This window comes from Bilophila sp. (genome assembly GCF_057864385.1).
Genome location: NZ_DBMAFI010000008.1, coordinates 57,672 through 103,917, shown reverse-complemented (window position 1 = coordinate 103,917; position 46,246 = coordinate 57,672). Strand labels below are relative to the sequence as shown.

42 protein-coding genes and 2 pseudogenes (1 of these 44 running past the window's edge) are annotated in these 46,246 nt (G+C 57.4%); 27 read left to right on the top strand and 17 right to left on the bottom strand.

Annotated elements, in window-relative coordinates; genetic code table 11:
* The 5 genes and pseudogenes from ACZM8Y_RS04320 to ACZM8Y_RS04300 form a co-directional block, all read left to right on the top strand.
* Window positions 1-270, top strand: a pseudogene (locus ACZM8Y_RS04320) (TRAP transporter substrate-binding protein); the annotation flags it as partial.
* A 51-nt stretch (window positions 271-321) separates the two neighbouring features.
* Window positions 322-828 carry a TRAP transporter small permease gene (locus ACZM8Y_RS04315; protein WP_302552300.1) on the top strand — a complete coding sequence of 169 codons (507 nt, stop codon included), beginning with the start codon at window positions 322-324 and terminating at the stop codon, window positions 826-828.
* A gap of 3 nt (window positions 829-831) precedes the next feature.
* Entirely contained in the window at window positions 832-2,100 is a 1,269-nt protein-coding gene (locus tag ACZM8Y_RS04310) for a TRAP transporter large permease (RefSeq protein ID WP_302552299.1), read from the top strand.
* A gap of 88 nt (window positions 2,101-2,188) precedes the next feature.
* Window positions 2,189-3,235, top strand: a complete 1,047-nt coding sequence (locus tag ACZM8Y_RS04305) for an ABC transporter substrate-binding protein (protein WP_302552298.1) — start codon at window positions 2,189-2,191, stop codon at window positions 3,233-3,235.
* A 639-nt stretch (window positions 3,236-3,874) separates the two neighbouring features.
* Window positions 3,875-4,630 carry an ATP-binding protein gene (locus ACZM8Y_RS04300; protein ID WP_479859894.1) on the top strand — a complete coding sequence of 252 codons (756 nt, stop codon included), beginning with the start codon at window positions 3,875-3,877 and terminating at the stop codon, window positions 4,628-4,630.
* A 320-nt stretch (window positions 4,631-4,950) separates the two neighbouring features.
* On the opposite strand, the gene ACZM8Y_RS04295 is transcribed toward ACZM8Y_RS04300, so the two are convergent.
* On the bottom strand, window positions 4,951-6,021 hold the full coding sequence (locus ACZM8Y_RS04295) for a LacI family DNA-binding transcriptional regulator (protein WP_479859967.1): 1,071 nt from the start codon (window positions 6,019-6,021) through the stop codon (window positions 4,951-4,953).
* Between the two features lie 389 nt (window positions 6,022-6,410).
* Here ACZM8Y_RS04295 and ACZM8Y_RS04290 point away from each other — a divergent pair, with 389 nt between their 5' ends.
* Complete coding sequence (locus ACZM8Y_RS04290; protein WP_302552295.1) at window positions 6,411-7,739, top strand: MFS transporter; 1,329 nt, start codon at window positions 6,411-6,413, stop codon at window positions 7,737-7,739.
* 336 nt (window positions 7,740-8,075) lie between these two features.
* Window positions 8,076-8,900 carry a phosphodiesterase gene (locus tag ACZM8Y_RS04285; protein ID WP_302552294.1) on the top strand — a complete coding sequence of 275 codons (825 nt, stop codon included), beginning with the start codon at window positions 8,076-8,078 and terminating at the stop codon, window positions 8,898-8,900.
* Between the two features lie 75 nt (window positions 8,901-8,975).
* On the opposite strand, the gene ACZM8Y_RS04280 is transcribed toward ACZM8Y_RS04285, so the two are convergent.
* From ACZM8Y_RS04280 to speB, 3 genes are all read right to left on the bottom strand, one after another.
* On the bottom strand, window positions 8,976-9,140 hold the full coding sequence (locus ACZM8Y_RS04280) for a hypothetical protein (protein ID WP_489501595.1): 165 nt from the start codon (window positions 9,138-9,140) through the stop codon (window positions 8,976-8,978).
* 64 nt (window positions 9,141-9,204) lie between these two features.
* The gene (locus ACZM8Y_RS04275) at window positions 9,205-10,263 is read right to left on the bottom strand and encodes an ABC transporter substrate-binding protein (protein ID WP_482332478.1); all 1,059 of its coding nucleotides are present in this window, start codon (window positions 10,261-10,263) and stop codon (window positions 9,205-9,207) included.
* 10 nt (window positions 10,264-10,273) lie between these two features.
* Window positions 10,274-11,227: an agmatinase gene (gene speB / locus ACZM8Y_RS04270; RefSeq protein ID WP_482332481.1), complete on the bottom strand. Its 954-nt coding sequence runs from the start codon at window positions 11,225-11,227 to the stop codon at window positions 10,274-10,276.
* 283 nt (window positions 11,228-11,510) lie between these two features.
* Here speB and ACZM8Y_RS04265 point away from each other — a divergent pair, with 283 nt between their 5' ends.
* Window positions 11,511-12,878 carry a sigma-54 interaction domain-containing protein gene (locus tag ACZM8Y_RS04265; protein ID WP_302552291.1) on the top strand — a complete coding sequence of 456 codons (1,368 nt, stop codon included), beginning with the start codon at window positions 11,511-11,513 and terminating at the stop codon, window positions 12,876-12,878.
* Between the two features lie 350 nt (window positions 12,879-13,228).
* Here ACZM8Y_RS04265 and ACZM8Y_RS04260 read toward each other — a convergent pair whose 3' ends face one another.
* Window positions 13,229-14,098 carry a LysR family transcriptional regulator gene (locus ACZM8Y_RS04260; RefSeq protein ID WP_482332484.1) on the bottom strand — a complete coding sequence of 290 codons (870 nt, stop codon included), beginning with the start codon at window positions 14,096-14,098 and terminating at the stop codon, window positions 13,229-13,231.
* 108 nt (window positions 14,099-14,206) lie between these two features.
* Between ACZM8Y_RS04260 and ACZM8Y_RS04255 the strand changes: the two genes are divergently transcribed.
* Complete coding sequence (locus ACZM8Y_RS04255) at window positions 14,207-15,010, top strand: SDR family NAD(P)-dependent oxidoreductase (protein ID WP_479858854.1); 804 nt, start codon at window positions 14,207-14,209, stop codon at window positions 15,008-15,010.
* A 176-nt stretch (window positions 15,011-15,186) separates the two neighbouring features.
* Here ACZM8Y_RS04255 and ACZM8Y_RS04250 read toward each other — a convergent pair whose 3' ends face one another.
* The 5 genes from ACZM8Y_RS04250 to ACZM8Y_RS04230 form a co-directional block, all read right to left on the bottom strand.
* The gene (locus ACZM8Y_RS04250; RefSeq protein WP_487480063.1) at window positions 15,187-15,396 is read right to left on the bottom strand and encodes a hypothetical protein; all 210 of its coding nucleotides are present in this window, start codon (window positions 15,394-15,396) and stop codon (window positions 15,187-15,189) included.
* A 407-nt stretch (window positions 15,397-15,803) separates the two neighbouring features.
* A complete protein-coding gene (locus ACZM8Y_RS04245) occupies window positions 15,804-16,652 on the bottom strand; it encodes a P-loop NTPase (protein ID WP_482332486.1) in 849 nt (282 codons plus the stop codon).
* Between the two features lie 89 nt (window positions 16,653-16,741).
* Complete coding sequence (locus tag ACZM8Y_RS04240) at window positions 16,742-17,704, bottom strand: radical SAM protein (protein ID WP_302553682.1); 963 nt, start codon at window positions 17,702-17,704, stop codon at window positions 16,742-16,744.
* 63 nt (window positions 17,705-17,767) lie between these two features.
* Window positions 17,768-18,076 carry a sodium/nucleoside cotransporter 2 gene (locus ACZM8Y_RS04235; protein ID WP_337431237.1) on the bottom strand — a complete coding sequence of 103 codons (309 nt, stop codon included), beginning with the start codon at window positions 18,074-18,076 and terminating at the stop codon, window positions 17,768-17,770.
* Complete coding sequence (locus tag ACZM8Y_RS04230; protein WP_479858851.1) at window positions 18,073-18,447, bottom strand: DUF134 domain-containing protein; 375 nt, start codon at window positions 18,445-18,447, stop codon at window positions 18,073-18,075. Before ACZM8Y_RS04230 ends, ACZM8Y_RS04235 begins: the two co-directional genes overlap by 4 nt.
* Window positions 18,448-18,605: 158 nt before the next feature.
* On the opposite strand from ACZM8Y_RS04230, the gene ACZM8Y_RS04225 reads away from it, so the two are divergent.
* From ACZM8Y_RS04225 to ACZM8Y_RS04210, 4 genes are all read left to right on the top strand, one after another.
* Window positions 18,606-18,860 carry a hypothetical protein gene (locus tag ACZM8Y_RS04225; protein WP_487480062.1) on the top strand — a complete coding sequence of 85 codons (255 nt, stop codon included), beginning with the start codon at window positions 18,606-18,608 and terminating at the stop codon, window positions 18,858-18,860.
* A gap of 217 nt (window positions 18,861-19,077) precedes the next feature.
* Window positions 19,078-19,968 carry a pyridoxamine kinase gene (locus ACZM8Y_RS04220; protein ID WP_482332490.1) on the top strand — a complete coding sequence of 297 codons (891 nt, stop codon included), beginning with the start codon at window positions 19,078-19,080 and terminating at the stop codon, window positions 19,966-19,968.
* Window positions 19,969-20,851: 883 nt separating this feature from the next.
* Window positions 20,852-21,034, top strand: a complete 183-nt coding sequence (locus ACZM8Y_RS04215) for a hypothetical protein (RefSeq protein WP_487480061.1) — start codon at window positions 20,852-20,854, stop codon at window positions 21,032-21,034.
* An 857-nt stretch (window positions 21,035-21,891) separates the two neighbouring features.
* Complete coding sequence (locus tag ACZM8Y_RS04210; RefSeq protein ID WP_482332492.1) at window positions 21,892-23,241, top strand: sensor domain-containing diguanylate cyclase; 1,350 nt, start codon at window positions 21,892-21,894, stop codon at window positions 23,239-23,241.
* Window positions 23,242-23,988: 747 nt separating this feature from the next.
* Here ACZM8Y_RS04210 and ACZM8Y_RS04205 read toward each other — a convergent pair.
* The 3 genes from ACZM8Y_RS04205 to ACZM8Y_RS04195 form a co-directional block, all read right to left on the bottom strand.
* Window positions 23,989-24,897, bottom strand: coding sequence for an AEC family transporter (locus ACZM8Y_RS04205; RefSeq protein ID WP_482332494.1), 909 nt, complete (start codon window positions 24,895-24,897; stop codon window positions 23,989-23,991).
* 239 nt (window positions 24,898-25,136) lie between these two features.
* The gene (lpdA, locus tag ACZM8Y_RS04200; RefSeq protein ID WP_487480060.1) at window positions 25,137-26,543 is read right to left on the bottom strand and encodes a dihydrolipoyl dehydrogenase; all 1,407 of its coding nucleotides are present in this window, start codon (window positions 26,541-26,543) and stop codon (window positions 25,137-25,139) included.
* A 223-nt stretch (window positions 26,544-26,766) separates the two neighbouring features.
* Window positions 26,767-27,177 carry an OsmC family protein gene (locus ACZM8Y_RS04195; RefSeq protein WP_302553676.1) on the bottom strand — a complete coding sequence of 137 codons (411 nt, stop codon included), beginning with the start codon at window positions 27,175-27,177 and terminating at the stop codon, window positions 26,767-26,769.
* Between the two features lie 201 nt (window positions 27,178-27,378).
* Here ACZM8Y_RS04195 and ACZM8Y_RS04190 point away from each other — a divergent pair, with 201 nt between their 5' ends.
* Complete coding sequence (locus ACZM8Y_RS04190) at window positions 27,379-28,248, top strand: hypothetical protein (RefSeq protein WP_482332498.1); 870 nt, start codon at window positions 27,379-27,381, stop codon at window positions 28,246-28,248.
* 10 nt (window positions 28,249-28,258) lie between these two features.
* Window positions 28,259-28,609 (top strand): GGDEF domain-containing protein, encoded by a 351-nt coding sequence (locus ACZM8Y_RS04185; protein ID WP_482332499.1) that lies wholly within the window; start codon window positions 28,259-28,261, stop codon window positions 28,607-28,609.
* Window positions 28,610-28,752: 143 nt separating this feature from the next.
* Here the strand turns inward: ACZM8Y_RS04185 and ACZM8Y_RS04180 are convergent, their stop codons facing one another.
* Window positions 28,753-28,953 carry a hypothetical protein gene (locus ACZM8Y_RS04180; RefSeq protein WP_308770568.1) on the bottom strand — a complete coding sequence of 67 codons (201 nt, stop codon included), beginning with the start codon at window positions 28,951-28,953 and terminating at the stop codon, window positions 28,753-28,755.
* A gap of 767 nt (window positions 28,954-29,720) precedes the next feature.
* Window positions 29,721-29,887, bottom strand: a pseudogene (locus tag ACZM8Y_RS04175) (hypothetical protein); the annotation flags it as partial.
* Between the two features lie 585 nt (window positions 29,888-30,472).
* On the opposite strand from ACZM8Y_RS04175, the gene ACZM8Y_RS04170 reads away from it, so the two are divergent.
* The 9 genes from ACZM8Y_RS04170 to ACZM8Y_RS04130 all read left to right on the top strand — a co-directional run bounded on the left by ACZM8Y_RS04170 (window position 30,473) and on the right by ACZM8Y_RS04130 (window position 41,973).
* Entirely contained in the window at window positions 30,473-30,913 is a 441-nt protein-coding gene (locus tag ACZM8Y_RS04170; RefSeq protein ID WP_482334212.1) for a hypothetical protein, read from the top strand.
* A 118-nt stretch (window positions 30,914-31,031) separates the two neighbouring features.
* Complete coding sequence (locus ACZM8Y_RS04165) at window positions 31,032-34,781, top strand: nitrate reductase subunit alpha (protein ID WP_487480221.1); 3,750 nt, start codon at window positions 31,032-31,034, stop codon at window positions 34,779-34,781.
* 518 nt (window positions 34,782-35,299) lie between these two features.
* Entirely contained in the window at window positions 35,300-35,476 is a 177-nt protein-coding gene (locus ACZM8Y_RS04160) for a hypothetical protein (protein WP_479859244.1), read from the top strand.
* Between the two features lie 136 nt (window positions 35,477-35,612).
* Entirely contained in the window at window positions 35,613-37,082 is a 1,470-nt protein-coding gene (narH, locus tag ACZM8Y_RS04155; RefSeq protein WP_308771944.1) for a nitrate reductase subunit beta, read from the top strand.
* Entirely contained in the window at window positions 37,079-37,678 is a 600-nt protein-coding gene (narJ, locus tag ACZM8Y_RS04150; protein WP_479859243.1) for a nitrate reductase molybdenum cofactor assembly chaperone, read from the top strand. Before narH ends, narJ begins: the two co-directional genes overlap by 4 nt.
* Window positions 37,679-37,898: 220 nt before the next feature.
* Window positions 37,899-38,561 carry a respiratory nitrate reductase subunit gamma gene (gene narI, locus ACZM8Y_RS04145; protein WP_479859242.1) on the top strand — a complete coding sequence of 221 codons (663 nt, stop codon included), beginning with the start codon at window positions 37,899-37,901 and terminating at the stop codon, window positions 38,559-38,561.
* Window positions 38,548-39,618 (top strand): tellurite resistance/C4-dicarboxylate transporter family protein, encoded by a 1,071-nt coding sequence (locus ACZM8Y_RS04140; RefSeq protein WP_487479993.1) that lies wholly within the window; start codon window positions 38,548-38,550, stop codon window positions 39,616-39,618. Before narI ends, ACZM8Y_RS04140 begins: the two co-directional genes overlap by 14 nt.
* A 761-nt stretch (window positions 39,619-40,379) precedes the next feature.
* A complete protein-coding gene (locus ACZM8Y_RS04135; protein WP_489501594.1) occupies window positions 40,380-41,261 on the top strand; it encodes a hypothetical protein in 882 nt (293 codons plus the stop codon).
* A gap of 4 nt (window positions 41,262-41,265) precedes the next feature.
* A complete protein-coding gene (locus tag ACZM8Y_RS04130) occupies window positions 41,266-41,973 on the top strand; it encodes a B3/B4 domain-containing protein (protein ID WP_479859240.1) in 708 nt (235 codons plus the stop codon).
* A gap of 272 nt (window positions 41,974-42,245) precedes the next feature.
* Here ACZM8Y_RS04130 and ACZM8Y_RS04125 read toward each other — a convergent pair whose 3' ends face one another.
* Complete coding sequence (locus ACZM8Y_RS04125; protein ID WP_482334439.1) at window positions 42,246-42,953, bottom strand: metal-dependent hydrolase; 708 nt, start codon at window positions 42,951-42,953, stop codon at window positions 42,246-42,248.
* Window positions 42,954-43,233: 280 nt separating this feature from the next.
* Here ACZM8Y_RS04125 and ACZM8Y_RS04120 point away from each other — a divergent pair, with 280 nt between their 5' ends.
* Complete coding sequence (locus tag ACZM8Y_RS04120) at window positions 43,234-43,482, top strand: hypothetical protein (RefSeq protein WP_479859955.1); 249 nt, start codon at window positions 43,234-43,236, stop codon at window positions 43,480-43,482.
* Window positions 43,483-43,734: 252 nt separating this feature from the next.
* Here the strand turns inward: ACZM8Y_RS04120 and ACZM8Y_RS04115 are convergent, their stop codons facing one another.
* Window positions 43,735-44,670, bottom strand: a complete 936-nt coding sequence (locus tag ACZM8Y_RS04115) for a patatin-like phospholipase family protein (protein WP_479859956.1) — start codon at window positions 44,668-44,670, stop codon at window positions 43,735-43,737.
* Between the two features lie 476 nt (window positions 44,671-45,146).
* Between ACZM8Y_RS04115 and ACZM8Y_RS04110 the strand changes: the two genes are divergently transcribed.
* Complete coding sequence (locus tag ACZM8Y_RS04110; protein WP_308770954.1) at window positions 45,147-45,479, top strand: ArsR/SmtB family transcription factor; 333 nt, start codon at window positions 45,147-45,149, stop codon at window positions 45,477-45,479.
* Window positions 45,480-45,501: 22 nt separating this feature from the next.
* Window positions 45,502-46,246, top strand: the start of a protein-coding gene (locus ACZM8Y_RS04105; protein WP_487479994.1) for an MFS transporter. It continues 3,203 nt past the right edge of the window; only the first 745 of its 3,948 coding nucleotides appear in the window; it begins with the start codon at window positions 45,502-45,504; its stop codon lies off the right edge, out of view.

The following is a 46,246-nucleotide window of genomic DNA, read 5'->3' as shown; positions in this document are numbered from 1 at the left end:
AAGGAGCGCAACGCCCTGATCCGCGCCGGCAGGGAGGCTATGGAATATGAGCGCACCAAGGTCGCGGGCATGCTTGAAGCCGACGACAAGCTGATGGTGGAACACGGCATGGAACTGCTCGGCGTGGTTGAAGACCTCCCGGAATGGATCCGCCTTGGCCGCACCGCGTGGCCCAAGTGCTATGACGTTATCGGCGATGGCGACGCCGCCAAGGGCAAGGCTGTCGTCGACATCGTCTTGGCCAAGAAGGAAGCTTTGGCGAAGAAGTAAGCTGTCCCCGGCGGGGAGGGCTTCCTTCCCGCCATTTCTCCGGGAGGTATCATGAAGGTTTTGCGCTGGCTCGACGAATGGGCCGAAGAATTTTGCGTTTCAATAATGCTGTCCCTGCTCATCATCCTTTTGGGGACGGAAGTGTTTTCCCGGTTCCTGCTCGGCAAATCGTTTTCATGGGTTGAAGAGCTCTGCCGTTACCTGTTCGTATGGGCGTCGTACCTCGGCGTCGCCATTGCGGTGAAGCGCAAGGAGCAGCTCCGCATCCTCATGCTCATGGATACGCTGGAAAAGCATTTCCCGCGTCTGGTGAAAGTCTGCTACGTGGTTTCCGAGCTTTCGTTCGCCGCATTCTGCATGCTCGTTTTTTACTACAGCATCAACATGCTCGAAAACATGACCCGTTTCAAGCAGGTTTCCGCCTCCCTTGAAATCAATGTGATGTACGCCTACCTGATCATCCCGCTCAGCATGGCCGTTACGACGTTCCGCGTGCTTCAGGGCCTGTACCGCGATTTTCGGAACAAGACGCTTCACTTTGAAGGCAGGGGGGATTAAGCCATGCTGCTCGTTTTGTCATTCCTCTTTTTCATGTTGCTTGGCTTGCCCCTGTTCGGGGTTATCGGGCTTGCGTCCATCATTTCGATGATCGGGATGCCGTTCCCGATGGAGTTCATCCCCCAGAACCTGTATACCGGCATGGACCAGTTCCCGCTCATCGCCACCATCGGCTTCGTGATGGCGGGGTTCCTCATGGAGCCCGCCGGGATCACCGGCGAAATCATTGAAGTCGCCAAGAAGGCGGTGGGCAACATCCGCGGCGGCCTCGCGATGGTGACCATCCTCGCCTGCATGATCTTTGCGGCGCTCAGCGGATCCGGCCCCGCCACCACGGCCGCCATCGGCAGCATCATGATCCCCGGCATGATCAGCGCGGGATACCGCAAGGACGACGCGGCCGCCGTCTCCGCCACGGGCGGGACGCTCGGCATCCTGATCCCGCCGAGCAACCCGATGATCATTTACGGCGTCGTGGCGAATACGTCCATCGCCGGGCTGTTCATGGCCGGGTTCATCCCCGGTTTCGTGCTGACTACCGCCATGTGCGTCACCGCCTACTGCATCGCCCGCAAGCGCGGCTATCAGGGCACCGGTGAAAAGTTTTCCGCTTTGGGCCTGCTCAAGGCGATTTGGAACGGCAAGTGGGCGCTGGCGACCCCGGCGATCATCCTCGGCGGCATCTACTGCGGCGTGTTCACCCCCACCGAAGCCGCCGAAGTGGGCGTTCTCTGGACGCTGTTCGTGGGCCTGTTCGTCTACCGCAAGCTGACGTGGAAGAACATTTCCTCGGCGCTTATCCGCACTTCGGCCTTCGCCGGTTCCGCCACGGTGCTGGTCGGCGTTTCGATGGCCTTCTCGCGGCTGCTCACCCTGTACCACATTCCCCAGACCGTGGGCGCGTTCCTCGCCTCCATCTCCACCGACCCGACGATCACCCTGCTGCTCATCGCGTTCTTCATCTTCCTGTGCGGCTTCGTGGCGGATACGCTGGCGATGGTCGTGGTGCTCGCGCCGGTGTTCCTGCCCATTACGAACGCCCTCGGCATCCATCCGATCCAGCTCGGCGTGCTGTTCGTGGTGTGCTGCGAAACCGGGTTCCTGACGCCTCCCTTTGGCGCGAACCTGTTCATCACCATGAAGATCACGGACGTGAAGCTTGAGGAAGTGGCGCTGAAGGCCTTCCCCTACTTGTGTACAATCTGGCTGCTCATCATTCTTATCGCGGTCTGCCCGCAGGTGGTGATGTTCCTGCCGAACCTGCTCATGTAAGCCCTCCCGGGGGCCCTTCGTGCGGCGGATTTGCCCATCCGTCGCGCGGGGGGATTCCCCTTCATGTCAACCTTGCGGAGTTTTTGTCATGATCCTCGGAAAGATGAAGTCGCTGCTTGTCGTGCTGGCGCTGGCCCTTTTGTCGGCGCCCGCCGTACAGGCCGCGCCCGCCAAGCTTTCGAGCGCTTGGATGGGCGAACACGAAACCTTTGTGGCATGGTACGCCAAGCAGCAGGGCTGGGACAAGGAAGCCGGGCTGGATCTGGCGATGATGCCTTTTGATTCGGGCAAGAACATCGTCGAAAGCCTTGCCGCCTACGACTGGGCCGTCGCCGGCTGCGGCGCCGTGCCCGCCCTGACCACGCCGCTCAGCGACTACCTGTACATCATTGCGGTCGCCAATGACGAATCCGCCAACAACGCCATTTACGTGCGCAAGGACAGCCCCATCCTTGGGGCCAAGGGGACGAACCCGGCCTATCCCAATGTGTACGGTTCCGCCGTAACCGTACAGAAGGCCGACATCTTGTACCCCAAAAGTACGTCCGCGCATTACCTGCTGGACACATGGCTGCGTATCCTCGGCCTTGGCGAAAAGGATGTGAAGCTTCAGGAAATGGAACCCACCCCGGCCCTGAGCGCCTTTACCGGCGGTGTGGGCGATGCTGTGGCTTTGTGGGCGCCGCTGACCTATGAAGCGGAGGCCAAGGGGTTCAAGGCCGTGGCGGATTCCAAGGACTGCGGCATCACGCAGCTTGTCCTGCTGGTGGCGAACCGCCGTTTTGCGGATCAGCACCCTGAGCAGGTGCAGGCGTTCCTCAAGATGTATATGCGCGGCATCGAAGCCCTGCGCGCCAAGCCCGCCAAGGAGCTTGCCGCCGACTACGTCCGTTTTTACAAGGAATGGACTGGCCGCGATCTGACGCCTGAAATGGCTGTTGCGGACATCCAGAGCCATCCGGTATTCACCCTTGACGAGCAGCTTGCCATGTTCGCCCCTGGCGGCAGCGTCCAGAAGGCCCTCAACGAGATCGTGGACTTCTCCATCAGCCACGGCAACTTTACCCCGGAACAGATCGACAAAATGAAGGGCAAGACGCAGGTTACCGCCCGTTTCCTTGAGGCCATCAAATAGGCCGCCTGAAAACAGGGCAGCCCAGCCCCTTTCCGGTTCACGCCGGGAGGGGCTTTTGTTTTGGCTGTCCCATAGGAAATGGTTGATGCTTCTCAAGGCGCCGTCAGAGCGTGTGGCTGCTTCATCTCCACAGCACGGTGGACATACGGCCTTTTCTCCAGTTTTCTCCTTGGCGGAATCCCTGATTAAGGCATTTTACCGGTTATTCCTCTGAAACTTCAAGGAAAAAAGCATCAGCCATTTTTTAGGTCGTGTCGTCAGTTAGATATGATCTATTGAAATGATTGAACTGTTTTTAAGTCACAAAAAAGATTATTTTAAATAGTTTCCAATAATTATATATAGAATAACGACACGGTCTAGGCCACAGCCGTTCTCAAAAGTCCAACGGAACAACCAATAAAATGCCCCAAGCATGAAGCCCATCGCCGGAAAACTGGAGGAAAGGCCTGTATTTTTCAGCATACTGTGGGGAACAAACAACCACATGCCATGACGGGCCCCTGCTTTTTTGCCGTAGTATCCGCTTCTTCAAGCGGTTTTGCGGCAAAGGGGAAAATCGTGATCTTGATCACGGCGCCGGGCTTCCGTAGGGTGTAGGGATGGGCATACGGAAAGAAAACCCCGGAGGGATCCGCCATGAAGGAATATAGGAACATCATTGAAATAGACAGGGATCGCTGCAACGGCTGCGGACAGTGCGTGCTGGATTGCGCCGAGGGCGCCATTGCGATCATCGACGGCAAGGCTGCGGTGGTTTCGGACAGCTATTGCGACGGGCTCGGCGCGTGCCTTTCCGGGTGCCCGCAGAACGCGCTGGCCATCGTGCGCCGGGAAGCCGCGCCCTTCGATGAGGAGGCAGCCATGCGCCACGTCGCGAGGCAGAAGGAGGCGCGCAGGCAGCAGCTTTTCCAGCCGCTCGGCAAGCAGGAGCCGCATGGGACGCTCGGCTGCGGGTGTTCCGGGACCACCGTGCAGGAATTCGCCCCCCGGAAGCCGCAGGGAAACGAGGCGGCGGGGCCGGTCGGCGAAAGAAGGCAGACATGGCCCGTCAAGCTGCGGCTCGTGCCGCCGTCCGCCCCGTTCCTCAAGGATGCGGACATCCTGCTTGCCGCCGACTGTTCGGCCCCCGCGTCCGCCCGTTTCCATGAGATCGCGTCTGGAAAGGTCGTGCTGATCGCCTGTCCGAAGTTTGAGGACAATCAGGAAATGCGCGCCCGTCTCGTTGCGCTGTTTACGGAGGCGCGCCCGGCCTCGGTGACGGCCCTGCGTATGGAAGTCCCCTGTTGCCGGGGCATTGCGGCGGTTTGCCGTGAAGCCGCCGGGGAGTGCGGCATCCCCGTCCATGAGCTTGTCATGGGCCGTGATGGGGAGTTGTGCCCGCTGAATGGGTGAGGGGGAACGGAGAGCCGGGGGAGGGGAACTTTTCTGGAGAAAGGTTCCCCTCCCCCGATTCCAAGGCTTTCGGCTGGTGGGGAGGCTGCACGCAGGGAGTCCGTCCCGATGGGGGGCGGGGGAGGATATTGCGGTGTGCAGGGATGGGAAGCGGTTATCTTATGAGATAACCGTTTTGTTTTATGGGCTTCAGCCTGCTGATGGCGCGAGGCGGCCGAAACAAGAAACCACCCCTATATGGGTGGTTTCTTGTTTTTTCTTTATGGTGTTTTCCCCTCCCCGTATAGGGCCGTGGCCGCATCAGGGGCAGGGTCTGGGCCCTATTTCCCCCCTCCGCGCGGGGCTGCGGTCGAGTCCCGGACAATCAGGTGGTGTTTGAATTCGACGCGGGTGATGTTGCGGCCGGACGACTCGCCGGACATTTTTGCGTGAAGTATTTCAAAAGCGTTGCGTCCCTTGTCCGCGATGTAGTGTTCCACCGTGGTCAGGCCCACGGGGAGGAACTGCGAGGGGAAGATGTTGTCGAACCCGCACACGCTGTAGTCTTCGGGAACCCGGCGGCCTTCGGCCCGGATAGCGTCGAGCACGCCGTAGGCCACCATGTCGTTGACCGCGACAAAGGCTGTGACGCGCCGCCGTTCGCCGAGGCATTTGCGGGTCAGCTCGAAGCCGACGGCGTGTTCGATGGAAATGTTGTCCCGCTCCTCCTTGGGCGTCACCTCGCGGGAGCGCACGATCACCGAACCTTCCGGGCACTCGTCGCGGTAGGTGTCGCGCACGCCTTCCAGACGGCGGACGCGGGCGGAGTTGGCCTCGTTCAGGGTGGTGGAGATATAGGCTATGTGCTTGTGCCCAAGGCCGATCATATAGTGGGCGATAATGGCCCCGGCGCTGTAGTTGTTCATCTCCACGGTGTCCACATTGAGGCTGGTGTTGCGGTCGCCGATGACCACAATCGGCACGAGCCTGTTCACGCGTTCCACGAGTTCGGTGGACTGCGGCATCATGGTGAACACCACGCCCGCAAGATCCGAGCCGGATACCGCGTTCAGGATGCGGATCTCGTTTTCGGCGTCGCGGTAGGTCGTATAGACAAGGGTGTCGCAGTCCCTATCGGCTGCGGCCTGCTGGATGGCCTGCACGATGGTGGAATAATAGGGGTTGAGGACGTTGGGGCAGACGATGAGGACTGTCTTGCGATCGAAGAGGGAGGGCCGCTTTTTGGCTGTGGGAGCGTAACCAAGGGCCTCGGCGGTTTCCCGTACCTTGCGGACGGTATCGGCGGAGAAGGAAACATCCGCCCGCCCGCTGAGGATCATGGAAACGGTGGCGGGGGAATACCCGGACTGCCTGCTTATATCAGCCAAGGTGACTCTGGTTCTGGGGCTCACGACATCCTCTTTTTCGTTGTTTTGGGGAACATATAGACACAGACCTTTCAGGTGTCAAACCGGGCTTGGGGATATTAAATTTTTAATTACAATATGTGAAAAAAAGAAGATGAAAAAGGGTATTTTTGAAAAATTCATTTTTTCAACAAAAAGACACAAACGGTATATTGCCATATCTCGGATTAGATGGCATGGTTTCTGCGGTATTATGCTAATAGGGGCGGAACGGAGCCTCTTTCGGCATTGAAAATGAGGCGGAGTTTTTATTAAATTTTTAATGAGCGGACGGCGGATCCTCAGACGGCCTCGCCCCGCGAATCCCTCACCCGGCGCCGCGGAAGAGGCGGACGGGCAACCCGGACGGCGGAAGGCCGTCCAAGGAGCATCGCATGAGCGCACCCAGCAAACGGGAGATCCGCAAGGTCGTCCTTGCCAGTCTGCTCGGAGCCACCATCGAATGGTACGACTTCTTTCTCTACGGGGTTGTGGCGGGCATCGTCTTCAACAAGCTGTTCTTCCCCACCACCGACCCGTTCATAGGCACCATCCTTGCCTACAGCACCTTTGCCATCGGCTATCTGGCGCGTCCCCTCGGCGGGTTCGTCTTCGGCCACTTCGGGGACAAGCTCGGACGTAAGAGCATGCTGGTGCTGACCATGCTCATCATGGGGCTGGCGACCATCGGCATCGGCCTTGTCCCGACCTATGCCCAGATCGGCATTGCCGCGCCGATCATCCTCCAGACCCTGCGCCTCTGTCAGGGCCTTGGGCTGGGCGGCGAATGGGGCGGTGCGGTGCTCATGACCTATGAATACGCGAGCAAGCGTGAACGCGCCTTCTACGCCAGCATCCCGCAAATGGGCCTTGCCACGGGGCTGTGCCTTTCTTCCGGCGTGGTGGCGCTCCTGTCGTGGGGGCTCTCGAACGAGCAGTTCATGGCATGGGGCTGGCGCTGCGCGTTCCTGATCAGCGTGGTGCTGGTGGGCGTGGCCCTTTATATCCGCATGCACATCCTCGAAACCCCCGACTTCCGCAAGGCGCAGGAACGCGGCAAGACCGAGCACAAGAGCCTGCCCATCGTGCGCGTTTGCAAGGATCACCCCGGCAACATCGCGCTCGGCGTGGGCGCGCGCTGGATCGACGGCGTGTTCTTCAACGTGCTTGCGGTGTTCGTCATTACCTATCTGGTGCAGTATGTGGATGTGCCCCGCACGCAGGCGCTCACCGTGGTGATGATTTCCGCCCTGGCCATGTGCCCGTTCATCCTGATCGCCGGGCGTCTGGCCGACCGTTTCGGGCGCGGCAAGGTGTACGGCTTGGCGAGCCTGCTCTGTGGGGTGTCCATCTTCCCCTCCTTCTGGCTGATGGAAGGGAGCGGCGGCAACCTGTTCCTCATCGGGCTTGCGATTATCATCCCTCTGAGCGTATTCTACGCGGGCGTGTTCGGCCCTGAGGCGGCGCTGTTCTCCGACCTGTTCCCGCCGGACGTCCGTTATACCGGCATTTCCATCGTGTACCAGTTCCCCGGCTTCCTCGTCGCGGGCATCGTGCCCGGCCTGTGTACCCTGTTTATGAAGTGGAATGACGGCGATCCCCTCTACGTCTGCCTGTTCACGCTTCTTGCCGGCCTCACGAGTGCCGTGTCCGCCTTTATCATCCAGCGCAAGCACAACGCAGCGGTTCGCAGAAGCGCCGACGGCGAAGTTGAGCACGTGTAAGATGCCGTAGCGGAATTGGGGCTTGGGGAGGGTGGGGCCTTTCTGGAAAAGGGGCCCTTCCTCCTCCCTTTCCTCCCTGCCAAGCGGGCCACGGGATGGGGGCGCGTAACGGGCATCCGTTCCCGCTGCGGGCCTCGGCTTGAAAGGCCGGAGGCGTGGGGCATTGCGCGCGGAGTAGGCCGGAGGAGGAAAGCCCCCAAACCTCTCCCGGCGGGGTGCATTGCGTGCGGAGTGGATCGCCGGAAACGGAGCCTATCCGATCCGGCGAGGTTCATGGTTTTTAGATGATGCGCGGAAGCCGTTGCGCTTCCGCACAACCGATTGAAGGTAAGCGAAATGCGTATCCTGCATCTTTCCGATTTTCATTTGCGCGGCGACGGCGGCCTTTCGTTCCGGGTGGTGGACACCCTCGAATGCCTGCGGGTTGCCGCGGATCATCTCAAGACGCTTGTTCAAAAGCCCGATGCCTTGGTCATCACGGGCGACTTGGCCGACAGCGGGGACGCGCACGCCTACAGCCTGCTGCATGAGGCGCTTGCGCCGCTTTCCCTGCCGGTGTACGCCGTGCCCGGCAACCATGATCGCCGCGACAGGATGCGCGAACTGCTGGGGGGCTGGTGCCCCGCCGACGCTTCCGTGGCCCCATACCTGTGCTATACCGTGGAAGATGGCCCGGTGCGTCTGGTCATGCTGGACACGATGCAGCCGGGTTCGCATTCCGGGCACTGCCCTGAGGCCGTGGCGGACTGGCTGGAACGGACGCTTGCGGCCCGCCCCGGCGTCCCGACCCTGCTGTTCATGCACCACCCCCCATTCGTGACCGGCATGGGCGCGATGGATGAGCCTTTTGAAAATGTGGGCCGCCTCGCCGACATCCTGAGCCGTTCGCCGTGGGTGCGCCTGAGCTGCGGGCATATGCACCGCCCCATCGTGACCCAGTGGGCGGGCCGCATCGCCCTGACCGCCCCCGCCGTGTCCATGCAGATCGATCTCGACCTTTCCCCTGAGGGCGGGGACACCTTCCGCATGGAAACCCCCGGCTACCTGCTGCACCATTGGGACGGCACTGTCCTGAACAGCCATATTTGCCAGATTCCGTGTTCGCCCACGTTCTCTGGCCCCCACCCCTTTGTCGGCTCCGTGAACCCCGTTGAAGGATAGCAGATCGGGACGGCATTCCCCCAAAAAAGGTTCCCCACCGGACTGACGGCGGGGAACCTTTTGTTTTTGGCCCTGTCACGGGATGCGGCTGTTCCTTTGCCGCATATCGTGAAAACGCACACTGCAATATCGTGAAAATACAGCTTTCCTCTCTCTCTCTCTCTCTCTCTCTCTCTCTCTCTCTCTCTCTCTCAGCCAATTCGGTTGGCGGGCTTCATGGCCGGGCCTTTTATCGGTCATTCCTTTGGGGCTTCAGGAAGGCATCAGCCGTTTCCCGTGACGCAGCCTTGCTGTTCAGGGGCCGTTACTTGACGAGCTTCAGGAACTTGTCGGTGACGTAGGAGGCGTTTTCGACCTTCTTGAGTTCATCGGGGGTGATGCTGCCGATGGAGGCGAAGAACCGGGCTGTGTCGGCCTGCCACTTCTGGGCGGTGCTCATGCCCTTGGAGGCGTCGAAGAGGGCGAGCTGTCCCTTGATGTCCCATACGGGATGGGATTCCAGATCCAGCCGGGCGAGTTCCTTGGAATAGGTCTTTCCGGCCCAGTCGAAGAAGAAACGCTGGTATTCGGGGATCAGGTCGTCGATGCTGGACGTCCGCAGGTGTTCGACGCCGCGCAGGTAGACGGAGAGGAACTTTGCGGTGGTTTCAGGATGGGCGTCGGCGTACTTGGTATCGGCCACGAGGACGAGGGGGGTTCCCTTGCCGCACAGGGCGGCGTTTCCGGCGACCTTCCAGCCCTTGTCGGTTCCGGCGTACATATGCGGCGCCCACAGGGCCACGAAGTCGCCGATGCCGTTTTCAAAGGCGGCGAGGGCCTGCGGCTGATCCATGTTCTTGATGGTCACTTCGGAGGCCTTTACGCCGACGGCGTCGAGCCACGCGGTGAGCGCGAAATGGGCTGAGGAAACCGTGGTGCAGAGGATGGTCTTGCCGCGCACGTCCTCAGGGCGTCCGAACACGCCGGGATGCTTGGGGTTGAGGCCCTGAGTCTTGAAGACGGGGTTGTCGGGGCGGGCGAGTACGGCGACACAGGAGGATTCGTCGGTGCCGACGCCGATGATGCTGGTGCCGTAGCGCAGGTTCCCCATCATGGCCGGAACCCCGCCGAGACAGGAATACTGCCATTCGCCCGCGGGGAGCGCGTTGAGGATGGCCATGCCCGAATCGAAGAACAGGATGTCGATGTCCAGCCCGGCCTCTTTATCCCATCCTTTTTCCTTGGCGTACCATATGGCGAAGGTTTCATAGGAATCCATCCACGCCGTGCGGATCTTGGTGAGCGGGGCGGCGGAAACGGCGTTGCACAGGGAGAAGGCCAACACGACGGCGGCAAGGCCGGAGAAGAACTTGTTCAGGCGCATGATGAACTCCTTATGCGGGGTTGTGCTTCTTGTTGGCGGCAAGGCAGGCCAGAAACGCATGGATGATCCCGGCTGCGGCGAACGAGGTGATGCCTGCGGAATCGGTATCCGGGAGGACTTCCACCAGATCCATCCCGACAAGGCGTTGTCCGGGGCACACGCCGAGGATCAGCCTGAGGGCCTCATGGGTGGTGAAGCCGCCGATTTCCGGCGTCCCGGTTCCCGGCGCATAGGCCGCATCGAGGAAATCGATGTCAAAGGTGACGAAGACCGGGGTTCCGGGGCTGATCCGGTCGCGCATGATGCGGATCGCCTCGTCCATGCCGATGTCGTGCAGTTCCCACCCGCTGATGACGCGCATCCCCTTGCCCTTGGCGTAGTCGAGGCTGGACCGGGAATAGAGCGGGCCTCGGATGCCCGCCTGCGTGCTTTGTTCGGGGAGGATCAGCCCTTCCTCGATGGCCCAGTGGAAGGTCGTGCCGTGGTTGTAGGGTTTGCCGAAAAAGTCGTCGCCGGTGTCGGAATGGGCGTCGAAGTGGAGCAGGGCCACGGGGCCGTAACGCTTTGCCACGGCGCGCAGTTCGGGCAGGGTGATGGAGTGGTCGCCGCCCATGATCACCGGGACGGCCCCGGCGCCGAGCACGCCCGCGACGGCGGTTTCGATGCGCTCGAAGGACTCGTCGAGATAGCCGGGGATGATGTCCACGTCGCCCGCATCAACGCCTTGGCAGTGCTCGAAAATGTCCACGTCAAGAACGCTGTGGTAAGATTTCAGGATGCTGGAGGCGTCCCGAATGGCCGCCGGGCCGAACCGGCATCCCGGCCTATAAGAGGTCGCCGTGTCGAAAGGCACGCCGAGCACGGCGAAATCGTTGCCGGAGCAGTCGGCGGAATGCGGCAGGCGTTGGAAGGTGCGGACCCCGCAGAAACGGGGGGAAGCCAGTGAATTGACGGGAACGCCCATGTCATGCTCCTTGTTTTTGTTGGAAGGTGGTTTTGCTTCATAAAAAGCAAGGTACATGCCATTATATAATATGTTGAAACAAAAGGATGTTGTGTTTTTGAAAAAGAAGGCTGGCTATTCAGTTGTGAATACCTTGTGGCCCCGCAAGGGTGGGGGGAGGGGTATAGGTTTGTCTATCATATAGGAATATAACAGAAAAAAGGAAAAAAGATCCTGCGGCGGCCTTGTTATTCAAACATGAATAGCCTATTCAGTATTGAATATATCCGCAGGAGGCCCCGCCATGCCGCCGTTCGATGCCGCGTTACCGAGCACGGAAGATCTGTTTTCCGTCATTGAGGCCATCCACGACAACGTCGCCATTGTTGACCACAACGGCGTCATGCGCTGGGTGAGCAGTTGTTTTGAGCGCAATTACGGGATCAGCCGCGACCGGGTCATCGGCAGGACGACCTACGAACTGGAGGCGGAGAAAGTGTTTTCGCCATCCGTGGCGGCCCTCGTCCTCAAAACCCGCCGGGTGGTCACGCTGACCGAAGCCACACGTTCGGGGCAATACAATATCGTTACCGGCGTCCCCATTTATGATGATGCCGGGGATGTTTCCTTTGTGGTGAGCTACAGCGTGGACATGCGCTATTCGCGCAGGCTGCATGAGGAATACCAAAAAATCAGCGCGCTGGTGTCCCCGGATGCGCCCCAATCCGTGGAGGGCCCGCCCTTCAGCGGGACTATGCGGGCCATTGCCGCGACCATCGAAAAGCTGGCCAAGGTGAACACGACCGTGCTCATCACGGGGGAATCCGGGGTCGGGAAGAATGTGGTCGCCCGTCTGGTGCACCACCTGAGCGACCGCACGGACGGGCCGCTGGTCGAAATCAATTGCGCGGGCATCCCCGCCCCGCTGTTGGAATCGGAGCTGTTCGGCTACGAGGCCGGGGCGTTCACCGGGGCCAGCCAAAAGGGGAAGGAAGGGCGGATTGCGCTGGCGGACAAGGGCACGCTGTTCCTTGACGAGATCGGGGAACTCCCGTTGCGCCTCCAATCCAAGCTATTGCAGGTGATTCAGGAAAAGCAGATCGTCAAGCTCGGCGGGGTAAAGCCCGTTTCCATTGATTTTCGGCTGGTGGCGGCGACGAATCAGGATCTGGAGGCGCTGGTGGAGAAGAAGCGTTTCCGCAGCGACCTGTTTTTCCGGCTCAACGTCCTGCCGCTGCGGATTCCGCCCCTGCGGGAACGGCGCGAGGAGATCATGCCGCTGTGCCTGAGCGTTTTGGAGGAGATGAACGCTAAATACGGGACGGAAAAGGTTTTTTCCGAGGAAGTGAAGCGGCATCTCGCCGCCTACTCGTGGCCGGGGAATATCCGGGAGCTGCGCAACGTCATTGAACGGCTCGTCATCGTTTCTTCAGGGGGCGTCATCAAGGCGGCGGAACTGCCGGAACATATGTCCCGGCATCAGGGGAACCCGGAAAGCCCGATGGGCGGGAGCCTGCCCGATGCGTTGGAGGCGCTTGAGCGGCGCATGGTTCTGGAAGCGTATAAGGCCTGTGGGACGACGACCGGGGTTGCGAGGGCGCTGGGGATCAGCCAGCCCACGGCCGCCCGGAAGATTGCGAAGTACAAAAACGAGGCGCCCGGAGAGGGATAGGCTGGGGCGTGTTCACACTACGCTGAAATTTTCCCATAGTTGAAGAGGGTTGGAAAAATGCAGCATCGTTTAAAAATGATGATAACCATCTGTAAAAATATGTTTATTTTCTGTTTGCGTGGACAGGTCTAGGGGAGATTGTTTTCGCCTGCCGCGCAATGCCTGACGGGGGAACGCGGAAAACATTTTCGGCAAGGGCGATGGATGGCGGGATGGCGAGGGGAAGCGGGGCCCGCAATGGGGCCTTCCTTACAGAGGGATGCCGTTCCGCATCCGCCAATGCTGCAATTCTCAACAATATATTTGCTTTTTTGAAGAAATTGTCGTTTTAACCGAGAAAGGCCGGCATGTTATGCCTGCCTTTTGCCGTTAAAAACGGCGCCTATCATGTTCACGCATTCTTGTGATGCAGGTGTCAAATCGCTAAGGCTGTTTGCAAATATTCCAATATCAAAAGTAATCTCCGGCGTAACGGGGTACTTCTGATGCCCCGGTGCCAACGTGTCCATCGTGTACTCTGATAGGATTCCAACTCCGATGCCGTCCAGCACCATATTGATGGCGGTTTCCGCCATTTGCACCTGAAGAAACTGTCCGGCAGGGGGTGGCTGCCGGACATAATCCAAAATCGTTTCATAGGCGGATTTGTTTATGATCATCAGGTCGGGCGGGGTGGTCAAATCCACTTCGGAAACACCGGGATACTCCTTTGGCAGCATGGCCGCCATACGGTCACGGCGCAGCACGATGGAATCGAATTTCCCAAAGGGAGAGCAGGACACCGCAAAATCAACGGAATGTTCCTCCACCATGCGGAAAATATCATTGGGGCTGCCTTCCTTGATCTCAACCGTCACGCCCGGAAATGCCGTCCGATACGCTTTCAGGGCTTTTGAAAGGATGGTTGAAACAAGGGAGGTCAGGGAGGCGATCCGCAGGCGGCCCTCCACAAAATGATTTTCCTGATAGGCTGTCTGGGCAATGCGGTTGTCCAAATCCTCCATCTGCTTGGTGAGAAGCAAAATCTTCTGCCCCACATCGGTGAGCATCAGCCCATTGCGCTTGTCCCGGAAGAACAGCTTGACGTTCAATTCCGCTTCCAGTTTTGAGATGGCGTTGCTCGCGGCTGGCTGTGTGATGTACAGCGTTTTTGCGGCTCGTGTGATGCTTCCGTACTCAGCCACTCTGAGAAAAATTTCCAAATTTCGGTTCAACATCATTTTTTAGTTATCTCATCATCATAAAATTTGAATTTTACTTATGTGATGCCGTACCATATTCCTCTCATACGGACAATCAACTTTTACCACAGCAGAGAGGAGAAAACGATGAACACGCTTTTTATCACAGGCGCATCTTCCGGCATTGGCCGGGAAACGGCCAAGTATTTTGCGGATCACGGCTGGCGGGTCATCGCCACCATGAGGAATCCGCAGAAAGCCGGGGAATTGGCCGACCTGCCCAATGTGGTCATCATGCCCTTGGATTTGACGGACCCGGAACAGATCCGTGAAACCAGCCGGAAAGCCTTGGCGGAGTATGATGTGGATGTATTGTTCAACAACGCCGGCTACGGCATGATGGGGCCTTTCGAGAAGCTGCCGGAGGACGAGATCCGCAAACTCTTTGATACCGATGTGATCGGAACAATGCTGGTGACCCAGCAATTCATCCCCCATTTCAAAGGGCGCAAGGGCGGCGCAATCCTGACGACCACCTCCTTGGCCGGTATCATCGCCCTGCCGCGTGACGGCGCGTATGGCGCGGCCAAACGCGCCCAGCAGGGTATGGTGGAATCCCTGTACTATGAGCTGAAGCCCTTCGGCGTGAAGGTGGCGGCTATGATTCCCGGCGGAACCAGCACCAATTTCCAGACCCCCATCAACATTCTCGACGGCTATGAGGAGCCTGCGGCCAGACAACGGGAATATCTGCTGGACGGCAATGCCGCTTTCCCAGGGCCTGAGGAAGCTGCTGCGGCGGTGTGGGCTGCGGTGAATGACGGCAGGGATCAAATCAATTATCCCACAGACAGCGTGTGCCGGAAGCTCTATGATCAGTACCAGAGCATGGATGTTGAGGAATTTAAGATGTATTTCTATGACCGTATTTTTAACGGTGTGAAACGGTAAAGGAAATCTCCATATTATCAGGAAAGGTAGGCCGGAAGGAGCCGCCTGCCTTTGCTTATGTGTGTTTAATCGCGTACCCTTTAGGCCGTGTCGTCATTTTATATATAATTATTTGAAACTACTAGAATAATCTTTTGCGACTTGAAAAGTAGCTAAATAATTTCAATGGATTATATCTAATTGACGACACGGCCTAATATCTGACGTGCAAATTTTACTTTTTGAAAGCGAAGCTGCACCTTGATACGGCTTTGCTTTTTATATTTACGCAATTCAAGACAGGTACTGGGGAAAACATTGTCCATGTAGGGCCCACCAGCAAATGCCTTCGCAAAACTCAACGAAACCAGCCGCTGGGAAAGGGCATCAATCAGATGCTGCGGCAAGGTTTAATGGAAATACGGTTGGTTCATCGGACAGCAGGAAGTCCCCATCCCCATAGCTTTGGAATGAAAATCAATAGATAAAAGCTCGTTCCACATCTAGTGATGTGGGTCTCTTTTGTTCATTACATGAAATCCAGTTTTGAAGAATTGTTGCGAGACCTCCAGATAATTTCCAAAGAACTCTTCCTTTCCAGTTGGAATCTTGTATCAGCCACAAACTTAAACACAGCCTAATTTTTTGTCCATTGCACGGAAAAACTCCCCATCGGATATCGACGGGGAGTTTTCATAATGGCGCGGGGGATTCTTTTGCGGGAAGCGCCTGCACCCTCTGTGGAAGAAGGCAGAAGTGTGAGGGAAGCGCCCTCCCTCAGAACATGCCTGAAATATTCCACTTTGCGATGGAGCTAGGCTTGCGTCGCTTCCCGCACGGTTTCGGCAAGCTTGAGGAACGCGGCCTTCGCCGGGGTGTCGGTGGGCATGGAGACGATGGGATGCCCCCTGTCCGCAGCGACGACCGTGGCGGGATCGAGCGGGATCGCGCCGAGGAAGTTCAGCCCTTCCTGTTTGGCAAGGGCTTCGCCTCCGCCCTTCTTGAAGAGATCGATTTCCCCGCCGCAGTGGGGACAGAAGAGGCCGCTCATGTTCTCCACAAGGCCGAGCACGTCCGCCTTGACGACTTTCAGGAAATCAAGCGCCTTGCGGACATCCGCCAAGGAAATCTCCTGCGGTGTGGTGACGACGATGCACTTGGCGTCGGGGATGGCGTCAAGGATGGTCATATGCTCGTCGCCGGTTCCGGGAGGGGAATCGATGAGCAGGTAGTCCAGCGCGCCCCACTTCACGTCGGCGACGAACTGCTGAATGGCCCCAACCTTTTTGGGGCCGCGCCAGATGATGGCGGCGTCCTTGTCTTCGAGGAAGGATTCGATGGAGATGAGCGAGAGGCGCTCGCCGCAGGAAACGGGCACGAGCTTGCCGTCTTCGTTATCCACCCTGACGAACCCGTGGGAGCCGAGCAAGTGCGGGACGCTTGGGCCATGCAGATCCACGTCGAGGATGCCGACGTGGAAGCCCTGCGCCGCCAGTGCTGCGGCGAGGTTCACGGTCACTGAGCTCTTGCCCACGCCGCCCTTGCCGCTCATGACGAAAAGCTTGTGCCGCACGCCTTTCAGGTTTTCGGCCATGACCTTGCGCTGCATGGCCTCGGTCATGGGGATCGTCGTCTGCCCCTGCTGTTCCGAACATGATGCCATATGTATTTCTCCAGACAGTTGTGAGAGATGAAGGATTGCCGTGGCGGAAGCCTTTCTTCCGGCGGGAGGCTTTCCCGCCGAAGCCCGGGCTATTCCGTCCGCAGCTCACAGGCGGAATAAAAGACCTGCCCGTCCTTGGGCTGCGTCACGGCTTTGCCGTCGGCGACGAGCATCTCCAGATGCTTGATGGCTTCGGTGACGTGGATGTTCAGGCCCGCCGCGGCTCCGGCTGCGGTACAGGGGCGGCGTTCGATGAGCGCGAGGATGTCCTCTTCCTTGATCTGCGTGCGGAAAGCCGTATGAGCCATGTCGTCGAGATGTTCCGCGATGATTTCCACCGTGCCGGGCACCCCCGCGAAACGCTCACGGATTTCCAGAAGCCGGGCGGCGGGAACGGGCAGGGCATAGGTTTCCGCCGGAGGGCGGCATACGCTGTTGATCTGAACCTTGTCAGGCCGGATGCGTTCCGCCAAGCGGGCGATGGCGTCCACGGAAGCGTCGTCGTCGCTCATGCCGCCGAGCAGCATGACTTCAAGCCAGATCTGCCCTTTGAATCCTTCACGGAAGGCGATCAGCCCTTCGACGATGCGGTTGAAATCAAGGGTCGCGACGGGGCGGTTCACCTTATCGAGCAGCGCGGCGTCGCCTCCGTCCAGCGAAGGGATCACCACATCGGCGGCGGCGAGGTCGGCGCGGACTTCGGGCATCCACAGCAGGGAACCGTTGGTGAACACCACCACCGGGACGTCGGTCATGGCCTTGATGCCCCGGATGATGTCGCCGAGCCCGGAGTGCAGCGTGGGTTCGCCGGAGCCGGCGAAACTGATGTATTCGGGCCTGTCCCCGTTTTCGAGCTTGCGGCGCACTTCGTCAAGGATCTCTGCGGTGGGGATGTATTCCTTGCGCTCGGCGGTGTGGTTCGTGGTTCGCCCAAGCTGACAGTACACGCAGTCGAACGAACAGCTTTTGAAGGTCAGGGCGTCCACGCCGAGAGACCTTCCCAGACGCCGGGAAGGAACCGGGCCGTACACATGTTTAAAGCCAGTGTTCATGTTTCTGTCCTTTTCCTGCGGGGTTGCCCGCGTTCGTCAGCCTGCCCCGGAGGTGCGCCGGGGTCAGGCCTTGCTTCCGTCCGGGCCGCCCTCAATGGTTTCCAAAGCCCGTCGGCTTATGCCCGCATAGGAGGCGATGGCTTTCCATGCCTCGGCATAATCCCCGGAGAAAGGGGTTTCCCCATTCCGGTTTTTGGTCGTCAGCATGAAGCCTTCCAAAAACGCGGCCTTCGGTTCCAACGTTTCGGCGAGCTTCATCTCCAGAGGCCGGATGTGCTTGGCATAGATGTAGTCGGCGATCTCTTTATCCGTATGGCCCCACGAGCGGCCTTCCTCGATGGCGGATGTGATTGAGCAGATGATTTCGTTCATGGTGTTGGTGTCGGGGTTTCGCCTTCGGCGGGCTGAAGGGGCCGCCGTCGGCAGTGAGGGCAGCCGCACGTCGTTTCACGCGCGTTGCAGACCAAATAATCACCGCCTTCGATGATCAGCCGTCGGCTGTTGACGAGGCAATCGGCAATTTTGTGGCGCGCGTTCCGGTACATGGCTTGCGCGGTAGTCCGTGCGACGTGCATCCGTCCGGCGCACGCTTCCTGATTCAAGCCTTCCAGATCGATGAGCCGGATGGTTTCGTATTCCTCGACCGTCATGACGATGGTCCCTTCGTCAATCCCGGCAAGGGGGCCGAAAAGCGTATTCTGAGGCAGGCGGCAGACGCGCCGCCACTTTCTGGGCCTTGGCATGATCCCTTCCTCTGTTGTCCGGGAACCGTTCCGGGGCCTCGGAATGGAGCGCCCCATCGATCGTTTTTGACATATGCCCTATTCCTTCACGCCGCACCTGTCAACAATCAAGCCTTTGGGAGACAGTCGCTTTGCAATGGAAGCCGCATTTCAACTACATGAAATTCAAAATGAATTTTCAGGAAAGGCTCTGTCATGGTACATGGTTGTTTTGTTTTAGCAATATACTGAAAATATATGCTTTTTCTCCAAACTTTCCGCTGGCGGGCTCTGTGATTGGGGGATTTTTGGTTATTTCTTTGGAATTTCAAGGAAATAAAGCATCAACCGTTTTCTATGACACAGCCTTAGGAAATCATCGAAGAGGCGAATGCCCCGCCTTTGGGGGCCGCCGTGCTTGCCGTTTTTTTTAGCCCCCTTAGGCCGTCCTTTAGGCGTATAGCCCTGAGCGGAAAAGTGCAGTACGCCCTCCCGTTCGGAGGAGCCCCTCCGGGAAACCGGTTTCATCTTGATTTGGCGTGCGCGGTATGAAACAATCCGTCGCGTTTGTTCCGGCCCCGGAAAACGTTTGGGCGATCCGCAATTGGAACGTTCATCACGAAACGTCATCTTGAGAATACTGGAAAAATAATGCGCAATCCCATCCCCAGAGTGGCGGCTATCCACGATCTCGCCGGGTTCGCCCGCACGTCCCTGACGGCGGCCATCCCGATCCTGTCCAGCATGGGCATTCAGGCGACGCCCCTGCCTACGGCCATCCTGTCCACGCAGACGGTGGGCTATGACGATTTTACGCTGCTCGACCTCACGGACGACATGGTTCGTATCCTTGATCACTGGGAACGCCTCGGGCTGCGGTTCGACGGCGTATACTCAGGCTTCATGGCGTCCACGGCGCAGATGGATTCGGCGGCGCGGTGCATCCGAAATTGCCTTGCGCCCGGCGGGTTGGCTGTGGTTGATCCCGTGCTTGGGGATGACGGCAAGCTGATCCCGACCATGACCCCGGACATGGTGGAAAAAATGCGCTGGCTCATCACCCGCGCGGACGTGATCACCCCAAATTTCACCGAGGTCTGCCTGCTCCTTGATGAGCCCTACAGCCCGGAAACGGATTTGCCCACGCTCAAGGGCTGGCTGCGCCGCCTCGCAGAAAACGGCCCCAAGACGGTCGTGGCGACGAGCGTGCCGCTTGCGGACGGGCAGGCCTTGCGTAAGCCCGAATGCACATCCGTGCTCGCCTACGAACGGGACGGGGATCGTTTTTGGCGGGTGGACTGTTCATACATCCCAGCTTATTACCCCGGCACGGGCGACGTGTTCGCCAGTGTGCTGACGGGGAGCCTCCTGCAGGGCGACAGCCTCGCCATTGCGCTTGACCGTGCCGTGCAGTTCGTCACCCTTGGCATCCGGGCCACCTTTGGGCAGGGCCTTCCCTACCGGGAGGGGATTTTGCTTGAGCGAATCCTTGATACCTTACGTGCGCCTCTCGGATCGTATATGTGCCGCCTTGTGGATTAAGCGGATTCTTTTGGCTTTTGCTTTTGCTTTTGCGTGTTCACGGCGCGCTGAAACGGCATTCCGGTTTTCGGGTGCCGTTTTTTTATGAAGGCGGCACATATGCGATCCGATACGAGCATATTATACCCATAATCTTTTTTATTATGTAAATTTTATTGCCAACACCACCAACTCTGCTCCATACCCCAAACATCCCACCACAAACCATCAAAACCCTTTCGATACAAAGCCAAAGAATTTGGCGTAGGTAGTAGGGAAGAATATTCTTTGACCAGCCCAAATACTGACGGGAGAATCAATGGTTCTTTGATGTGCGGGAGAAAACTCTCCGCATAGGAGCGTGATGCTTCAGTGAAGAATATACGTCAGACAGTGGAAAAAATTGGAGAAAAAGTAGATGCTTTTCAGCATATTGCTGATAAAACACAACCATGTTCCCTGACAGGGCCTTAGATTTCAAATGACATAGCCTGCCAGTATTCAATGGGGATTGGGACGTATTCCCACCGACAGTATATAGGTATGGCGGCGGCCTATGCCGTTTGGCTTTCTCTGGTGTCTCCTCCACAGAGGGAAGGGGAGAGGATAACGCCGCTCTTTGAAGCGATGGGCATTCGTCCGGTATGCTCTTCACTTCTTTCCAGTGCGGAAAATATTGTGCAAAACAGGCCGGAAAAAGAGCAACCTTGCCCCCCATGCCCTCAAGATACCCAGCTCCAGACGATCAAACCTGCCGGGCTTTATCCTGCGAGGGAAACCTCCTTGCCTTGGAAAGCGTTTGTTCATAGCCTTTGAAAGGCTGTGTCATAGAAAAAGGCTGACACTTTTCCCTTTGAAGTTCCAAAGGGGATAGCCAACAAAATGTTTGGCTGTGTTATAAAAAATGGTTGATGTTTTTTCCTTGAGGCTCCAAAGGGATAACCGGCAAAATGCCTTAGCCGTGGCTCCCGCCAAGGGGAAAACCGGAGAAAAAGGCTGTATTTTTCACCGCACTGTGGAGATGAAACAACCACACACCATGACACAGCCTTTTGAAAAAGTTGCTGTCCGCATCTGTTCTGGATGAACTGACCATGAAGGCCAATGAATTACCGGACTTCCATTCTTTGATAATGGTTGGTATCCTGTTCACATATAGACGGCTGAACATTTGCCGCTTTGCGGAACGCATCCGCAAGGGTTTCAATGTCTCAATCAGGCTATGGAACGGCCCACCCCTATTTGAGGCGCAGTTTTCCACAAAGGAATAATGTCGACAATAGTCTGTCCGTATTAACAATCTCGCGTTCTTAGATTGTGGGTTAGCGGTATGAACTAGTGCTTCCATATGATATGCATTGCTTCCCTGCCGTCCAAAAGATCGCTCAAAGGCTCATCGCCGTTATCAGCACTGAGCACGGGAACTGAATGTGAAAGGCGGTATAGCCCTATTTTAATAGGGCGTCAGGATTGATAAAAAGCAGGGGACGGCGATAGGGGAGGCCATATGTTTTTTATGGCAGCTTCACTGAAATCATTGAAGAATAGTCTTGTGATAAAGCCTTGATTGCAGGCATTTCGCATGGCTGCGGCACAGGAAACCATGACTGCCTTATTCAGCAAAATTTTCTAAATAATAAATACAATGGCTCTGTCATAGTGCATGGTTGTTTTGTTTCAGCAATATACTGAAAATATACGCTTTTTCTCCAAATTTTCCGCTGGTGGGCTCTGTGATTGGGGGGATTTTATTGGTTATTTCCTTGAAATTTCAAGGAAATAAAGCATCAACCGTTTTCTATGACACAGCCAATACAATATATATTATGTGCTGATGTCGCTGACGGAAAAATTGGGGAAAAAGCCCCATCTTGCCTTGCGGCGGAGATGGAACAACCGCACTCTGTGACAGGGCCTTTCGTATCTTGTTGAACTTGACGGAACATGAGCATTGAAATGCTTTCATCCTTTTACGAGGGAAAAATGAATGACTTAGAAAGTATTCTCAATATGTTGGATTGCGGTGTGGTGAAAATAGTGTTTAACGACGATCAGCGTACTGTAGAATGGGCAAACGATGCTTTCTATTCGTTGACTGGATCTACTCGTAAAGAATATGAAGACCAATCAAAAAGCGGCAACCCCAGAAATGTGCTGCACCCAGATGATTTTGAAAGGGTTTTTGCCGCATTCAATAAGCATATACAAAGCAAAGAACAATTAAATATCCAGTATCGTGTTTTCCATAAAAATGGCAGCGTCGTATGGCTTGATGTCATTTCCAACTTTATCGGCTATAAAGATGATAAGCCTTGTTTTATCAATATAATGCGTAATATTACCGAACTAAGGAAAATTCAGGAATTGAGGGAGTATGAATTAAAACGCTACCAACTGATTTGTGAATTGAGCAATGACTTGTTGTTTGAATATGACATTGAAAAAGATCAAATGACAAACTATTCAACAACGTCATCCAATTTTAATATGACATCTATTGATGGCTTCTTCTCCAGGCCTGATGCGCATGGCTTATTGACGGAGGAGGGCATAACTGCTTTGCATCAGTTATTTTTTAAGGATGTTATTGAAAATAGGCACTGTAAGCGTTCACAGCCCATTCAAATCATGACCGAGCAGGGGTATAAGTGGTTTACGGTTACGTGTGGCATCGCTAATCGTGTCATCATAGGCAAATTAAGCGATGTGGATGAGGATGTGAAGCTCGTATGTGATTTACGCCAAAGCGCCCAACGTGATGAGCTGACAGGCCTGCTCAACAAAGCCGCCATGCTCAAAAAAGCTACACAACTGTTCAAGCATTCCCTGGAGAATGGGCAGGCCCAAGGGCTCCGCACCGGAACAAACCGGGATGGGAAAGCATTCAAGTCCCATGCGATGGTTGTCTTGGATCTCGATGAGTTCAAGCGGGCGAATGATACATTCGGCCACAGCTTTGGTGATGAAATTATCCAAACGGTTGCTGAATGTATAAAAGAAAGCTTTCGTCTGGACGATTTGAAAGGGCGCTTCGGCGGCGACGAGTTTATAGTGATCATCAAAAACGTGGATGGCCCAACTGCGCAAGCATTGGTCGAACGGTATCGCCAAAACCTTGCGGTTAAGTGCCAGCCGTATGGGGGGCGTTACGCTATTACGAATTCTATTGGGGTCAGTTTGTTTCCCCAGCACGGTAAGACCGTTGATGAACTCTTCAAAAAAGCTGATTACGCCCTCTATCAGGCCAAGCGGCAAGGTAAAAATCAAACGGTTTTCTTCACGGAAGACGCTTAGATACGGTATTTAGGAAGGAAGAATAAACATTTTAGCATGGCTAGCCGTATGGAGCGCTTGCGATAGTCATGGCCGGAAACGGATGGTGTCGCATAGCCAAAAAAATTCCTCATTTCAGAGTTGTTATGCAGTGGGAACTTTTAGATTATGTCGCCAATGAGATATAATCTATTTGAATCATTTAACTACTTTTCAAATCACAAAAATATTTTTTGATATTTCAAATGATTACATCAAAATGGCGACACGCTCTAAAATCCCCAGTAAAATAAAGTACATTATTGGGCTGTGTCATAAAAAACGGTTGATGCTTTTTCCTTGAAGTTTCAAAGGAATAACGAGCAAAATGCCTTGGCTTATGGATTCCGCCGACGGAAAAGCGGGAGAAAGAGGCTGTATTTTCACCGCACTGTGGAGATGAAACACCCACATCCCCTGATGGAGCCTATCGTTTAAGCAGGGTAACCGCATTCTGGAAATGTGGCTGTCGTGCAGGCAGGCAGTTGAATGCTTTGACAGCATCTTGCTCGAATGGCTCGAAATCACTTCATTATGATTTTCATATCAGGGCTAAACGGCGCAATAGCTCAAAATCCTTCAAGATGTCTGTATCCCTTTGTATCCCTTTGACGTGCAGGCCGATTTCCCCACGCCGCATAGCTGATCGGCCTGTTTCATACAGCCGTACACCTGCCACAGCCTGAAAATCCCGTTTCTCCCTTGCCGGTGCCATCTGGATGCTCCACGCTAGAGGTAGACGAGCAGGATGGTCATGGCGATGGTGCTCAGGAGGATGGACAGGGAACAGATGTTGCCTGCCATGATCACGTCGCCCTTGAGCTTCATGGTAAAGATAAGGGCCAGCGAAGAGGAGGGGGCAAGGGCGATGACGGCCATAGCCTGCCTGATTTCAAGCGAAAAAGGCAGGCAGCGATAGAAGAGGAACGCCAGCACGCCTGACAGCGCATAGCGGACCGCGATGTGTTTGATGAGGCATCGGAAGCTCTTGCTGTCCATTTGCAGATGGATGTTCACGCCGATCATGAGCATACAGAGGAACGCGTTGGCGTCCCCGGCGATCTTGGTGAAGATGATCACGGGGTGCGGCAGGGCGAGGTGCAGAAACGCCATGACGATCATGATCAGATAGATGCAGAAAGGGATGGACGAAAAAACATTGCGCAGGAAACTTTTGACGGACAGATGCTGTGAGGCGTCGGTGACGCTGTTGGCGAGCGCGTAGGTGCCGCCCGTGCACATGATTGCGTTCCCGGCGTCGAACAGGCAGGTTGCCAGAAACCCTGTGGGAGGCAGGAAACCGGCAACGAAAGGCATGGCGAACGTGCCGATGTTGTAGCCCGAAAGGTTGATCATGGAAAAGGCACGTTCCTGCCGGGCCTTGCCGTGGGTCATGCAGTAGCCCGTGACGACCATGAGGACGTTGCAGAGCGCGCCCAGCGCGACGAGCCAGAGCATTTCGGAAGTCACGGGTACGCCGTTGATGCTGGTTATGATGATGCACGGCAGGGTGATGTAGAACACGATGCCGGAGAGCACGCGGAACGTTTCCGCCTTCAGAATGGACAAACGGCGGAGCAGGTAGCCGAGCATGATGAAGGTGATGAACGAAAGAACTTTGATCAGTGCCTCTTCCATAAAAATCCCCTTTCTGCACCAGCCCGCGGGAGCGCGTTTCAAAGGGCGGCCTCCGGCGTGGTGTTCCCCTGTACGGGGCGAACCTATTATACCCACTTTCCGTTCCTGTACACTCCCCCTCGCCGTGCCGCGCGGAAGGAAGCCCCGCCGAGGCCATCCGAAGGGCGCAAAAAGACAGCCGCACCCGGAGAAAAAGGGCGCGGCCGTCTTCAAGCCTGTTCAGCGGTGGAATTAGGAGTCTATGCCAGCGAACCGGCGGCCTCATAGAGTCCTTCGGAAAGGGTGGGGTGGGCGTGGATGGTCTCGAAGAGATCGCGGGCGGTGCAGCCGCGCCGGATGGCAAGGGCGGCTTCGGCAATCAGATCGGAAGCATGGGCTCCGGCGATGTGCGCGCCGAGGAGCTTGCCGCTGCCTTCTTCAACAATGAGCTTGAACAGCCCGGCGAGTTCGCCCATGGCCTGCGCCTTGCCGAGCTCGCGGAACTGGAACACCGAGGTTTTCACGGCGAGCCCCCGTTCCTTGGCCTGTGCCTCGGAAAGCCCCACATCCCCGATTTCCGGGGCGGTGAAGACGGCGGAGGGCACCACATCGTAGTTCTGCGCCTTCCTGTCTTCGGGATGCAGAATGTTATGTACGGCGGTGTGGGCTTCTGCAACCGCCATGTGCGCCAACATGATGCGGCGCGGCCCGATGACGTCGCCGATGGCGTACACGCCCGGCACCGAGGTTTCCAGAAAATCGTCGGCTTCGATCCAGCCCTTGGCATCGACCTTGACCCCGGCGGCGTCGAGCCCAAGCCCGTCCGTATGCGGCACGCGGCCCACGGTGACGCACACGGCATCGGCCTCAAGCGTGCGCGGGGCGGGCGGGTTGGCCGCCGCCACAAAGGGAGACGCGCCGATTTCCACGGAAACGCCTGTCCCGGCGGGCGTTGCGGCGGTCACCGTACGGGCCAGCTCCACGGCGATGCCCTTCTTTTTCATTTCGCGCAGCAGCAGGCGGCTGATTTCCTCGTCCACGGAGGGCAGGGGAAGCACGCGGTTTTGGCCTTCCACGACCGTCACCTTGGAGCCGAACGCCCGGTAGATGAACGCCAGCTCGCAGCCGATGACCCCGCCGCCCACGATGATCAGGCTGGACGGCACGGCCTGCAGTTCCAGCGCGTCGTCGCTCGACAGCACGCGGACGTGATCCACGGGCAGGGCGGGCAGCTCCAGCGGCGAAGAGCCCGTAGCGACGATCACGTTGTCGCTTTCGACCTCTTCCACGCCTTCCGCCGTGGCGACGCGCACCAGCTTCGCGCCCACGAGTTCGGCCTTGCCGCAGATGACGCGGATCTTGAGCTGGGCGCACGTTTTTTCAAGGCCGGTCTGGAGCGTGGCGGCGACCTTGCGCTTGCGGTTCACGATGGCGGGCATGTCCGCCTTGAGCGCGCATTCCCCGGTGATGCCGAATTCCGCCAGCCGTCTGCCCATTTCCAGCACGTCGGCGGAAGAGCGCAGGGTTTTTGTAGGGATGCAGCCCGTGTGCAGGCATGTGCCGCCGAGCTTCCCCTGTTCCACAAGCGTCACTTCCGCCCCGGCTTTCGCCGCCGCAAACGCCGCCGAATAGCCTCCCGGCCCGGCCCCGATGATGGTCAGTTTCATGTCGCCTCCTCAAAAGGTGCTGTTTGATGCGCTTCCAGCCGGGACGAATCCCCGCTTCCCGCCAGTGGGAATTCTTTAGGGGAAACCGGCGGAGGATGCAAGGGCGGACAGCCGCCAATCTGGCGAAATACGTTTTTTATGCGCTTAAAAACAACTTTTTTTTCAGAAAAAAACGGATTTTCTTTCCTTCTGGACAGATCGGCGGGTTTCCCGGCGGATGGGGCTAGCGCTTCCAGCGGAACGTGAACACCTGTTCGACGTCGGGGTGCAGGCTCAAATGAACCGGGCAGGTATGGGCGGCGCGTTCGATCATGGTTTTCTGTTTGTCGGTGTATTCGCGGTCGGGCATGGTGAAGACGACTTCAAGCTTGCCGATGCGCCGGGGGTTCGCGCTCATGGTTTTGGTGACTTCAATGGTGGTTCCGGTCACGTCCACATCGTGCATCTTGCCGTAAATGCCGATGATGGTCATGGCGCATCCGGCCAGTGCCGTGGCGCAGAGATCCGTTGGCGAGAAGCCTTCACCCTTGCCGTTGTTGTCCACGGGGGCGTCGGTAACGAGGCGTGCGCCGCTGGCGGTGTGGACGGATTCGACCCGAAGGTCGCCAAGATAGGTCGCGGTAACGGTAGCCATGTCAAACTCCTTTTTACGGATTGTAACGGAATCTCCCGCAGGAGCCTACCCCCCGCAGCGCCTTGCCTGCGGAGCCCCGCCGCCGTCCACAGGGGGTGAAGGAAAGGAAGGTTTCATTGACAACCCCTGTGATTTCCACCACTGTTAAAATAAATACAGAGTGTTCTCATAGGCGGCAGTGCCTTTTTGAGAGGATGGAGGATGGCTTTGACCAGAAAAACGGGCTGGTACAGCGCTGAAAAGAAAATCGTCCTGACGATTGCGTCGGCTATCCTGATTGCCTCCGTATCCGTCTTCGCCATCCTGTATCTGATGATGAGCAACGCCTTGCAGGAAGACATCCGGGCACGTGCGCGCGTGGTGAATGCCTATGCGGAATCCCATTTGAACCTTGAGGGGTTCGCCAATATCAATACGCTTGCGGACATGCGGCGGGATACGTATCAGGATACGCAGTCCATGCTGGATAATATCAGGCAAATCGCCAACGTGCGCTATCTCTACACGGCCAAGTTCAATGACAGGGGCCAGCCCATATATCTGGTGGACGGCTTGCCGCCTGATTCTTCGGACTTCCGCAGCCCCGGCGACCTTATTGAACAAGATATTGTCCCCATGCTGAACCGTTGCCTGTCTGGAGAATCCATCGAGGGTGAAGCCATTGAGAGTGAACCCATTGAGTCGGACGGTGTTTTGAATGGCAAACCCATCGAGTCGGACGGCATGCTGAATACCGAATGGGGGGCGATTTTCCTGACGTGCAGGCCCGTCCATGCCAGAGGGGAGGCGAGGCCCGTCGGGGCCGTAGTCATGGAGTTCAACGCTGACGTCATTCATAACAGCAAGCTCCGGGCCATGATTTACAGCGGGGCGCTGGCCTTGGTGATCGTGGGGTGCTGTACCGTTATTACGATGCTCTGCCTGCGGCGTTTGGCAACGCCCTTTTATAAGAAGCTCGCCTACACGGATATGCTCACCGGCATCGGCAACCGCACCGCCTTTGAACTGGAACTGAAGGATCTGGAAAAAAAGTTGCCCCGTTCCCTGACCATCGTTGCGTATGATCTGTGATCTGAATTATATGAAACAGCTCAACGATACCTACGGCCATGCGGCGGGGGATGCCTATCTCCGGCGTATGGCCCACCTGCTGACGCGTGAGGAGCCGGTAAGCCGAGGGCTTTCATTCCGCATCGGCGGGGATGAATTTGTGACGCTGTTTGAGGGCGAAGAAAAGGAAGCCCTGCTGTGGGGGCTGGAGCTGTTCCACATGGCTGGGGCACAGGCCGAAGTCAACGGGCAGCCCGTCACTTTCTCCTATGGGGTCGCCTCGTATGATCCTACCCTTGATAAAGGCAGCTTGCACAATACGCTGAGCCGGGCCGATGCCCTCATGTACTGCTTTAAGAAAGCCGCCAGAGGCGAAAGCTGAATATGCAACCGGTAAAGGCTGATTCGCTGAAGATCGTGCTGATTCACTGAAGATCGTATGGAACGCCGCCCTTCCCTGACTTCGGGATAGGGCGGCGTTTGTATCGGGACGGCTTCCTCATGGAGGGGAAACCGGAGAGAGGCTTAATGGTGCACGGTCGAGTCAGGTTCTTTGAGCATGTCAACCATGCCAAAGCGGAATTGGCTCACGGCGGAGGCACAGTCGTTTTCAAGCCTTTGGATATTCTTGTCCGCTCCGGCCTTGAAGCCTTCACGGTAGGCGCTGGTCATCAGATGGATGAAAATGTCGAGATCGAGTACAATAGATTCTTTTTTGTCTTTCATCGTCACATCCTGGTTGGTAAGTATGGTATGGGCATACTGTAAGTGCGAAAGAGGGCCCGTCCATTATATTTCATCAAGATAATCAATAAGATATGGAATATAGAATATTCCGTCCGCGCTGGAGGCCGCATTGAGCCTGCATGGGATGTGGGGGAATGTTCTTCCTCAGGGCATGGGGGCCTGATCGTTTCCTTCCGTTTCCGCTTGAAGGGGAGGCCGTTCGGATGGGTTGGGGGAACCCCGCGCAATGGCTGCTTCATCTAGTACGATGTACCGCACGACGCTATGATAAAAAGGGTTTTCTGGCAAAAAAATGCAGAATATGCCGCTTCTGAAATAAAATTTTTGGCTGTGTTTAAGTTTGTGGTTGATACAAGATTCCAACTGGAAAGGAAGAGTTCTTTGGAAATGATTTGGAGGTCTCGCAACAATTCTTCAAAACTGGATTTCATGTAATGAACAAAAAATGAGAGAGGCCCACATCACTAGACGTGGAACGAGCTTTTATCTATTCATGATTTTCATTGAAAAAATCATCAACCGTAAAATTGAACACAGCCAAATTTTTTTCTTTTCATAAGAAAAACGCGGTACAGTTTTCCAGACGGCGAACTTTGGGCCGTGTCGTCAATTATATATAATATATTGTAATCATTAAACTATTTTTAGAATATAAAAGATTATTTTAAATAATTTCAAATGATTACATATAAAATGACGACACGGCCTAGGGGCTCTCGTTGCGCTGTCGGAGGATGTGGTTGCTTTATCTCTACAGTGACGTTCTTACGCAATGTCGCCGGATCGATGTCGATATGCACGATTCGCGCGTTGGGAGCAAACTGGGGCAATTTACCCGTAACGCGGTCATCAAAACGGGCTCCAACAGCCAAATGACGTCGGCCTGAGTCACGGCACGGTTTGCCGCAATGGTGAAAATACTGACGTTTTCTCCAGTTTTCCGCCGATGTGTTCCATGCTTGGGGCTTTTTATTGGTTATTCCTTTGGATTTTCAACAAATAAGGCATCAACCATTTCCTATGGTACAGCCTTCGGAAAAGTTTATTTCGTGTCTCAATTAGATATAATCTATAGAAATTACTTAACTATTTTTTCAGTTCACAAAAAGATTGTTTCAATAGTTTTAAATAGTTGCATGTAAAATGACGACACGACCTAGTGCCCCTATCTCCGGGTTTTCCGTTACGGTGGGGGAGTCTCTTGAGGGGATGACGGAAGATGACGGCGGGGAAACGGGGGACGGCTGCATCCAAAGCCGCCTGTCTGGAGGCCGGTGCAGGCTTTTTCCGTCTATAGTGTGCCAATCCGTATCTAAGGAGGAATACCAATACAGAGTACATAAGATCCATTTTAGCTTATTGTATAATAGATACTTTTTATTGATATGGCGCATGTATTCGTGGGGATATGATGGAATGCGGGCATGGCCGCTGTGGGGCAGGCAGGCCGCCGCGCTGTTCGGAGAACGGAAATTTCCGGCCTTTTGGGATAGGGAACATGAAACGCATACTGGGGATGCTGGCGGCCAGCGCTTTTAGGGGAGTGGCAGGGGCCAGCGCCGTAGATTTCCGGTTTCAGGGCGGACGCCAAACCGTTTTCCTCAGCGGGGCATGTATCATTGGAAAAAACGGGAAGCGCGCTGAAGCGGCATCCGCAGACAGGTTCCCTACACGGCGGCGTTTCCAGTTGCGGATGGGGGCAGCTCCGAACGCCGCCCTTATCTTTAGGCTGTGTCATAGAAAATGGTTGATGCTTTTTTCCTTGAAACTCCAAAAGGATAACCGGAAAAATGTCTTAACCGTGGATCCTGCCAAGGGGAAAAAGTCGGTATTTCCACCGTGCTGTGGAGATGAAACAACCACATACTATACAGAGCCTATCTTTAGGCTCCATAAACTTGGCATAAACATCAAGGCTTATTTCAAGGCGGGGGGCTGAGCCCCACGGAGCCGCCGCTGCATGGTTCTATGGCGCTGGCCGCAGTATGATACTCATTGCAAGTGAAGGCCCTCCTTCTACAATCTTCTGAAAAGACACGATTGTCCAAGGAGGCTCCATGCGTTTCCTCAGCTCTCGAACGCTCAGGTACTTCGGCCAGCGGGCCAAGGAACTGGCCCACAATTTCGAGAACGCCCACCATCCCTATGAAGAACGGCAGGGCGGCCGTTCGTGGGAAGACTACTATCGGCGGCGCTGGCAGCACGATAAGGTGGTGCGTTCCACCCACGGGGTCAACTGTACGGGGTCCTGTTCTTTCGATGTGTTCGTCAAGGACGGGATCATCGTATGGGAGGCCCAGAAGACCGATTACCCCACGCCTCACCCGGATTTCCCCGACTACGAGCCTCGCGGCTGTCCCCGCGGCGTCTCGGCCTCGTGGTACGTCTACAGCCCGCTGCGCGTGAAGTATCCTTATATCCGCGGCAAACTGCTCGAAATGTGGAAAGCCGCGAAACAGGCCGCCAACAACGATCCCGTCGCCGCATGGGAGGCCATCCAGTCCGATCCGGGCAAGCGCAGGGCTTATCAGCAGGCGCGGGGGAAGGGCGGCTTTGTCCGCTTCTCGTGGGATGAGGCGTCCGAGATCATCGCCGCGTCGCTCATCTCCACCATCAAGAAGCACGGCCCGGATCGTATCTTCGGCTTTACGCCGCTGCCCGCCATGTCCTTGGCCAGCTTCGCATCCGGGGCGCGGTTCCTGTCCATGCTCGGCGCGAGCATGATCAGCTTTTACGACTGGTACTGCGACCTTCCCCCGGCATCCCCGCAGATTTGGGGCGAACAGACCGACGTGCCGGAAAGCGCGGACTGGTACAACGCGGGCTACATCATCTCGTGGGGCTCCAACCTGCCTCAGACCCGCACGCCGGACGCCCACTTTTATGTCGAAGCCCGGTATCGGGGCACTAAAATCGCCGCGATTTCCCCGGACTACGCCGACTTCACCAAGTTCGCCGACCATTGGCTGCCCGTGCGCGCGGGCACGGACGGCGCGCTTGCCATGGCAATGGATCATGTCGTCCTGAAAGAATGGTATCTCGACCGCCGCGTGCCGTATTTTGAGAATTACGCCAAGCGCTTTACGGATCTGCCGTTCCTGCTGTTCCTCGACGAAGAGGAACGGGACGGCGAAACCGTGCTTGCGCCGGGCCGCTGCGTGCGCGCTTCGGATCTGGGGCTCGGCGGCAACAACCCGGAATGGAAATTCGTGATCCACGACCGTACCCGCAAGGGCCCGGCCGTGCCCAATGGCTCCATCGGGTCCCGTTACGGTGAGGAGGGGACGTGGAACCTTGAGATGCGCGACTGCTACGACCGCGCCGCGCTCGATCCGGCCCTCAGTTATGCGGATCTCGACGATGGTACGGAATGGCGCCTTGCCGTGTTCCCCGTCTTTTTTGAAGGCCGTCCGTCCCTGCGCAGGGGGGCCGTCCCGGTGCGCCGCCTGAGCGTCACCGGCGCGGACGGCAAACGGCAGGAGCGCCTCGCCACCACGGTGTTCGACATCCTTGCGGCAAGCCTCGCCATCGATCGCGGGCACGGCGGGGATGTGGCGTCCGGTTACGAAGACGCCCGTGCCTACGCCACCCCCGCGTGGCAGGAGGCGATCACCGGCGTCCCCGCCGAGGATATGATCCGCGTGGCGCGGGAATTCGCGGACAACGCCGAACGCACGGGCGGGCGTTCGATGATCATCATGGGCGCGGGCGTCAACCACTGGTACAACAACGACGTGACCTATCGGGCCATGATTTCCCTGACCACGCTCTGCGGCTGTCAGGGCGTATCCGGCGGCGGGTGGGCGCATTACGTGGGGCAGGAGAAGGTGCGCCCGCTGGCGGGCTGGACTGCCGTGACCGTGGGCAGCGACTGGATGGGCCCGCCGCGCCTGCACAACGGCACCTCGTTTTATTATTTCGCGCTCGACTCGTGGCGTCACGAGCTTCTCAGCATGGACAAGCTCACGCCGCCCGGCCGCAAGGGAAGCCTCCCCGATCACCCGGCGGACTGCAACGCCCTTGCCGTGCGGCTCGGCTGGCTGCCGTTCTACCCGCAGTTCAAGGAAAACTCCCTCGAAACCTGCGAAAAGGCGATCAAGGCCGGGGCGGTTTCCAACGAGGAGATCGTGGCCCATGCCCTCGAACGCCTCAAGTCCGGGGATCTCGAACTGTCCGTGGACGCGCCCGACGATCCCGCCAACGTGCCCCGCATCATGGTCTTTTGGCGCGCCAATCCGCTTGGCTCCAACGTCAAGGGGCATGAATACTTTCTCAAATATCTGCTCGGCACCGAAAGTTCCTTCCTCGGCGGGGAGGCCCGGCAGCCCGAAACCATCCGCGCCACGCCTGAGCCGGATTCCCCGGAAGGAGTGGGCGGCGGCAAGCTGGATCTCATGGTGACGTCCGAAATCCGCATGAGCACGACATGCGTGTATTCCGACATCGTGCTCCCGGCGGCGCACTGGTACGAATACCATGACCTGTCCTCGACGGACATGCACCCGTTCATCCATCCCTTCAACCCGGCGGCCGACCCCGCGTGGGAGGCCCGGACCAACTGGGATCAGTTCAAGGCCATCGCCCAGAAGTTCTCTGAGTTGGCGGGCAAGCATCTCGGCGTCCGCAAGGACATGGTGGCGACGGCGCTCCTGCACGATACCCCCGGCGAGATAGGCCAGCCTTTCGGCGAGGTTCGCGACTGGCGCAGGGGCGACGCGGAACCCGTGCCCGGCAAGAGCATGTTCAACCTTAAGGTTGTGGAGCGGCCTTATCCCGACATCTACAAGATGTACTCCGCGCTCGGCCCCAACGTCGCCAAGCCCGGCGGCGTGGGCGCGAAGGGCGTGTCGTGGTCGTGCGCGCCGGAATACGAACAGCTCAAGGCGCGCCTCGGCGTGGTTTCCGAGCCGGGCGTCAGCGAAGGTATGCCCCGCATCGACAATGCCAAGGACGCCTGTGAAATCATGCTGGCCCTGTCCCCGGAAAGCAATGGCGATGTGGGGGTGCGCTCGTGGGCCGGGCTGGAAAAGCAGACCGGTTTCAAGCTCAACGACCTCTCCCGCCCGGTGCAGGATCAGCATCTGACCTTTGAGGGCATCACGGCCCGGCCCACAAAGGGCTTCACCAGCCCGAACTGGAGCGGCATTGAAGTCCACGGACGCACGTACGCGCCTTTCGAGCTGAACGTGCGGCGGCTGGTGCCGTTCCACACGCTCACGGGGCGCCAGCACTTCTATATGGATCATGAATGGATGCGCGGCCTCGGCGAAGCCCTGCCCGTGTACCGCCCGCCCCTGTCCCTCGCGGCCATCGGCGAGATCTCCGGCCCGCGCATCCCGCGGACGGACAAGGATCTGGTGCTCAACTTCCTGTCGCCGCACAGCAAGTGGTCGATCCATTCCTCGTATTCGGACAACCATATCATGCGCGAACTGTCCCGCGGCGGTGGGGAGATCTGGCTGAACAACGACGATGCGGCCTCCGCGGGCATTGCCGACAACGACTGGCTGGAGTGTTTCAACGCGAACGGCGTGTTCATGGGCCGCGCGGTGGTGAGCCATCGCATACCGCACGGCAAGACGTACATCCATCATGCGCAGGAGCGTACCGTCAACGTGCCGCTTTCGCCGCTTTCCGGCACGCGCGGCGGCACGCACAACAGCCTTACCCGGCCTCTCGTCAAGCCGACCCAGATGATCGGCGGGTACGGGCAGCTTTCCTATTTCTTCAACTATTATGGCCCGACCGGCTGTCAGCGCGACGAGTTCGTCGTGGTGCGGAAGGTGCAGGGGGATGTGAGGTTTTGAAGGTTGGGGAGGGGAGAGGGAACCCTTCTGGAAGGGCCGCGTTGCCATCGATGGGCGTAAGGCTCGAAGGCTCGCCTAAGGGCCACGGCCCCAAGGGGCCGCCCGTTGGGCCGTCCCCTCCCCAAAATCCGCCCCTCTCCCTCCTGAGGCTTTTATGTTTGGCTCCGTCACAGCATGCGGTTGTTTTATCGTTACAATACGATGAAAATACAGCATATTATCCAGTTTTCCCCTTGGCGGAATCATGGCTAAGGCCTTTTGCCGGTTATGCCTTTAGGACTTCAAAAAGGCTGTGTCATAGAAAATGGTTGATGCTTTTTTCCTTGAAGTTCCACAGGGATAATCGACAAAATGCCTTAGCCCTGTATTCCGCCAAGAGAAAAAACGAAGAGAAAAGGCTGTATTTTCACCGCGCTATTGAGATGAAGCAACCAATACTATGACAGAGCCTTCAAAAAAAGCATCAGCCATTTTCTATAATCAGTCCTGTGGGTAATCCCTGTTCGGGGAGTGCGGGAATGTTTGGGGCAGGAAGAACGGGGAAGTGGTTTCCGGCGGTGAAGCTGGAAAGGGATCAAGATGGAAAACTGCATCGGCAATATGCGGAAAGACGTTTTTCCGAAGACATGGATCAACAAGCGGACGGTGGCGGGAAAGGCTCGGTGTATCCTCCCTTCAAGCAGGAATTCTTTTAGATATTAATATATTATTCTCGGATGGATGGCGTATCCTCCCTGCCCGCCGGAAGCATTTGGGAGGCGGGGAAGGGCTTTCTGAAGCTCTGAAAAAAGGCCTCCTCCCGGCATTTTCTCCTCTTAAAAGGATGTGCGTATGAATATCAAGGTGCAAATGGGCATGGTGCTGAATCTGGACAAGTGCCTCGCGTGTCACACGTGCAGCATCCCGTGCAAGAACGCGTGGACTACGGCCCCCGGCACGGAATATATGTGGTTCAACAATGTGGAAACCAAGCCCGGCGTGGGCTATCCCAAGGAATGGGAAAATCAGGATCGCTACAAGGGCGGTTGGGAAATCAGGGACGGCAAGCTCCATCTGCGGGCGGGCGGCAAGGCAGGCAAGCTGGCAAATATTTTTGCGAACCCGGATCTGCCGGGCCTCGACGACTACTATGAGCCGTGGAAATACGATTATGAACGGCTGACGGACAGCCCGGCTTCGCGGCATCAGCCCGTGGCCCGTCCCCATTCGGCGGTTACGGGAAAGGCGTTCAGCCCGCAGTGGGGCAGCAACTGGGAGGACGACCTCGGCGGCGCGCCCGTCACGGGGCTTTCCGACCGCAACTTCGCGGGGCTCGAAGCTAAGGCGTATCTTGATTTCAAGAACGTGTTCATGATGCACCTGCCGCGCCTGTGCGAGCACTGCCTGAATCCCGCGTGTGTGGCGTCCTGTCCGTCCGGGGCCATGTACAAGCGCGACGAAGACGGGATCGTGCTGGTGGATCAATCCCGCTGCCGCGGCTGGCGCTACTGCGTATCGGGGTGCCCGTACAAGAAGGTGTACTTCAACTGGAAGACGCACCGCTCGGAAAAGTGCCTGTTCTGCTATCCGCGCATTGAAGCGGGCGAGCCGACCTTGTGCGCGCATAGCTGCGTGGGCCGCATCCGGTACGTGGGCGTCATGCTGTATGATGCCGACCGGGTGCGTGAGGCGGCCTCGCACCCCCAGCCGCAGGGGTTGTATCAGTCGCAGCTTGAAGTGTTCCTCAATCCCAATGATCCAGCCGTCTGCCGTGAGGCCGGACGCAAGGGCATTTCATGGCATGTCATGGAAGCGGCCCGCCGTTCTCCCGTCCGCAAGCTGGTGGCGGATTGGAAGCTGGCCCTGCCGCTGCATCCCGAATTCCGTACCTTGCCGATGGTGTGGTACGTGCCGCCGACCAGCCCGCTCGTTTCGGGAGGCGTTGAAGACGCCAAAGGGCTTGACCGGATGCGGATCCCCGTCCGCTACCTCGCCAACCTGCTGGCGGCCGGCGACGAGGGGCCGGTACGCTCGGCGCTTTCCCGCCTGCTCGCCATGCGCCGCCACATGCGGGACGGACAATTCCGGTCAACGGCTTCCGCGCCGTTCCCGTCCCTGCGGGTGCATCCCGACACGTCGGGAGCGTTGGCCGATGCCGGCCTGACGCCTGAGCAGGCTGCCGAGATGTATCATCTTCTTGCCATTGCCCGCTATGAGGATCGGTTTGTGGTTCCGACCTCTGGCCGTGAAAACCACGACGATGTCTGGGCCATGAAGGGTTCGGAAGGGCTGGCGCAGGGTGAAATGGAGGAAAGGCCATGAACGGTTCCGATCGTCAGCTTCTGCTCGCCGTGTCGGGGTTGCTGCATTACCCCGATGACGATTTTTTCGTTCAGGCGCGCTCAATCGAGGAACTGTGCGGTCTACTGTCCGTGGTTCGGGCGTACCCGCTGCGGGAATTCATCCGGTCGGCCCGCTCGAAAGGGCTTTCCAGCCTGCGCGAGGAGCACGTCGCCATTTTCGATATGGACGGCAAGTGCAGCCTGTCCCTTGCATGGCATCGGTATGGGGACGATCCCCGGCTTGGGCGTGCTCTGGCGGGCCTGAACGAGCTGTACCGGGACGCCGGATTTGAGCCCGTGCAGGGCATATTGCCCGATTACCTGCCGTTGGTGCTCGAATTCCTTTCCGTCGCCCCGGACTGGGCGCGGCTGGTGTTCCTCGACGGTTTCGGCAAGGAGCTCCTCGGCGTCTATGCCGCGCTCGAAGCCCGGCACCCCGGCAGTTCCTATGTCTCGCTGTTCCGGCCAATCGCTGCGGTTCTCGGCCTCGTCCCGGATCAACGCCTTCCCGCGAAGCGGTTGGGGCAAGTTCAGGTGGGGGAGAGGATATTGGGGAAAGGGGGAAAATGTTTTTGAGCGTAGGGAGCGCCCGTGCGGTTTCCCTCTTTTTTCCCAAAATTTCCGGCTGATGGGGCATTGCGGGGGACGTTCCGGTTGCAGCCGTTTCACCATATCCCACAATATTTTGATATGGATAAGGGTTACAGGGCCGATTTCCCATCGGGCGGAAAGCATTCCCTCCGGGCCTGTATGGGCGATGCCCCATACGCCGAGAGGCATCCTTAAAGGAGGTCATATGCGCTTTTTCTTTGCGTACTATCCATACATCTGCATAACATTGCTGCTGGCGGGTCTGGCATTCCGGTACGTGACGGCGCCGGGCGGCTGGAACGCGCGTTCCAGCGAGATTTTTGAAAAGACGTGGCTGCGCCGGGGATCAATCATATTCCACTATGCGATCATCTTGTCTTTCTTTGGGCATATTGTGGGCCTGCTCACGCCCGACAGCGTAATGCACGCCCTGCGGATTTCCATGGAAGCCCATACCGTGGTTGCCGTGGGCATGGGCATGATTCTGGCCCCGCTGGTTGTGGCTGGCCTCGGCATCCTGCTGTGGCGGAGGATCACGGACGAGCATGTCTGGGCCACAACCGTTCCTATGGACGTGCTGGTGGTGCTGCTCATTCTGGTCAACGGCTGTACGGGATTGTATCAGGCGTATGTGGCGCACTTTCCGGTATTTGTGACCGTTGGCCCGTGGCTGAGGGGCCTTGTCGCCTTCCGGCCCGAAGCGGTTCTGATGGAATCGGTGCCGCTGTTCCTGCAAATCCATGTGGTGAGCGCGTTTACGTTGTTCGCGCTGATTCCGTTCAGCAGATTGGTGCATATCTTCAGCGTGCCGGTCACATATGTGCTGCGTCCGTTCCAGATCTATCGGAGGCGGTATGCCGGACTCTAAAAACACTGTAGGCGGGCGTTTTCTGGCCATGCTGGAAGCGCAGGCCCCCGCCAACTTCGCAATGATCATGTCCACGGGCATCGTATCCGTGGCCCTGCACCTGCTGGATTATCCCATCGGCGCACGCCTGCTGTTTTGGCTTAATGCGGCACTGTGCGTGGGGCTGGCGGGCCTGTACATCATCCGGCTGTTCGTGTTCCCGAAACGGTTCATCCAAGATTTCAGGAGCCACGGCGCGGGGCCGGGCTTCCTGACGGTGGTGGCGGGCATATGTATTCTGGGCAACCAGTTCGTGCTGCTCGGCAAAGATCCGGCTCTGGGCGAGGCGCTGTTCTGGATAGGGAGCGGCCTGTGGATCGTGATTCTGTGGGGCGTATTCTACTTCGTGTTCTCCGACGAACCCAAGCCGCCGCTGGAAAAAGGCATTAACGGCGCGTGGCTGGTCGCCACCGTGAGCACGCAGGCCATCGTGATCCTCGGCTGCATCCTCATCGATCATATGCCGTGGGACAAGGAAATCGCCTTTTTTGCGTTCACGGCGCTGTTCCTGCTTGGATTCATGCTGTATTTGTTTGTAATAACAATGATATTTTATCGTTTCGCATTCAAGGATCTGGAACCGGCGCAGCTCAGCCCGACCTACTGGATCAATGCCGGGGCCGTGGCGATTACGACGCTGGCGGGCGCGGAACTGTTGTCGCATCCGGGCGCATCGCCGCTGTTGATGGAGCTTTTCCCGTTCATCAAAGGGCTGACGCTCATGGCATGGGCCACGGCGACATTCTGGATTCCGATGCTCTTTCTGCTCGGGTTCTGGCGGCACGGCGTGAAGCGATACCCGGCGGCCTATGCCCCGGAATACTGGGGCATGGTGTTCCCGTTGGGGATGTACACGGCATGTACGGCGATGCTGGCGAGATCCCTGAATCTGGAATTCCTGTTGCCGTTGCCGGAAGCGTTCGTGTATGTGGCGCTGGCTGCGTGGGCGGCGGTTTTTTGCGGCATGGTCATCACAAGGCTGGCAATGCTCCTGAGGGGGGATTACCCGACGGCGTAACCCCAATGGGGGGGCTGCCGAACCAGACGCTGTTTTTCCCTTCCATAAAGAAAGGCAGCCTGTCGAGGCAGCCTTTTGGGGTTGGCTTTAGCCCGCTGAGGGCGCGAATCCTTGACGCGATCCCCCGGCTTAGCCGGAGGCTCCTGAAGTTTGGCAACTTCCTAGGTCATATCGTCAATTGGATATAATCTATTGAAATTATCTAACTATTTTTAAGCTATGAAAAAATTGTTTCCAATTATTTAAAATAGTTATATGTAACATGACGACACGGTTTGAATTTCAGATAGTTGAAATACGGATTTCATTACAAAAGCGAATGTCTCACGGTTCCGTATCTATTGACTTGTATCAGAAGGCATATGAGACTCCGCATCTCCGCATCTCCGCATTGCGGAGGGAAGCATCCCTTTTTACAATGGGATCAGTATAAAAGCTGAACGATGCCCCGTGCTGTAACATTTGAAAATGATTCCTGATTGACAAGGGCAAGGCTGTGAGCTAGGGAGCGTATGCGAATATGTCCCTTGCGCCTATAGAGGATGTTTGCGGGGCATCTCCCGGTCGTCGGGAGGTTTTGGCCGCATCCGTAAGGCGCACGGCGGGAAAGAGGGGAAAAGGGTTCCGCCTGTGGGGAGTGGGAACAAAAGAGCTGGTTGGCCGGGATTCTTCCGGGGTGCCGGGACGTATCGGCCATAAGCCGCCGTACGGTGCGGGAGGCCCGGAGACGGGCCGGGGTTCCCCTCCGGCAACCGGCCGGAATGAAGGCGCAAACCGTGATTGAAAAATGCGAACCGATTACGCATCTGTTTGATGCCGTCCATCAGTTATGGGATCATCGGCGCACGCAACGTGCGCTCGCTACCGTTATCTTTTTCATTTACCTTGCGGGGCTTCTGGGCATCGAGGCCAACCGTCAGGGGATGCTGCCGCCGTGGTTGGAGCATATCACGCCCATAAGCCACTTTCAGGCGATTCATCTGGCTTTCACGCTCATCTTGGGCATGGAGGTGATGGAGCTCATCCTGACCATTTCGGGATCGCTTTCCAAATCGCTCGGCAAACAGTTTGAAGTCATGGCCCTTATCCTGCTCCGGGACGCCTTTAAGGAATTGTCCAACCTCCCTGAGCCGGTCAGCCTCACGGGGGGCATTGGCCCGGTGGTGCATATCGCCTCTGCGGGGCTGGGCGCGCTGATCATCTTCATCTGCCTCGGATTCTATTACCAGCTTCGTACCCACCAGAATTACATCACCAATCCAGAAGAGCAGATGCGGTATGTCATGTCGAAGAAGCTCATCTCGCTCGTGCTGTTCCTGCTCTTCGTGGGCATCGCCGTCCGGGATTTGATATTGTTCGTGCAGACCGGCAATGACGCTGATTTCTTTGAAACCATCTATACCATCCTGATCTTTGCGGACATCGCGCTGGTGCTCATTTCACAGCGGTTCATGCCGGATTTTCATGCCGTATTCCGCAATTCCGGCTTCGTGATCGGGACGCTGATCATGCGCCTGTCCTTGTCCGCCCCTTGGCCCTGGAACATCGCGGCGAGCATTTTTGCGGCGGTTTTTGTCTTGCCCCTGACGTGGGCCACCACCTATTTCGGGCCTTCGCGTCTGCGGAAGCCGTTGCCGAGGTAATGTCATGCTGTATGAGATCGAGCGGGCTGTTTTTGAGCGTTTTCCGGGATATGCACGGATGGTCGTGGTTGCCGAGGGTGTGGACAACAACCGGGAAATCCCCGAACTGACCGAACTGCTGGCCCAGTGTGAAAAAGATGTATGCCGCGATGAGCTTGAGGATTTCTGGCATGTCCCGGCGCTTGAGGCATGGGCCGGGGCCTTCTCCGGCATGGGCATCAAACCCAAGAAAAACCCGCCGTCCGTGATCAACCTCGTCAAGCGCTGCCGCTCCGGGAAGCCTCTTCCGTTCATCAACCCGCTGGTGGCGATCTTCAACTGCATCAGCCTGAAATATTTGCTGCCGTGCGGGGGCGACGACCGGGACGTCATCAAAGGGGATCTTCGCCTCGGCATTGCGGACGGCACGGAAAGCTATGTGCCGCTCGGCCAGCCTGATGTATTGGAGCACCCGCAGCCCGGCGAAGTCATCTACTATGATACGGCGACGAAAGACGTGTTCTGCCGGGCATGGTGCTGGAAAAACGGCAACCGCAGCAAACTGACGCCTGAAACCACGAATGCGGTGATCAATGTGGACGCCATGCCGCCCCTGCCCTTGGCGGCCGCCGAACAGGCCGCCGAAGAAGCCGCCGGGTTGCTCCGCCGCTTCACAGGCGCGAAAACGGCCATCCACAAGCTGACCGCCGAAGCGCCGCGCTTTGTGCTGTAATATTTGGTACTCCGGCCCTTTTCCGGCGCCGTATCCGCGGCGGGACGGGTTTTGAAGGGCTGGGGGGTGTTTTGGCCAGAAGGCTTTCCCCGCAGGTATGGGGAAGGCAAACGCCGTGTTCCCGTCTTGTCGGTAGTCCCGGCACGGCGCTGGCCGGGGATGCTCCGTATGGGGCATCCCTTTTTTATTGGCTCTGTCATATCTGTGGTTGTTTCATCTTCACAGCACGCTGAAACGACAGCCTTTCTATCCGGTTTTCCCATTGGCGGAATCTATGGCTTTGGCTGGTTATCCCTTTGGAGCTTCAAGGAAAAAAGCATCAGCCGTTTTCTGTGGCACGGCCTTTTTATTGAGGCCCCGTTATGGAAAGGACTCCAGCTATTGCCGTACCTTGTGGGGAGCATTTCCCTTTTGTGCGCCGCTTCAGCGGGAAGGGGGCCTTCGGCGTGTGCCGCGTATGCTTTTTTCCTGAAGAACAGGGCGGCGGCTATGACCGCCAGACACGGGGCCCATATCCAGCGCAGTTCCGAGAGCATGACGGCAAGCCCCCGTTCCGACAGGAGCGCCTTGAGGCTGAACGGCGAAACCCGGATAGGCCGCCAGCCGCAGAAGTACCGGGTTTGGTCAAAGGGCCAGAACGCCGCTACGCCCAGCCCGCCGTTGGTCATGGCGTCCAGCAGGATATGGCTTGAAACGGCCAGAAAGCCGATGAAAAACCCCATGAGGCGTGAACCGCGCAGGAGCAGCGGGGCCGTGCCGAAGCCGACGCAGCCCATAAGCAGGGCGAACGCGAGGGAGTGGGAAAAGCCCCGATGCCCGAACGCATCGGCATAGCTGATGCCGAACCGGAAGCCGATGACGTCGGCATCCGGCAAAACGGCGCACAGGACGCCGAAGAGGAGCATCCGGGAAGAAACCCGTCCGCCCATGATCGCCGCCAATGCAAGCATGGGGGCGGGGTGGGAAAAAACAGTGGGCATAGGGACCCCTTGAAATGGCGGCTAGGCATTACCGCATGAGGGTATGGCCCGCCCCATGTCTCTCACCCCGATTGGACGCCATGTCAACCGCCCCCATGCGCAGAGGCATTCGCTCTGTTGATGTTTTTTAAGAAAATATTTTAATTTCATACGGTTAATATCCGTTTTGTTGAAAACGCGAATGTCTCTGTGCGCGCTGCTGAAATCACGCAGCCGGTGGCCCCGCCGCACACGCAACCAGCCTCATGCGTGGGGCCGAAATCCTGATCTATCCGGCCTTATGTATCCGGCCTTTGGCAAGGCGGTCAAACCATCTTCTGCGCGGCCTGAAGTCGGCGCGGTGGCGGGCGGCGAAATCCTGGTCATCCTCATGCGCATGGCTGGAGTTCGGGGTGTAAAGTACCTCGTACCTGTAAGAGGGGGCATCCCCATGCGCATGGCGAAATCGGCGGGTACGGCTTCTGGCAGCAGGCCATTTGCAACCATCCCCATGTACACGGCTGAAATGGGACTGCAAAGCCGCTGCTGAGGGGCAATCAGCCCCGTATGCGGCTGAAGCGGGTTGATGGTGCCGTTGACGCCGGGGCCGCCGCAGCCGTCTTTGTACGCTTGCCCGATTCGTGCGCCTGTCTGAAATCAAAGAGTGTAACGCACCGTATTGGGTGCGCAGGGAGCTTCACAAGCGTGGCTGAAATCATCAGGATGGAGTAGACCGGCTTTTCAAGGGCAGGTGTCTTCGCGCGCCTGGCTGAAATGAAAACCCATTACTCCAGCTTCCAGCTCAAGAACAGGTGTCTTCGTGCGCGTGGATGAAATCCCTGTGCAGGAGGGTTTCAAGTGCCGGGAGCGCCCTGCCGACGCACGCTTTCCCTTCGCTGATGACCTCTTCGGCCTTGTAGAACTCCAGCAGGCCGACATGGGAGAGCCTTGGCGTCAGGAAGATGTCCGGGGGATCCCCAGCCATGCGGCTCCGGGTGATCCGATCCTGCACGATGTCCACGGCACTGGCGATGGTGCCGAAGACGCTTGGCGGCTGGCGTGCCGGGGGCTCGTTTTCACCGAACAGCGTAGTGCCGTACTGCCTGATGGTCATGGCGATACGTTCCACGAAATCCCCGTCGCCCTCTTTGTTTTCCTTTGGCTTTTTCTTGGCGTAATGCCGCCCGATGAGCTCGCCGTTCAGGTTGACGGCGAGGACGATGTCAGCCCCAAGCGCGCGGCAGACGGAAATGGGCACGGGGTTGACCAGCCCGCCGTCAAACAGCCAGCGGTCATGGTAAAAGACGGGCGGGAACAAGCCGGGCAGGGAGATGGACGACCAGATCGCTTCTTCAAGCGGGCCTTTCTTCAGCCAGTATTCCCTGCCGGTGTTCACCTCCGTGGCGACGGCGGCATAGCGTACGGGCAAGTCTTCGATGAGCATCCCCGGCGGGGTCACGCAGTCCGCGAAGAAGGCACGGAGTTTTTCCTTATTCACAAAGCCATTGCTGGACATGCTGAAATTGAAGTATGACGCCGTATTGAGCTTGGTCAGCCCGGATACGCGCCGTTTCAGCCGCCCAATGTTCCCGGTGGCGTACGCCGCGCCCACAATGGAGCCGATGGACGTCCCGCACACGATTTCGGGGTGGATGTCCAGCTCCGCGAGCGCCTCAATGACGCCTATGTGCGACCAGCCCCGTGCGGAGCCGCTCCCCAGTGCCAAACCTATTTTCATGGCAGACCGCCTTGTTGCGTCTTCGATCCTGCCCGGAGGGGCAGGGGTGCGCGTTTTGAAGGTATTTGGTGCGCTCCAGATTTTTTATGGCTCTGTTATAGTTTGTGGTTGTTTCATCTCCACAGTGCGGTAATATACAGCTTTTTTCCGGTTTTCCCCTTGGCGGGAGCCACGGCCAAGGCATTTTTCCGATTATCCCTTTGGAGCTTCAAGGAAAAAAGCATCAACCATTTTCTATAACACAGCCTTTTTTATACGGGCTGCCGCTGTTCCTGTCGATAGGGTTACACATCGTTTCACGGACGCGGCAAAGCCCCATCCAGCAGGATCGAAAGTTCCCCCTTTGGGGCAGAAAGCTGTTACCAGCCTATAATGTAAAGAAAAAAAGATGATTCCCCAAACCTCCCTGTGCGGAAGACGCATGTGAGGGGAGAAAATGCTTGACTTATTATAACTAAAAAACTAGTTATTTAGTCATGAACACACACTACCTCAACGGACTGCCTCAGGAATGGGCCGCCATCGCTGAAGTTTTTTCGGCGCTGGGGGATGGGACGCGGCAAACGATCCTGCTGCTCTTTGAGCCGGGCGAAGCCATCGAACTGAAGACCTTCGTGGATATCCTGCCGCTGAGCCGTTCGGCGGTGGTGCACCACCTGAAAGTCTTGGAGCAGGCGGGGTTGTTGATTCCGCACAAACACGGGCGTGCCCTTTCGTACACGCTCAACCTTGCCTGCGCCGTCCATGCGCTTGGGCAGGTCAAGACGTACGCCGACGAACTGCTTGCCGCCACCGAAGCGGCACAATGACACATCCTTTGGGAGGCGTTCCATGAGTACCGGCAACGGGAATCGGAAGCATCAGGCGCTTGCCCTTGGGGCCAGCTACGCCCTTGGGACTTTCAACGACAACTTCTTCAAGCAGGCCGGGCTACTCCTTGCGGTGACCACGGGCAATGCGGTGTTCCAGTCGCAGGTGACGTTCCTGTTCGCGCTGCCGTTCGTGCTCTTCTCCGCATGGAGCGGCTGGCTTGCCGACCGTTTCGCCAAGAAAAGCCTCGTCGTGTGCGCGAAGGCGCTGGAACTCGCGGCTATGCTGGCGGGGGCGTGGGGCATGGTGACGCTCGACTGGAACTGGATGCTCGCCATGACCTTCTGCATGGGCCTGAGCTCCACGCTGTTCAGCCCGGCGCTCAACGGTTCCATCCCCGAACTGTTTCCCGTCAGCCAGGTCCCCCGCATCAACGCCCTGTTCAAGCTCGGAACCACGGCGTCCATCCTGTTTGGGGTGTTCCTCGCCGGGATCGCGCTGGATCAGGCATGGATCGAAACGGCTTATCCCTTCGGGCGCTGGCTGGTGGCGATATTGGCCGTAGCCGTCGCAGCCGGAGGGCTCGCCAGTACGGCCTTCATCCCCGCGCATCCGGGGGCCGGGAGCCGCAACCCCTTCCCGTGGTCGGCGGTCATCGATTCCTTCCGCTTCCTGCGCACCCTCCGCAAGGATGGCCCGCTGCACCTCGTCATCTGGGCGGAAGCGTTTTTCTATTTCCTCTCGACCCTGCTGCTGCTTGAGATCA

Excerpts from the sequence above, each read along its gene's own strand:
- ACZM8Y_RS04315 (WP_302552300.1), top strand. The coding sequence starts at position 322 with ATGAAGGTTTTGCGCTGGCTCGACGAATGGGCCGAAGAATTTTGCGTT.
- ACZM8Y_RS04310 (WP_302552299.1), top strand. The coding sequence starts at position 832 with ATGCTGCTCGTTTTGTCATTCCTCTTTTTCATGTTGCTTGGCTTGCCC.
- ACZM8Y_RS04305 (WP_302552298.1), top strand. The coding sequence starts at position 2,189 with ATGATCCTCGGAAAGATGAAGTCGCTGCTTGTCGTGCTGGCGCTGGCC.
- ACZM8Y_RS04300 (WP_479859894.1), top strand. The coding sequence starts at position 3,875 with ATGAAGGAATATAGGAACATCATTGAAATAGACAGGGATCGCTGCAAC.
- ACZM8Y_RS04290 (WP_302552295.1), top strand. The coding sequence starts at position 6,411 with ATGAGCGCACCCAGCAAACGGGAGATCCGCAAGGTCGTCCTTGCCAGT.
- ACZM8Y_RS04285 (WP_302552294.1), top strand. The coding sequence starts at position 8,076 with ATGCGTATCCTGCATCTTTCCGATTTTCATTTGCGCGGCGACGGCGGC.
- ACZM8Y_RS04280 (WP_489501595.1), bottom strand. The coding sequence starts at position 9,140 with ATGACCGATAAAAGGCCCGGCCATGAAGCCCGCCAACCGAATTGGCTG.
- ACZM8Y_RS04275 (WP_482332478.1), bottom strand. The coding sequence starts at position 10,263 with ATGCGCCTGAACAAGTTCTTCTCCGGCCTTGCCGCCGTCGTGTTGGCC.
- speB (WP_482332481.1), bottom strand. The coding sequence starts at position 11,227 with ATGGGCGTTCCCGTCAATTCACTGGCTTCCCCCCGTTTCTGCGGGGTC.
- ACZM8Y_RS04265 (WP_302552291.1), top strand. The coding sequence starts at position 11,511 with ATGCCGCCGTTCGATGCCGCGTTACCGAGCACGGAAGATCTGTTTTCC.
- ACZM8Y_RS04260 (WP_482332484.1), bottom strand. The coding sequence starts at position 14,098 with ATGATGTTGAACCGAAATTTGGAAATTTTTCTCAGAGTGGCTGAGTAC.
- ACZM8Y_RS04255 (WP_479858854.1), top strand. The coding sequence starts at position 14,207 with ATGAACACGCTTTTTATCACAGGCGCATCTTCCGGCATTGGCCGGGAA.
- ACZM8Y_RS04245 (WP_482332486.1), bottom strand. The coding sequence starts at position 16,652 with ATGGCATCATGTTCGGAACAGCAGGGGCAGACGACGATCCCCATGACC.
- ACZM8Y_RS04240 (WP_302553682.1), bottom strand. The coding sequence starts at position 17,704 with ATGAACACTGGCTTTAAACATGTGTACGGCCCGGTTCCTTCCCGGCGT.
- ACZM8Y_RS04235 (WP_337431237.1), bottom strand. The coding sequence starts at position 18,076 with ATGAACGAAATCATCTGCTCAATCACATCCGCCATCGAGGAAGGCCGC.
- ACZM8Y_RS04230 (WP_479858851.1), bottom strand. The coding sequence starts at position 18,447 with ATGCCAAGGCCCAGAAAGTGGCGGCGCGTCTGCCGCCTGCCTCAGAAT.
- ACZM8Y_RS04225 (WP_487480062.1), top strand. The coding sequence starts at position 18,606 with ATGAAATTCAAAATGAATTTTCAGGAAAGGCTCTGTCATGGTACATGG.
- ACZM8Y_RS04220 (WP_482332490.1), top strand. The coding sequence starts at position 19,078 with ATGCGCAATCCCATCCCCAGAGTGGCGGCTATCCACGATCTCGCCGGG.
- ACZM8Y_RS04215 (WP_487480061.1), top strand. The coding sequence starts at position 20,852 with ATGGTTGATGTTTTTTCCTTGAGGCTCCAAAGGGATAACCGGCAAAAT.
- ACZM8Y_RS04210 (WP_482332492.1), top strand. The coding sequence starts at position 21,892 with ATGAGCATTGAAATGCTTTCATCCTTTTACGAGGGAAAAATGAATGAC.
- ACZM8Y_RS04205 (WP_482332494.1), bottom strand. The coding sequence starts at position 24,897 with ATGGAAGAGGCACTGATCAAAGTTCTTTCGTTCATCACCTTCATCATG.
- lpdA (WP_487480060.1), bottom strand. The coding sequence starts at position 26,543 with ATGAAACTGACCATCATCGGGGCCGGGCCGGGAGGCTATTCGGCGGCG.
- ACZM8Y_RS04195 (WP_302553676.1), bottom strand. The coding sequence starts at position 27,177 with ATGGCTACCGTTACCGCGACCTATCTTGGCGACCTTCGGGTCGAATCC.
- ACZM8Y_RS04190 (WP_482332498.1), top strand. The coding sequence starts at position 27,379 with ATGGCTTTGACCAGAAAAACGGGCTGGTACAGCGCTGAAAAGAAAATC.
- ACZM8Y_RS04185 (WP_482332499.1), top strand. The coding sequence starts at position 28,259 with ATGAAACAGCTCAACGATACCTACGGCCATGCGGCGGGGGATGCCTAT.
- ACZM8Y_RS04180 (WP_308770568.1), bottom strand. The coding sequence starts at position 28,953 with ATGAAAGACAAAAAAGAATCTATTGTACTCGATCTCGACATTTTCATC.
- ACZM8Y_RS04170 (WP_482334212.1), top strand. The coding sequence starts at position 30,473 with ATGAAACGCATACTGGGGATGCTGGCGGCCAGCGCTTTTAGGGGAGTG.
- ACZM8Y_RS04165 (WP_487480221.1), top strand. The coding sequence starts at position 31,032 with ATGCGTTTCCTCAGCTCTCGAACGCTCAGGTACTTCGGCCAGCGGGCC.
- ACZM8Y_RS04160 (WP_479859244.1), top strand. The coding sequence starts at position 35,300 with ATGTTTGGGGCAGGAAGAACGGGGAAGTGGTTTCCGGCGGTGAAGCTG.
- narH (WP_308771944.1), top strand. The coding sequence starts at position 35,613 with ATGAATATCAAGGTGCAAATGGGCATGGTGCTGAATCTGGACAAGTGC.
- narJ (WP_479859243.1), top strand. The coding sequence starts at position 37,079 with ATGAACGGTTCCGATCGTCAGCTTCTGCTCGCCGTGTCGGGGTTGCTG.
- narI (WP_479859242.1), top strand. The coding sequence starts at position 37,899 with ATGCGCTTTTTCTTTGCGTACTATCCATACATCTGCATAACATTGCTG.
- ACZM8Y_RS04140 (WP_487479993.1), top strand. The coding sequence starts at position 38,548 with ATGCCGGACTCTAAAAACACTGTAGGCGGGCGTTTTCTGGCCATGCTG.
- ACZM8Y_RS04135 (WP_489501594.1), top strand. The coding sequence starts at position 40,380 with ATGAAGGCGCAAACCGTGATTGAAAAATGCGAACCGATTACGCATCTG.
- ACZM8Y_RS04130 (WP_479859240.1), top strand. The coding sequence starts at position 41,266 with ATGCTGTATGAGATCGAGCGGGCTGTTTTTGAGCGTTTTCCGGGATAT.
- ACZM8Y_RS04125 (WP_482334439.1), bottom strand. The coding sequence starts at position 42,953 with ATGCCCACTGTTTTTTCCCACCCCGCCCCCATGCTTGCATTGGCGGCG.
- ACZM8Y_RS04120 (WP_479859955.1), top strand. The coding sequence starts at position 43,234 with ATGTATCCGGCCTTTGGCAAGGCGGTCAAACCATCTTCTGCGCGGCCT.
- ACZM8Y_RS04115 (WP_479859956.1), bottom strand. The coding sequence starts at position 44,670 with ATGAAAATAGGTTTGGCACTGGGGAGCGGCTCCGCACGGGGCTGGTCG.
- ACZM8Y_RS04110 (WP_308770954.1), top strand. The coding sequence starts at position 45,147 with ATGAACACACACTACCTCAACGGACTGCCTCAGGAATGGGCCGCCATC.